The 56,237-nt window shown below is 65.6% G+C and carries 52 protein-coding genes, 1 tRNA gene and 5 pseudogenes (2 of these 58 cut by a window edge); 18 read left to right on the top strand and 40 right to left on the bottom strand.

Going from position 1 to position 56,237, the window contains the following annotated elements; all coding sequences use genetic code 11:
• Positions 1-2,248 carry the 5' portion of a DEAD/DEAH box helicase gene (locus tag ABIB45_RS14090; protein ID WP_354216479.1) on the bottom strand. The gene continues 29 nt to the left of window position 1, outside the view, so only the first 2,248 of its 2,277 coding nucleotides appear in the window; the start codon lies at positions 2,246-2,248; its stop codon lies off the left edge, out of view.
• A 405-nt stretch (positions 2,249-2,653) separates the two neighbouring features.
• Positions 2,654-3,310 (bottom strand): MOSC domain-containing protein, encoded by a 657-nt coding sequence (locus tag ABIB45_RS14085; protein WP_354216478.1) that lies wholly within the window; start codon positions 3,308-3,310, stop codon positions 2,654-2,656.
• 198 nt (positions 3,311-3,508) lie between these two features.
• Between ABIB45_RS14085 and ABIB45_RS14080 the strand changes: the two genes are divergently transcribed.
• Genes ABIB45_RS14080 through ABIB45_RS14070 form a run of 3 tightly spaced genes read left to right on the top strand, consistent with a single transcriptional unit; the run spans position 3,509 to position 6,850 of the window.
• The gene (locus ABIB45_RS14080) at positions 3,509-4,072 is read left to right on the top strand and encodes a Tat pathway signal protein (protein ID WP_354216477.1); all 564 of its coding nucleotides are present in this window, start codon (positions 3,509-3,511) and stop codon (positions 4,070-4,072) included.
• 2 nt (positions 4,073-4,074) lie between these two features.
• The gene (locus ABIB45_RS14075) at positions 4,075-5,286 is read left to right on the top strand and encodes a glutathionylspermidine synthase family protein (protein ID WP_354216476.1); all 1,212 of its coding nucleotides are present in this window, start codon (positions 4,075-4,077) and stop codon (positions 5,284-5,286) included.
• Positions 5,287-5,317: 31 nt separating this feature from the next.
• The gene (locus tag ABIB45_RS14070) at positions 5,318-6,850 is read left to right on the top strand and encodes an APC family permease (protein WP_354216475.1); all 1,533 of its coding nucleotides are present in this window, start codon (positions 5,318-5,320) and stop codon (positions 6,848-6,850) included.
• Positions 6,851-6,876: 26 nt separating this feature from the next.
• Here the strand turns inward: ABIB45_RS14070 and ABIB45_RS14065 are convergent.
• From ABIB45_RS14065 to ABIB45_RS14045, 5 genes and pseudogenes are all read right to left on the bottom strand, one after another.
• Positions 6,877-8,196: pseudogene (locus ABIB45_RS14065) on the bottom strand (MFS transporter).
• Positions 8,193-8,681, bottom strand: coding sequence for a winged helix-turn-helix transcriptional regulator (locus ABIB45_RS14060; protein ID WP_354216474.1), 489 nt, complete (start codon positions 8,679-8,681; stop codon positions 8,193-8,195). Before ABIB45_RS14060 ends, ABIB45_RS14065 begins: the two are co-directional and overlap by 4 nt.
• Before the next feature lie 71 nt (positions 8,682-8,752).
• Positions 8,753-9,916: a cystathionine gamma-synthase gene (locus ABIB45_RS14055; protein WP_354216473.1), complete on the bottom strand. Its 1,164-nt coding sequence runs from the start codon at positions 9,914-9,916 to the stop codon at positions 8,753-8,755.
• Positions 9,917-9,984: 68 nt separating this feature from the next.
• Positions 9,985-11,370 (bottom strand): cystathionine beta-synthase, encoded by a 1,386-nt coding sequence (locus tag ABIB45_RS14050; RefSeq protein WP_354216472.1) that lies wholly within the window; start codon positions 11,368-11,370, stop codon positions 9,985-9,987.
• A gap of 43 nt (positions 11,371-11,413) precedes the next feature.
• Entirely contained in the window at positions 11,414-11,806 is a 393-nt protein-coding gene (locus tag ABIB45_RS14045) for a VOC family protein (protein ID WP_354216471.1), read from the bottom strand.
• 131 nt (positions 11,807-11,937) lie between these two features.
• Here ABIB45_RS14045 and ABIB45_RS14040 point away from each other — a divergent pair, with 131 nt between their 5' ends.
• Positions 11,938-12,918, top strand: coding sequence for a DNA-3-methyladenine glycosylase family protein (locus tag ABIB45_RS14040; protein ID WP_354216470.1), 981 nt, complete (start codon positions 11,938-11,940; stop codon positions 12,916-12,918).
• 59 nt (positions 12,919-12,977) lie between these two features.
• Here ABIB45_RS14040 and ABIB45_RS14035 read toward each other — a convergent pair.
• Positions 12,978-13,163: pseudogene (locus tag ABIB45_RS14035) on the bottom strand (hypothetical protein); the annotation flags it as partial.
• A 406-nt stretch (positions 13,164-13,569) separates the two neighbouring features.
• On the opposite strand from ABIB45_RS14035, the gene ABIB45_RS14030 reads away from it, so the two are divergent.
• A complete protein-coding gene (locus ABIB45_RS14030) occupies positions 13,570-13,839 on the top strand; it encodes a hypothetical protein (RefSeq protein WP_354216469.1) in 270 nt (89 codons plus the stop codon).
• Positions 13,840-13,989: 150 nt separating this feature from the next.
• Here ABIB45_RS14030 and ABIB45_RS14025 read toward each other — a convergent pair whose 3' ends face one another.
• A complete protein-coding gene (locus ABIB45_RS14025; RefSeq protein ID WP_354216468.1) occupies positions 13,990-14,205 on the bottom strand; it encodes a hypothetical protein in 216 nt (71 codons plus the stop codon).
• Positions 14,206-14,322: 117 nt separating this feature from the next.
• A complete protein-coding gene (locus ABIB45_RS14020; RefSeq protein ID WP_354216467.1) occupies positions 14,323-15,999 on the bottom strand; it encodes an AMP-binding protein in 1,677 nt (558 codons plus the stop codon).
• A 71-nt stretch (positions 16,000-16,070) separates the two neighbouring features.
• Between ABIB45_RS14020 and ABIB45_RS14015 the strand changes: the two genes are divergently transcribed.
• Entirely contained in the window at positions 16,071-16,349 is a 279-nt protein-coding gene (locus tag ABIB45_RS14015; protein ID WP_354216466.1) for a putative quinol monooxygenase, read from the top strand.
• Between the two features lie 165 nt (positions 16,350-16,514).
• Here the strand turns inward: ABIB45_RS14015 and trxA are convergent, their stop codons facing one another.
• Entirely contained in the window at positions 16,515-16,952 is a 438-nt protein-coding gene (trxA, locus tag ABIB45_RS14010) for a thioredoxin (protein WP_354216465.1), read from the bottom strand.
• 159 nt (positions 16,953-17,111) lie between these two features.
• Between trxA and ABIB45_RS14005 the strand changes: the two genes are divergently transcribed.
• Entirely contained in the window at positions 17,112-18,065 is a 954-nt protein-coding gene (locus tag ABIB45_RS14005) for an ABC transporter ATP-binding protein (RefSeq protein ID WP_354216464.1), read from the top strand.
• Entirely contained in the window at positions 18,062-18,862 is an 801-nt protein-coding gene (locus tag ABIB45_RS14000; RefSeq protein WP_354216463.1) for an efflux permease Rv1217c-related protein, read from the top strand. Before ABIB45_RS14005 ends, ABIB45_RS14000 begins: the two co-directional genes overlap by 4 nt.
• 85 nt (positions 18,863-18,947) lie before the next feature.
• On the opposite strand, the gene ABIB45_RS13995 is transcribed toward ABIB45_RS14000, so the two are convergent.
• The gene (locus ABIB45_RS13995) at positions 18,948-19,502 is read right to left on the bottom strand and encodes an acyl-CoA thioesterase (RefSeq protein WP_354216462.1); all 555 of its coding nucleotides are present in this window, start codon (positions 19,500-19,502) and stop codon (positions 18,948-18,950) included.
• Positions 19,503-19,564: 62 nt separating this feature from the next.
• Here ABIB45_RS13995 and ABIB45_RS13990 point away from each other — a divergent pair.
• Positions 19,565-20,309: pseudogene (locus ABIB45_RS13990) on the top strand (potassium channel family protein).
• A 375-nt stretch (positions 20,310-20,684) separates the two neighbouring features.
• Complete coding sequence (locus ABIB45_RS13985) at positions 20,685-21,665, top strand: LysM peptidoglycan-binding domain-containing protein (protein ID WP_354216461.1); 981 nt, start codon at positions 20,685-20,687, stop codon at positions 21,663-21,665.
• Between the two features lie 106 nt (positions 21,666-21,771).
• Here the strand turns inward: ABIB45_RS13985 and ABIB45_RS13980 are convergent, their stop codons facing one another.
• The 3 genes from ABIB45_RS13980 to ABIB45_RS13970 all read right to left on the bottom strand — a co-directional run bounded on the left by ABIB45_RS13980 (position 21,772) and on the right by ABIB45_RS13970 (position 23,005).
• Entirely contained in the window at positions 21,772-22,197 is a 426-nt protein-coding gene (locus ABIB45_RS13980; RefSeq protein ID WP_354216460.1) for a CBS domain-containing protein, read from the bottom strand.
• Positions 22,198-22,487: 290 nt separating this feature from the next.
• Positions 22,488-22,569 (bottom strand) — tRNA-Tyr (locus ABIB45_RS13975).
• Between the two features lie 181 nt (positions 22,570-22,750).
• On the bottom strand, positions 22,751-23,005 hold the full coding sequence (locus ABIB45_RS13970) for a hypothetical protein (protein WP_354216459.1): 255 nt from the start codon (positions 23,003-23,005) through the stop codon (positions 22,751-22,753).
• 205 nt (positions 23,006-23,210) lie between these two features.
• Here ABIB45_RS13970 and ABIB45_RS13965 point away from each other — a divergent pair, with 205 nt between their 5' ends.
• On the top strand, positions 23,211-23,702 hold the full coding sequence (locus tag ABIB45_RS13965) for a YajQ family cyclic di-GMP-binding protein (protein WP_354216458.1): 492 nt from the start codon (positions 23,211-23,213) through the stop codon (positions 23,700-23,702).
• Positions 23,626-24,494 (top strand): annotated as a pseudogene (locus ABIB45_RS13960) (Dyp-type peroxidase); the annotation flags it as partial. The gene ABIB45_RS13965 and the pseudogene ABIB45_RS13960, both read left to right, overlap by 77 nt.
• A 154-nt stretch (positions 24,495-24,648) precedes the next feature.
• Here ABIB45_RS13960 and htpX read toward each other — a convergent pair.
• The 3 genes from htpX to ABIB45_RS13945 all read right to left on the bottom strand — a co-directional run bounded on the left by htpX (position 24,649) and on the right by ABIB45_RS13945 (position 25,900).
• Positions 24,649-25,515, bottom strand: a complete 867-nt coding sequence (gene htpX / locus ABIB45_RS13955; protein WP_354216457.1) for a zinc metalloprotease HtpX — start codon at positions 25,513-25,515, stop codon at positions 24,649-24,651.
• A 74-nt stretch (positions 25,516-25,589) separates the two neighbouring features.
• Positions 25,590-25,775, bottom strand: a complete 186-nt coding sequence (locus ABIB45_RS13950; protein WP_502909223.1) for a hypothetical protein — start codon at positions 25,773-25,775, stop codon at positions 25,590-25,592.
• Complete coding sequence (locus ABIB45_RS13945; protein WP_354216456.1) at positions 25,772-25,900, bottom strand: hypothetical protein; 129 nt, start codon at positions 25,898-25,900, stop codon at positions 25,772-25,774. The genes ABIB45_RS13950 and ABIB45_RS13945 overlap by 4 nt, the downstream gene beginning before the upstream one ends.
• 10 nt (positions 25,901-25,910) lie before the next feature.
• On the opposite strand from ABIB45_RS13945, the gene ABIB45_RS13940 reads away from it, so the two are divergent.
• From ABIB45_RS13940 to ABIB45_RS13930, 3 genes are read left to right on the top strand one after another with little or no spacing between them, the layout of a single operon-like run.
• A complete protein-coding gene (locus tag ABIB45_RS13940; protein WP_354216455.1) occupies positions 25,911-26,456 on the top strand; it encodes a hypothetical protein in 546 nt (181 codons plus the stop codon).
• A gap of 31 nt (positions 26,457-26,487) precedes the next feature.
• Positions 26,488-26,970: a Fur family transcriptional regulator gene (locus ABIB45_RS13935; protein ID WP_354216454.1), complete on the top strand. Its 483-nt coding sequence runs from the start codon at positions 26,488-26,490 to the stop codon at positions 26,968-26,970.
• Positions 26,971-26,977: 7 nt separating this feature from the next.
• Positions 26,978-28,462 carry a catalase gene (locus ABIB45_RS13930; RefSeq protein WP_354216453.1) on the top strand — a complete coding sequence of 495 codons (1,485 nt, stop codon included), beginning with the start codon at positions 26,978-26,980 and terminating at the stop codon, positions 28,460-28,462.
• Positions 28,463-28,584: 122 nt separating this feature from the next.
• Here the strand turns inward: ABIB45_RS13930 and ABIB45_RS13925 are convergent.
• The 5 genes and pseudogenes from ABIB45_RS13925 to ABIB45_RS13905 all read right to left on the bottom strand — a co-directional run bounded on the left by ABIB45_RS13925 (position 28,585) and on the right by ABIB45_RS13905 (position 31,417).
• Positions 28,585-29,279, bottom strand: a pseudogene (locus tag ABIB45_RS13925) (ABC transporter ATP-binding protein).
• Entirely contained in the window at positions 29,269-30,042 is a 774-nt protein-coding gene (locus ABIB45_RS13920) for an ABC transporter permease (protein ID WP_354216452.1), read from the bottom strand. Before ABIB45_RS13920 ends, ABIB45_RS13925 begins: the two are co-directional and overlap by 11 nt.
• A complete protein-coding gene (locus ABIB45_RS13915) occupies positions 30,039-30,257 on the bottom strand; it encodes an ABC transporter permease subunit (RefSeq protein ID WP_354216451.1) in 219 nt (72 codons plus the stop codon). The genes ABIB45_RS13920 and ABIB45_RS13915 overlap by 4 nt, the downstream gene beginning before the upstream one ends.
• Positions 30,221-30,571, bottom strand: coding sequence for an ABC transporter permease family protein (locus tag ABIB45_RS13910; RefSeq protein WP_354216450.1), 351 nt, complete (start codon positions 30,569-30,571; stop codon positions 30,221-30,223). Before ABIB45_RS13910 ends, ABIB45_RS13915 begins: the two co-directional genes overlap by 37 nt.
• 57 nt (positions 30,572-30,628) lie before the next feature.
• Positions 30,629-31,417 (bottom strand): ABC transporter substrate-binding protein, encoded by a 789-nt coding sequence (locus ABIB45_RS13905; RefSeq protein ID WP_354216449.1) that lies wholly within the window; start codon positions 31,415-31,417, stop codon positions 30,629-30,631.
• A gap of 378 nt (positions 31,418-31,795) precedes the next feature.
• Between ABIB45_RS13905 and ABIB45_RS13900 the strand changes: the two genes are divergently transcribed.
• Positions 31,796-32,431 carry a DUF2461 domain-containing protein gene (locus tag ABIB45_RS13900; RefSeq protein ID WP_354216448.1) on the top strand — a complete coding sequence of 212 codons (636 nt, stop codon included), beginning with the start codon at positions 31,796-31,798 and terminating at the stop codon, positions 32,429-32,431.
• A gap of 74 nt (positions 32,432-32,505) precedes the next feature.
• Here ABIB45_RS13900 and ABIB45_RS13895 read toward each other — a convergent pair whose 3' ends face one another.
• The 10 genes from ABIB45_RS13895 to ABIB45_RS13850 form a co-directional block, all read right to left on the bottom strand.
• Positions 32,506-33,159: a TetR/AcrR family transcriptional regulator gene (locus ABIB45_RS13895; RefSeq protein WP_354216447.1), complete on the bottom strand. Its 654-nt coding sequence runs from the start codon at positions 33,157-33,159 to the stop codon at positions 32,506-32,508.
• Positions 33,160-33,245: 86 nt separating this feature from the next.
• Complete coding sequence (locus tag ABIB45_RS13890) at positions 33,246-34,196, bottom strand: sugar kinase (RefSeq protein WP_354216446.1); 951 nt, start codon at positions 34,194-34,196, stop codon at positions 33,246-33,248.
• The gene (locus tag ABIB45_RS13885; RefSeq protein WP_354216445.1) at positions 34,193-34,417 is read right to left on the bottom strand and encodes a beta/alpha barrel domain-containing protein; all 225 of its coding nucleotides are present in this window, start codon (positions 34,415-34,417) and stop codon (positions 34,193-34,195) included. Before ABIB45_RS13885 ends, ABIB45_RS13890 begins: the two co-directional genes overlap by 4 nt.
• Positions 34,418-34,631: 214 nt before the next feature.
• Positions 34,632-36,158, bottom strand: coding sequence for an amino acid permease (locus tag ABIB45_RS13880; RefSeq protein ID WP_354216444.1), 1,527 nt, complete (start codon positions 36,156-36,158; stop codon positions 34,632-34,634).
• Positions 36,159-36,340: 182 nt separating this feature from the next.
• Entirely contained in the window at positions 36,341-36,751 is a 411-nt protein-coding gene (locus tag ABIB45_RS13875; RefSeq protein ID WP_354216443.1) for a DUF779 domain-containing protein, read from the bottom strand.
• Entirely contained in the window at positions 36,751-37,773 is a 1,023-nt protein-coding gene (gene adhP / locus ABIB45_RS13870) for an alcohol dehydrogenase AdhP (protein WP_354216442.1), read from the bottom strand. The genes ABIB45_RS13875 and adhP overlap by 1 nt, the downstream gene beginning before the upstream one ends.
• 56 nt (positions 37,774-37,829) lie before the next feature.
• The gene (gene exaC, locus ABIB45_RS13865; RefSeq protein WP_354216441.1) at positions 37,830-39,356 is read right to left on the bottom strand and encodes an acetaldehyde dehydrogenase ExaC; all 1,527 of its coding nucleotides are present in this window, start codon (positions 39,354-39,356) and stop codon (positions 37,830-37,832) included.
• A gap of 200 nt (positions 39,357-39,556) precedes the next feature.
• Positions 39,557-40,942, bottom strand: a complete 1,386-nt coding sequence (locus ABIB45_RS13860) for a helix-turn-helix domain-containing protein (RefSeq protein ID WP_354216440.1) — start codon at positions 40,940-40,942, stop codon at positions 39,557-39,559.
• 79 nt (positions 40,943-41,021) lie between these two features.
• The gene (locus ABIB45_RS13855; RefSeq protein ID WP_502909222.1) at positions 41,022-42,509 is read right to left on the bottom strand and encodes an FAD-dependent oxidoreductase; all 1,488 of its coding nucleotides are present in this window, start codon (positions 42,507-42,509) and stop codon (positions 41,022-41,024) included.
• Between the two features lie 83 nt (positions 42,510-42,592).
• Complete coding sequence (locus tag ABIB45_RS13850; protein ID WP_354216438.1) at positions 42,593-43,591, bottom strand: DNA topoisomerase IB; 999 nt, start codon at positions 43,589-43,591, stop codon at positions 42,593-42,595.
• An 84-nt stretch (positions 43,592-43,675) separates the two neighbouring features.
• Here ABIB45_RS13850 and rarD point away from each other — a divergent pair, with 84 nt between their 5' ends.
• Entirely contained in the window at positions 43,676-44,722 is a 1,047-nt protein-coding gene (gene rarD, locus ABIB45_RS13845) for an EamA family transporter RarD (RefSeq protein ID WP_354216504.1), read from the top strand.
• 102 nt (positions 44,723-44,824) lie between these two features.
• On the opposite strand, the gene ABIB45_RS13840 is transcribed toward rarD, so the two are convergent.
• The 7 genes from ABIB45_RS13840 to ABIB45_RS13810 all read right to left on the bottom strand — a co-directional run bounded on the left by ABIB45_RS13840 (position 44,825) and on the right by ABIB45_RS13810 (position 55,630).
• A complete protein-coding gene (locus ABIB45_RS13840) occupies positions 44,825-46,417 on the bottom strand; it encodes an endo-1,4-beta-xylanase (protein WP_354216437.1) in 1,593 nt (530 codons plus the stop codon).
• 117 nt (positions 46,418-46,534) lie between these two features.
• Positions 46,535-48,322 (bottom strand): polysaccharide deacetylase family protein, encoded by a 1,788-nt coding sequence (locus ABIB45_RS13835; RefSeq protein WP_354216436.1) that lies wholly within the window; start codon positions 48,320-48,322, stop codon positions 46,535-46,537.
• 58 nt (positions 48,323-48,380) lie between these two features.
• Positions 48,381-50,153: a polysaccharide deacetylase family protein gene (locus ABIB45_RS13830; protein WP_354216435.1), complete on the bottom strand. Its 1,773-nt coding sequence runs from the start codon at positions 50,151-50,153 to the stop codon at positions 48,381-48,383.
• Positions 50,154-50,172: 19 nt separating this feature from the next.
• A complete protein-coding gene (locus tag ABIB45_RS13825; protein WP_354216434.1) occupies positions 50,173-51,513 on the bottom strand; it encodes a glycosyltransferase family 2 protein in 1,341 nt (446 codons plus the stop codon).
• Between the two features lie 2 nt (positions 51,514-51,515).
• A complete protein-coding gene (locus ABIB45_RS13820) occupies positions 51,516-52,076 on the bottom strand; it encodes a hypothetical protein (protein WP_354216433.1) in 561 nt (186 codons plus the stop codon).
• Between the two features lie 647 nt (positions 52,077-52,723).
• Positions 52,724-54,094: a 4-aminobutyrate--2-oxoglutarate transaminase gene (gene gabT, locus ABIB45_RS13815; RefSeq protein ID WP_354216432.1), complete on the bottom strand. Its 1,371-nt coding sequence runs from the start codon at positions 54,092-54,094 to the stop codon at positions 52,724-52,726.
• A gap of 105 nt (positions 54,095-54,199) precedes the next feature.
• The gene (locus ABIB45_RS13810) at positions 54,200-55,630 is read right to left on the bottom strand and encodes a gamma-aminobutyraldehyde dehydrogenase (RefSeq protein WP_354216431.1); all 1,431 of its coding nucleotides are present in this window, start codon (positions 55,628-55,630) and stop codon (positions 54,200-54,202) included.
• 154 nt (positions 55,631-55,784) lie between these two features.
• Between ABIB45_RS13810 and ABIB45_RS13805 the strand changes: the two genes are divergently transcribed.
• A protein-coding gene (locus ABIB45_RS13805) for a PucR family transcriptional regulator (protein WP_354216430.1) crosses the window boundary here: on the top strand, positions 55,785-56,237 show its 5' portion. 984 nt of this gene lie beyond the right edge of the window; only the first 453 of its 1,437 coding nucleotides appear in the window; it begins with the start codon at positions 55,785-55,787; its stop codon lies beyond the right edge, outside the window.

The following is a 56,237-nucleotide window of genomic DNA, read 5'->3' as shown; positions in this document are numbered from 1 at the left end:
GTCCGCCTTCGGTGCGGGGCTTGCGTGAGCCGTCACCGTGGCCGCCGAAACGGGAGTCGCTGGCCTGGCCGCGGCTGGAACCGCTGTCGGCACCTACGCTGCGCTCTGAACGGTCGCTGTACGAGCGGCCGCCACGATCAGCAGAGGAACGCTCGCCGTCGGACTTGCGGAATTCCTTCTTAAACCCGCCGTTGCCCTTGAAGTTGCCGCCACGGTCGCCGCCGCCGGAGTAACCGCCGCGGTCGCCGCCACGGTTGCCCTGGTAACCGCCACGCTCGCCGCCGCCACCGGACGACTTGCGGCCGTTGTCCAGCTCGAGGTGGATCAGCTCGCCGCCGATCCGGGTGCGGGAAAGCGCGCGCAGCTGCTCGGGGCTCAGATCCGCCGGGAGCTCCACGAGGGAGTGGTCCGACCGGATGTCGATGCCGCCGATCTGGGCCGAGGAGATGCCGCCTTCGTTGGCAATGGCGCCCACGATGGAACCCGGCATAACGCGCTGGCGGCGTCCGACGGCGATCCGGTAGGTGGCGTTGCCTTCGGTGAGCGTACGGGTCGGGCCGCGTGAACCGAAGCCGTCCTTGGAGCGTTCGCGCTTCTGGAACTCGGGAGCTGCCGGCAGCTCCTTGACCAGCAGCGGCTGGCCGCCCTGGGCCATAACGGCCAGTGCAGCGGCGATCTCTGCCGCCGGAACGTTGTGCTCTTCCTCGTAGGAGGAGATGAGGTCACGGAACGCCGCAACATCCTCAGACTCAAGGGTCTCGGTGATGCGCTCGGCGAACTTGCCCAGGCGCAGTGTGTTCACGCTCTCGGCAGTGGGCAGGTGCATCTGCTCAACCGGCTGGCGCGTGGCCTTTTCGATGGAACGCAGCAGGTACTTCTCCCGCGGCGTCATAAACAGGATGGCGTCACCGGAACGGCCCGCACGGCCGGTGCGGCCGATGCGGTGCACGTAGGACTCCGTGTCATGCGGGATGTCGTAGTTGACCACATGGCTGATGCGCTCAACGTCAAGGCCACGGGCCGCGACGTCGGTGGCCACCAGGATATCGATGCGGCCTTCCTTCAGCGCGTCGACAGTGCGTTCACGCTGCTGCTGCGGGATGTCGCCGTTGATGGCCGCAGCCTGGAAACCCCGCGCCTTCAGCTTGTCAGCCAGGTCCTCGGTGGCCATCTTGGTGCGCACGAAGGCGATGACGCCGTCGAACTCTTCAACCTCGAGGATGCGGGTCAGGGCGTCCAGCTTGTGCGGGCCCATGACCTGCAGGTACCGCTGGCGGGTGTTGGCGCCGGTGGTGGTCTTGGACTTCACCGAGATCTCGGCCGGGTTGTTCAGGTACTGCTTGGACATCCGGCGGATCTGGCTCGGCATGGTGGCCGAGAACAGCGCAACCTGGCGGTCCGACGGGGTCTGCTGGAAGATCTGCTCCACGTCTTCGGCGAAGCCCATGCGCAGCATTTCGTCAGCCTCGTCCAGCACCAGGTACTGGAGCTCGGACAGGTCCAGGGAGCCCTTGGAGATGTGGTCGATCACACGGCCGGGGGTACCCACAACAACCTGGGCACCGCGGCGCAGGCCTGCGAGCTGGGGGCCATAGGCGGAGCCGCCGTAGACGGGGAGGACGGTGAAGTCATCAATGTGCTTGGCGTACGAGGTGAAGGCCTCGGCAACCTGGAGCGCCAGCTCGCGGGTCGGGGCCAGGACCAGGGCCTGGGTCTTGCGGGACGGGCCGTTGAGGTCGTGGAGCTCGGCCAGGCGGGACAGTGCCGGTACTGCGAATGCTGCAGTCTTACCGGTGCCGGTCTGGGCGAGGCCCACAACGTCGCGGCCTTCAAGCAGCAGCGGAATGGTTGCTGCCTGGATGGGGGAAGGCTTTTCGTAGCCGACGTCCTGCAGGGCGGCGAGGACGCGGCCGTCGATGCCGAGATCGGCGAACTTGATGCCCTCTTCTTCGGCTTCTTCGGCCTTGGCCGGAGCGGTCGGCGCTTCCTCGGCCTTGGCGGGAGCCTCGGTCTCAGCGGCGGGGGCTGCTGCCGGGGCAGCGCTTTCGGTCTCAGCAGCGGGCGCTTCCTCGACCTTGGCGGGAGCCTCGGTCTCAGCGGCGGGGGCTGCTGCCGCCGGGGCAGCGGCTTCGGTGAACTCGACGGCTGCGGGCTCTGCTGCGGCCGGGGCAGCGGCTTCGGTGAACTCGACGGCTGCGGTTTCGGCGGTTACGGCTTCGGCGGTAGCGTCGTTCTGATTTTCGGGCATAGGGAAATTTCCTCATCCATAGGGGGCCAGGCGGCACTACCCGAGGTGAGCGGAGCCGCAGTACATGTGCCGTGGGTGCCGGGCATACATTGACCGGCCGGTCACATAGAAGTCCGGCGCTTTCGCAATCCCGTGGCAGGACTTCCCGCTGCATCTCTTGGCTGCTATCCCAGCAGTCTGTACAGCGTTTTCTTTAGCCGGCTCTCCCTATGAAAATGCCCGCATCGCATAAGCGGGCCCCAACACTTGCCAGTCCTGCCTCAAAAATTGGGCAGGAATAAGGGATTTCCGGAGTGGGGGATATTTCAAGTGTAAGGTACGGATCCGCTTTGCGGCTAATTGAACGCACGACGGCGGCGGTGAGCTTGCGCACATGGCTTCCCTGTGCGGCACTTTAGGGAGCGGTTAACGGGCCAGCTGCCGCTGCAACCGCTCGAATACCGCCCCGTATTCCGGCTGCTGCAGGCGGATCTCGCCGTCGGCGTCGGCATCCCGCAATGCCTCCATGGACTCCAGGTCAGGGTCGCTGAACCACCTTTCCACCGTGATTCCATGCTTCGGCACAAAGATGCGGTGAATGTGGTCGCCGGCCTGGATGCTCCCGGTGCGGATGACCCGGAGGTAGGCGCCCACGCGTCCAGCTTCGGTGAAACGCCTGACGAACCGGGGCTCGTCCATGCGCCGCTGGAAGGCAACACATGGCGTACGCGGGGACGTCACTTCCAACTCGACGTCGAGCCCGATCTTCCAGCGTTCGCCGATGACGGCGCCTGTGGTTTCAATGCCGGCAACGCGAAGGTTTTCGCCGAAGATCCCGGGCGGCAGGTCGCGCTGGAGCTCTGCCGCCCAGTAGTCCGCGTCTGCTTGGGAGTACGCATAGACGGCTTGGTCCTCCCCGCCGTGGTTGATCCGGTCTGCCTGGACATCCCCGTGGACGCCCAGCCGGTGGACCCGGACGGGGCCCTCCACCGGGCGCTTGTCGATGGCTGTGACCCCCACGGTCCCCTCATCGGCGAGGAGTTGGTGGACACGGCAGACGGCTAGCACTGATGCGGTTTCCATGGCTCCAGTCTAAGTTCCCGCGGGTTCGGTGAGCAGGTGCGGCGGGGTGGGGACTTCTCCCCAGGTTTTCGCTCGCAGCCTGTGGGGGCAGCGGCTAGGCTGATTTCAGGATTGAGTTTCCGGCCCACCGTTGCGCCCATTTCAGCACCGATTTCAGCAGGGACTACCAAGCAGCACGGACTACCAAGGGGGGATGTCATGGACGCGGACAAGGACCAAACTGGCGGTCCGGACAAGGACAAAGCCAAGGACGCGCCGAAGCCGCCGCCATGGCAGGTGCCCAAGCCCGAGCTGCGCCCGGAACTCCTGAACGAACCCGTCACCCCTGTGGATCCCTTCGCCCGCGACCGCGAGCGCCAGGCGCATGATGTGGCAACACGCAAGAAGCGCTCCCAGCGGCGCACCGTGGTGGTGGGACTGGGTCTGACGGCCCTCCTGGCCGGCACCATCACTGCCGTGGTGGCCAGCAACCAGGATGAAGCCGATTACGCCCAGGTCTGTTTCAATGACGAAACCGGCGAGCGTGTGGAAGACACCCAGTGCAACAGCTCCGCGGGACGCAGCGGGGCGCTGTTCGCGTGGTACTTCTACTCCAGAGGTGCCGGCGTGCCCGCGGTTGGCCAGAACCGGTCCTCCTACCCGAGCTACACCAGCACCATCCCCAGCGGGGCCAAGGCGTCCACCGGGTACAACACCAAGGGCGGCACTGTCAGCAGGGGCGGCTTTGGCAGCAGTTCCAAGGGCGGAAGCACGGGGGGTTAGGCGTGAAGCGGTTGTTATCGGAGCCCAGGCCCGGCTGGAAGCAGAAGATCGAGGGGCAAGGCCTGGTCTTTTCCACCACCACCATGCCCGACGGCAAGAAGATCGAATACTGGCACGAGGGCGCCTACTACGAATTCACCATGGACGAGGTGGAGTCACTCGAAGTCCAGGCCGAGGACATGCACAGGATGTGCCTGGAGGCCGCGAAGTTCCTGGCCACGGGTGCCATGGGGAACATCGGCATCGGCCCGCAGGCCCTGGAGCTCGCCGCCGAATCGCTGCAGGCCGGCGACATGGACATCTATGGGCGCTTCGACTTTATCTATGACGGCCGGGGCGGCCCGGCCAAAATGCTGGAGTACAACGCCGACACCCCCACGGGCCTGATTGAGGCTGCCGTGGCCCAGTGGTTCTGGCTGCAGGATGTGTTCCCGGAGAAGGATCAGTGGAACGGCATCCACGAGGCATTGATCCGGCAGTGGAAGAAGATGCAGTACCGCACCGGCATGAGCACCCTCCACATCGCCCATTCGGAGGCGGAGGAATCCGGTGAGGACTGGATGACGGCCGCGTACATGCGCGACGTCGCCAGCCAGGCGGGCTGGACCACCATCGGCATCAACATGTCCGACATCGGCTGGGACCCCAACCTCAACCGCTTTGTGGACCTGGACAACTTCATGATCAGCACCATGTTCAAGCTGTACCCGTGGGAGCTGATGATGAAGGAGCCCTTCGGGCACCGGCTGCTCCAGCGTGCCCATAATCCCCGCTGGGTGGAGCCGGCCTGGAAGATGCTGCTCTCCAACAAAGCCCTGCTCGCCGCGCTCTGGCACCTGTACCCGGACCACTCCAACCTCCTGCCCGCCTATCTCAACGAGCCAGGCCCGCTGAAGGAATGGGTGGCCAAGCCGCTGCACGGCCGCGAAGGCGACAACATCAAAATCCATGCCGAGGGCATCAGCCTGGAGCGGCCGGGCGGGTACGGCCGTGAGGGCTGGTGCTACCAGCAGTTCCAGCCGCTGCCCGATTTCGATGGCAACCACCCCGTCCTGGGCCTCTGGGTGGTGGACGGCGAGTCCGTAGGCTGCGGGATCCGGGAATCGGATGGCCCCATCACCGATTACTTCTGCCGTTTTGTGCCCAACACCATTGACGCCCCGGCGCCGCTCTCAGCGCAGGCCCACTCCAGCAAAGCAGGTATCGCATTATGAGCCCCCTGACCCTCCAGCGCCCGGTGACCCTGTGAGTACGGAGACGACGACGGCGGGCAGCGGCTCCGGCGGACGGTCCGGCGGTGCCGTCCCGGCCAAGGGGCTGCGTGCGGGAATCCTGGACCTCGGCGACTCGGTCATGCTGGGCCTGGCGTCCACCGCGCCCGTGTATTCGCTGGCAGCGACTCTCGGCCTGATCGTCGCCGTCAACGGGAATTACACTCCCCTGATCCTGATCCTCGGGTTCATCCCCGTCCTGTTCATCGCCTATGCGTTCCGTGAGTTGAACAGCGCCATGCCGGACTGCGGCACCACGTTCACTTGGTCCCGCCGGGCGTTCGGCCCCTGGGCTGGCTGGCTGGGCGGCTGGGGTGTTGCGCTGGCCGGGATCGTGGTCCTGGCCAACCTGGCCCAGGTGGCCGGGCAGTATTTGTGGCTGCTGATCGGCGACGGTTCGCTGGCCGGAACCAAGGTGGCTGTCACGGCCACCGGTGTGCTGTTTATTGTCTTCATGACGCTGGTGAACTACCGGGGTATCCGGCTGGGCGAGCACGTCCAGCGTGTCCTGACCTATGTGCAGTATGTCTCGCTGGGCATCTTCGCGCTGGCCATCATTGTCCGCATCGCGGGGGGTGCACCGGAAGGCCAGGCGTTCGATTTCGAGTGGTTCAACCCGGCCGCCGCCTTCGCCGATCCGGGCGCTGTGGTGCACGGGGCGCTGCTTGCCCTGTTCATCTACTGGGGGTGGGACACCTGCCTCGCCGTGAACGAGGAAACCGAAAACCCGTCCACCACGCCCGGCCGAGGCGCCGTCATCTCAGCCTTCGTCCTCGTCGCCATTTACGTGTCGGTGGCGTTGCTGGTGATGATGTACGCCACGGTGGGCACCGAGGGCATTGGTTTGGGCAACGAAGCCAACCAGGCCGACGTCTTCCTGGCCATGAAGGATGTTGTCCTGGGTCCGTGGGGCTGGCTGATTGTGGTGGCCGTGCTGGCCTCCGTGCTCTCCTCCACACAGACCACCATCCTGCCTACGGCCCGCGGCACGCTGTCCATGGGCGTGCACGGTGCGCTGCCCCCGAAGTTCGGCGAGGTCCATACCCGGAACCAGACGCCGGGATTCTCCACCCAGGTCATGGGCACCGCCGCAGTGGTGTACTACGTGGCCATGAGCTTCCTCAGTGAAAACCTGCTCAGCGATTCCATCAGCGCCATCGGCCTGTTCATCGCGTTCTATTACGCACTGACCGGCTTCGCCTGCTTCTGGTACTTCCGGTCCACGCTCCGTGGTTCGGCCCGCAACCTCTGGTTCCGCGGCATCCTTCCACTGGTGGGCGCTCTCCTGCTGACGGCCGCGTTTTTCATCTCCGCCGTCCAGATGTGGGATCCCGCCTACGGCGACACGCAGATCTTCGGCGTAGGCGGTGCCTTCATCGGCGGCGTGGCGCTCCTGGGCCTTGGCGTGGTGCTGGCGGTAGTCTGCCGGTTCCTGCCGTCGACCCGGGGGTACTTCACAGGGAAGCCGGCCGCCCCGGCCAACACCTCCCCTAAAACCCCGGCGTAGCCCCCCCCATCTCGGCGGCGGTTAGCCTAGGCCGCCGCCACCGGGACGGGTTCCTTCACAGCCTTGTCCTTGCGGATGGTGGCACTGATGACGGCGGCGATGGCGCACATGGCCGCCGCGCCGATCCAGGCGTAGGTGTACTGGCCGGTGGCGTCCCGGATGACGCCGGCGCCGAGGGCAGCAGCGGCCGCGCCCAGCTGGTGGGCCGCGAACACCCAGCCGAACACCACGCTGCCGTCCGCGCCGAACGTTTTCCGGCAGATTGCCGCGGTGGGCGGCACGGTGGCCACCCAGTCCAGGCCGTAGATCACCACAAAAACGATCATGCTCGGCTGGATGCTGGCGCTCAGGAGCAGCGGCAGCACCAGCAGGCCGATCCCCCGGAACTGGTAGTAGACGGCCAGCAGGATCTTGGGGTTGTAGCGGTCGGTCAGCCAGCCGGAGGCGATGGTGCCCACGATGTCAAAGATCCCGACGACGGCGAGCAGCCCGGCCGCGGTGGTTTCGGGCATGCCGTGGTCGTGCGCGGATGGGATGAAGTGTGTGCCGATCAGCCCGTTCGTGGTGGCGCCGCAGATCGCGAATCCCGCCACCAACGCCCAGAACGTCCGCACCTTGCTTGCCCGCTTGAGCACCTGCAGGGCGCGCACCGCGGCGTTGCTGCTGCGCCCGCTGTCCACGGGGTCCGCTGCCGGGAACGCAGCCGTTCCTTCCTCGGGTGCCGTTTCACCTCAAGGCAAGGCGCCGACGTCGGCCGGTGAGTTCTTGAGGAACTTCAGCACCAGCGGAACCACCGCCAGCGCGCCGGCGGCGATCAGCAGCGATGCCTGCCGCCAGCCCGGGTTCTGGGCCAGCATGGCGATGAACGGCAGGAAGACCAGCTGGCCTGCGGCGCTGCCGGCGGTGAGGATGCCGATCACCAGGCCCCGGCTCCTGGAGAACCAGGTGTTGGCGATGGTGGCGGCGAAGACGAGCGCCATGGACCCGGTGCCGAGTCCAATCAAAAGGCCCCAGGTCAGGAGGATCTGCCAGGACTGGTTGACCAGCACCGTGAGCGCGCTGCCCGCGCCGATCAGCACCAGGGCGGTGGCGGTGACGGCCCGGATCCCGAACCGCTCCATCAGGGCCGCGGCGAAGGGGGCAGTCAGGCCAAACAGCACCAGGTTGATGCTGACGGCTGCGGACAGAACGGTGGTGGACCAGCCGAACTCCTGCTGCAGGGGCACCATCAGGACACCCGGGGCAGCCCGGAATCCGGCAGCTCCCACGAGGGCCAGGAAGGCGACGGCCGCGACGATCCAGGCGGGGTGCAGGCGGCGACGTTGGGCTGTTTCCGTGGCGCTCACGCGGCGGTGGCCAGTTGCACGGGTGCGTCCGTCCGGGTGAGGCTGTGCCAGCTCGTATTCGCGGCCGTCAGCCGTTCTCCGCAGCCGGTGCAGGTGTCCGCGGAACTGGTCCGCTGGCCGCAGCCGGAATGGATCACGAACATGTGGGCCTGGTCCGAGGGTGCCGGCAGGTGCTTTTCCGCCCACATAACCACGGCGTTCAGGACGGGGAGGGCGTCCTCACCCTTCGGGGTCAGGACGTACTCCTGGCGGGCGCGGCCACCGTCGTCGTACGCCTTCTTCGCCAGCAGCCCCGACTCCACCAGACCCGCCAGGCGCCTGGTGAGCACCGAGTCCGCGACGGCGAGCCGGGACCTCATGGCGTCGAAGCGCCCGTTGCCGAAAAAGACCTCGCGGAGCACCAGCATGCTCCAGGGGTCACCCAAAATGTCGAGACCTCGTGCCATGCTGCAGTTGCGCTGGGACCAGTCGGAGCGGAGTACCATAAAGGCACCCTAGCTAACTTTCCTGAAGAAAGCCAGGGTGCCTTTTGGTTCGTGCCGGTAGTTGGAAGGTGCTACTTGAGGAAGGTGAAGGCCCGCTCGAGGTCGGCGATGAGGTCTTCCACGTCCTCGATGCCGCAGGAGAGCCGGATCAGGTTGACCGGAACCGCGAGCTCAGTGCCCTTGACCGATGCGTGGGTCATCTCCGAGGGGTAGTTCATCAGTGATTCGATGCCGCCCAGGGATTCTGCCAGCGTGAACACCTGCGTGTTTTCGGCGACCGTGCGGGCCGCCGCCTCGCCGCCCTTGAACTGGACGGACACCATGCCGCCAAACTTCTTCATCTGCTTCTTGGCCAGCTCGTGGCCAGAGTGCGAGGGCAGGCCCGGGTACAGCACGGCCTCCACCTCGGGGCGCTGTAGCAGCCATTCGGCCACGGCCTGGCCGTTGTCGCTGTGCCGGTCCATGCGCACACCCAGCGTCTTGAGCCCGCGGGTAGTAAGGAATGCGTCCATCGGGCCGGACACCGCACCCACGGCGAACTGGACGAAACCGATCTTCTCTGCGAGCTCGGCGTCCTTGACCACAATGGCGCCGCCCACCACGTCGGAATGGCCGCCGATGTACTTGGTCGTGGAGTGGACCACCACGTCGGCACCCAGGGCGAGCGGATTCTGCAGATAGGGCGACGCGAAGGTGTTGTCGACGATCAGGAGGGCACCGGCGTCGTGCGCCACCTTTGCGAGCGCCTCAATATCGGTGACCTTCATCAGCGGGTTGGAGGGGGTCTCCACCCACACGAAGCGGGTTTTGTTCGCGGAAACAGCCTTGCGCACCGAGTCCAGGTCCGCCATGTCCACGGGGGTGTTGCCGATCCCCCACTCGCCCAGGACCCTGTTGATGAGCCGGTAGGTGCCGCCGTAGGCGTCGTTGCCGAGGACGATGTGGTCACCCGGCCGGGTCAGGGCGCGGATCAGGGAGTCCTCCGCGGCCAGGCCGGAGCTGAAGGAGTAGGCGTGGGTGCCGCCTTCGAGCGCTGCGAGCTGCTCCTGCAGGGCATCACGGGTGGGGTTGGTGCCGCGGCCGTATTCATAGCCGTCGCGGAGCCCGCCGATGCCGTCCTGGGCGTAGGTGGAGCTGAAGTGCACCGGCGGGACCACGGCGCCTGTCCGGGGCTCGAAGGCCTGGCCGGCGTGGACAGCGCGGGTGTTGAAACCCTGGTTTTCAGAGACAGACATTGACGGTCCTTTCATGCGGTGATCGAGCCTGTCGCGATCCTGGTTTCGACAGGCGCAACCACGGAGGATTAGCTGCTGAGGTAGGCGAGCAGGTCGTGGCGGGTGAGGATTCCCACCGGAGCGCCGACGAACGTCACCATCACGGTGTCCACGTCGGAGAGCAGCTCGCGGGCTGCGGAGATGGTTTCCAACGAGCCGATGACCGGGAGCCGGGGGCCCATGTGCTCGGAGATCTTGTCCGTCAGCTTCGCTTCGCCGCGGAACAGCTTGCTGGTCAGGGTCCGCTCATCAACCGCACCGAGGACCTCGCCCATCACCACGGGCGGTTCCTGCGACAGGACAGGGATGTGGCTGACGCCGAACTCGTTCATGATGTTGATGACATCGCGGACAGACTCGTTCGGGTGGATGTGCACCAGGTCGGGCAGTTCGCCGTTCTTGGTCTTGATGACCTCGCCCACGGATGCTTCCTCGCCGCCGGAGAGGAAGCCGTAGGAGCGCATCCACTGGTCGTTGAAAATCTTGGCCAGGTACCCGCGTCCGGAGTCCGGGAGGATGACCACCACCACCGCGCTTTCCGGGAGGTCGCGGGCAGCCTGCAGCGCTGCCACCACGGCCATGCCGGAGGAGCCGCCAACCAGCAGCCCTTCCTCGCGGGCCAGCCGGCGGGTCATGGCAAATGAATCGGCGTCGCTGACGGCGATCACGTCGTCCGGAACGGACTTGTCATAGTTGTCCGGCCACATGTCCTCGCCGACGCCCTCAACGAAGTACGGGCGCCCGGTACCGCCGGAGTAGACCGAACCTGCGGGGTCCGCCCCAACAATCCGGACCCTGCCGCCGTCGGACTCGGCACGGCGAGCGGAAACCTCCTTGAGGTACCGGCCGGTGCCGGTGATGGTGCCGCCGGTACCGGCGCCGATCACGCAGTGCGTGACCCGGCCGTCCGTGTCACGCCAGATTTCCGGGCCGGTGGTCTCGTAGTGGCTGCCCGGGGCGGCCGGATTGGAGAACTGGTCCGGCTTGTAGGCGCCGGGGATTTCCGTCACGAGCCGGTCCGAGACGCTGTAGTAGCTCTGCGGGCTGTCGGGGGCCACGGACGTGGGCGTGACCACCACTTCGGCGCCATAGGCCTGAAGCACGGCGCGTTTGTCCTCGCCCACCTTGTCCGGCACCACGAAAATGCATTTGTAGCCCTTCTGCTGGGCCACGAGCGCCAGACCCACGCCGGTGTTTCCCGACGTCGGCTCAACGATGGTCCCGCCGGGGAGGAGTTTGCCGGTCCGTTCGGCCTCGTCGATCATTTTCACCGCGATGCGGTCCTTGATGGAGCCGCCGGGGTTGATGTATTCCAGCTTGACCAGGACTGTGGCTTTGAGGCCTTCCGTCACGTGGTTGAGCTTGATGAGCGGCGTGTTACCGATGAGGTCCAGGACGGACTGCGCGTACTTCATGACTACAAAGTTACCGCCTGCCGCGGCCGGTCCTGCCCAAGGGTCAGGTCCCCGCCGACGAATCGGTTTGCCACAGGCCCAGGATGTTGCCCTCGGTGTCCTTGAAATAGGCGAAGTAGCCCATACCGGGAACGGCGTCCTTGGCCTGGGCCACGGAACCGCCGGCGGATTCGACCTGGGCCAGCGCGGCATCGACGTCGTCTACATCGATCGTAATGATGGGCGTCTTGAGGCCTTCGGTCCGCGGGAACAGCGCCCCGTTGATGGCCCCGGGCGCGCTCGGCATGCCGGTCTGTTCGTCCGACGGTGTGGTGATGGCCGTGGTGTAGTTCATCCCCTGCATGGGGCTCAGGGTCCAGCCAAACGTGTTCTCGTAGAAGGTGTTCGCACGACCGTTGTCATCGGCGGGGATCTCAAAATGCACAACTCCAGCCACTGCATGCTCCTTTGAATGCGAGGGGAAGGCGCGGACGCCCCGCGCCACACGATGGAGTCTAGTCCTGGCTTCTTCGGTCTGTAAGGGGCTCCGGAAGCTGCATTGTCGGCCCGCCGTGGGACGATGAATACATGACCATCGCCGACGCCCCCGCCCGGCTGGCCGCCGCCGCGGACGCGTCCCTCCGGTGGCATCCGGATGGTCCCTACAGCCTGAAACAAACGCTCGGCCCCCTCCTGCGGGGCACCGGGGATCCGTCGTTTTCCTCCCGTCCGGACGGGCTATGGACTGCGTTTACGACGCCGGAGGGCCCGGTGACCCTGCGTCTCACCTCCGCTGGCTCCGGAGAGCAGGGTGCTGTTGACGCCCAGGCGTGGGGGCCCGGTTCCGCTGCCAGTCTCGCCGGCGTGCCCCGCCTGCTGGGCGCCTACGACGATTGGTCGGCCTTTGACGAACCGGCCTTCCATGCCACGCTCCCCCGGATGGTGCGTGAGGCCCGACGCCGGAACCTGGCGGTCCGCCTGCCCTCCACGCGGCGGGTGGTTGACTGCCTTGTGCCCACCATCCTGGAGCAGAAAGTCACCGTCATCGAAGCCCGCCGCGGCTACCGGTACCTGATGTACCGATTCGGAACGCCCGCGCCGGCGGCCGGCACGGCCGCGCCCGAAGGGCTCCGCATCCAGCCCACCCCCGCGCAGTGGCTGCGCGTCCCTTCCTGGGAGTGGCACCAGGCCGGCGTCGGCCCGCAGCGGTCCGCAACTGTCATGCGGGCGCTGCGTTCCGCCGTCGCGCTTGAACGGCTCGCTGCCCTGCCCGCGGTGGAGGCGGCGGCCAAGCTGCAGGTCATTCCCGGCATCGGGGTGTGGACCGCAGCCGAAGTGGTGCAGCGGACCCATGGGTGCCCGGATTCCATCGCCGTGGGCGATTACCACCTCGCCGCCTATGTGGGCGCTGCGCTGACCGGCCGGCGGACTGACGACGCCGGGATGCTGGCTCTGTTGGAGCCGTGGACGGGGCAACGCCAGCGGGTGGTCCGGATGATCGGCCTGAGCGGCTTCCGCAAACCCACTTTCGGGCCGCGGATGACCATCCAGGACCACCGCCGGCACTGACCACCTAAACGGGGTGGCTTGTGATTGTGAAATATCCGACGCAAAGGTTTTGCCGAGCGTCGTAGTGGCCTGTATTTGCCGGGTTTGATGTGGTTGGCAGGCGGCCAGGTGTAGTCGGCGGTGAGGTTGATGTTCAGCCCGCTGGTTCTGCAGCGCTGCTGCTCGAAGGAACGGTCGCGGATCGTGCCGAGCCGGTTGAAGAATATTGCCCGGGCGGGGGTGTTCGGCGACCGGGGAGGGCTTAGCGCCAGTTTTCCGCGAGATGGTGTGGCTGCCACCGCCATGTGGCGTGGTTCCGTCAGCAATAAACGCAGGGCGTCCCCGCGCCGATCCCTCACTACACGGTCAGTTGGGGGGTGCCCCGTTCGCGAAGTCATAGGCGATGCCGGCATCCCGGCCACGTTTAGGGCGCTGGGGTGCGCCCATAGTCTGCCTACTGTGACCATTGACGTGCCGTACCTGCCGCTTACCCGTCGACCTATGAGAGGTCCGCTCTCTCCTCGGCCCGGACTCAGCCGGACAGCCGGGAGTGCCCGCCCGAGAGACGGTCGGAGATCTGGAGTTCTTCTTTTTGGGTCAGGAAGCATGGGGTGGCCTGCCCCTTGAGCAGGTTGTCGGATCGCACGCTGTGCCCCCGCCCTAACCGACAGGGTGGACGTAAGTCTGACCGATGAACAGGCCGGGCTGCTGATGCGGATGAGCGCCGCGACCATCGACCGCAAACTCGCCGGCGAACGGTCCAAACTGATCCTGCGCGGACGGTCGCTTACCGAGCCAGGCACGCTGTTGAAGTCCCAGATCCCGGTCCGGACCTGGGCCGAGTGGGACGATGCCGTACCGGGGTTTGTCGAGATCGATCTGTTTGGGCACGAGGGCGGGGAACAGCTTCGGGGAGTTCTGTTTCACCCTGACGGTGGCTGATACGGCTGGACCGTGAACAGGTCCGTACGGAACTGCAGTTCGGGTCGCGGAACCCGGATCAGCGGGTCCCCCATTGCCACCAGATACCGGAGCGGCAGCGTATGGGCCAGATCAAGCCACGTCCGGGCGGGCCCGCTGACCCGGATCCCGTCAGTCGCCCACCACTCCCACCGGAACCACGTGGACACGGTGACCGATGACGCCGGGGCGCCGTACCCGGGGAAGTGCGTGCTGCTTACTGAGATAGATGCGCGGTTCCTGGCCCAGCCAGGGAGGAAGACCCAGCCCGTTGAGAATGGCCGCGGTCTCGTGGGACACCCACGCGTCCGGTGTGGCGACGCTGAGCACGCGTGCCCGCTGAACCAAATCCGGGTCCAGGCCGGCGTGCACCCGAATCAGCCGGCCGCCGCCAACCAGGTCCTTGGCACGTAAACGCTTCGGCGCAACGCCCGCATCCCGGGCCTGATAGATCGTAAACGGCGGTCAGAGGCCCAGCCGGGCCACCGCCTCCTCGCGCATCTCGATTTTTCGGATCTTGCCGGAAACAGTCATGGGGAAGCTCTCTCGGAGGTCCACATAGCGCGGGATTTTGTAGTGTGCCAGCTTTCCCCGGCAGAATTCCGCGACGGCGGCTTCGTCCAGCGGTGCCGCCCCCTGGTTCAGGATGATGCACGCCATGAGCTCCTCGCCGTACCTGGCATCCGGGACGCCGATCACCTGTACGTCTTGGACGGCCGGGTGGGTATACAGGAATTCCTCGATCTCGCGCGGGTAGATGTTCTCGCCGCCGCGGATCACCATGTCCTTGATCCGGCCTTCAATCACCACATAGCCCTCCTCATCCATCCGGGCGAGGTCACCGGTGTGCATCCAGCCGTCGGCGTCGATGGCTTCCGCGGTTTTGTCGGGCTTTGCCCAGTACCCCTGCATGACGGCATAGCCGCGGGTGCACAGCTCGCCGATGGCGCCGCGCTCCAGCACCTCTCCGGAGCCGGGGTCGATGACCTGGCTTTCGAGCCGGGGTATGGTGCGGCCCACTGTTTCGGTGCGTTGCTGGAGGGTGTCCCCGTGCCGGGTCATGGTTGAGACGGGTGAGGTCTCGGTCATGCCGTAACAGATGGCCACATCCACCATGTGCATCTCCGAAATGACCCGGTTCATCACCTCGATGGGGCACAGCGAGCCGGCCATCACACCGGTGCGGAGGGTGGACAGATCGTAGGAGCCGAAGTCCGGCAGCGCGAGCTCGGCGATGAACATGGTGGGCACGCCGTACAGCGAGGTGCCGCCGAAATCCTGGACAGCCTCCAGCGCCGCCCCGGGGGTGAAACCGCGGCCCGGGATGATGGTGGCAGCGCCGTGGCTGAGAGCGGCAAGGTTGCCGATCACCATGCCGAAGCAGTGGTAGAACGGCACCGGAATCACCACCCTGTCATGGTCCGTGTAGCCCAGCATCTCACCGATGGAGAAGCCGTTGTTAAGCAGGTTGTGGTGGGTCAGGGTGGCGCCCTTGGGAAAGCCCGTGGTCCCCGACGTGTACTGCAGGTTGATGGGATCGTGCGCCAGCAGCTCCGCCATCCGCGCCTTCAGGGCGGAATGGCCGACGGCGTCAGCCCGTTTGAGCAGCTCGGCGTACGTCAGCTCTGCCTCACTTTGGGGGACGCCGGCGTCGAGCCCGTCTACGCCGGGATCCGGCAGGAAGACCAGTTCGCGGAGGTCTGGACACTCCGCGAGCGCGTTGCGGGCCATCCCCACGTAGTCGCTGTTGCGGTCCGACGGCGCGGTGACCAGCATGCGCATGCCGTTCTGCTTCACCACAAACTCCAGTTCGTGGCTGCGGTAGGCGGGGTTCACGTTCACCAGGATGGCGCCGGCTTTGGCGGTGGCGTACTGCACGAGGGTCCATTCGGCGCAGTTCGGGCTCCAGATGCCCACGCGGTCCCCCTGGGCGACGCCGCAGGCGAGCAGCGCACGCGCGAGGCGATCGACGTCGTCGTTCATCTTGGTGTAGCTCCAGCGGCGGGCGTCACCGCCGGGCACCGCCGCGGCCTCGATCAATGCATCGTGGAACGGGAACTCGGCCGCCACCCGCTCAAAATTCGCGCCGATGGTTTCCTCAAGGAGCGGAACGTCAGTGTCCCCGGCTGTGTAAGCACGCATGGTGGCACGCTACCAACTGGACGGGCGCAATGGAATCGGGCCACAGGCTGACGCCCGGTATTGTGAAATCCATGAGTGCACCCATCGACCTGCAAGCAACGTTCATCCCCAACGACGGCGAGTTCTTCCGTGTGAAGCTCGCACTGGAAATCGCGATCGATGAGGTGGTCAGCGAGCCCGGCTGCATCCGGTACGAGCTGACCGAGGCCACCGAAGAGAAGCTGGTCCTGACCGAACAGTGGGCGTCCGAGGAGGACCTCGCGAAGCACTCCAAGGGCATTGCCGTGCAGGACCTGGACGAATCCCTGAGCGCGCTGCTGGCCGAGCCCGCCAAGATCGAGCGCATTTAGTCTCCCACGCACAACGCGGGGTCACTTTCCGCCCAAAAAACCTAAGTTATTGGGCGGAAAGTGACCCGCGTTGCAGTTAAGTGACTGTCCCCACCCGCTCCTCGCCTCGCAAGCTCGGCCAGGGAACCCTGCGCGCGTGGGGCCCACGTTGCAGTCAAGAGAGGATCAGGCGCCGGGAATCTGTGTGCCGTCCTGGGGACCCGAGCTCTTGGCTGCACCCGGGGTGCTGCCGGCGGCGGCGTCCGCCTGCAAGCCCGCGACGTGGGCGTGGACCTCGTCCATGTCCAGGGCCTTGACGGCGTCCACAACCTGCTCCAGCTGCTGGGCGTTGAGCGCGCCAGGCTGGGAGAAAACCAGGACCTTTTCGCGGAAGGCCATCAGCGTGGGAATGGACGTGATGCCGGCCTCGGCGGCGAGCTGCTGCTCGGCCTCGGTGTCCACCTTGGAGAACACGACATCGGAGTGCTTCTCTGACACGGCGCTGTACGTGGGCCCGAACTGCTTGCAGGGACCGCACCATTCAGCCCAGAAGTCCACGAGCACAATGTCGTTGCCTTCGATGGTGGATGCGAACTGTTCACCTGTGATGTCTACGGTAGCCATGGTTTCAACGGTACGCGAGGCGCCGGCGGATGTCCCGGCCGCGGGCACCCTGTTCGCTCCCCGCGTCATCGGGAATATCCGCTGCCCGCCGTGTACAGCGGGCGCCTCGGCGCCTAACGTAAAAGTTCAACAGCCGCTGACCGCCGAACAGGAGGGCGCATGGCCGAAGCTATCGCCACCAGGTCCCTCACCAAGAAATTCGGCCGCCGCGAAGTGCTGCACGGGGTGGATTTCACCGTCGAGGCCGGGTCCGTGTTCGGCGTGATCGGCCCCAACGGCGCAGGGAAGACCACCACCATGCGCTGCCTGCTGGACATCATCCGCCCCACCTCGGGGGCGATCCGCGTCCTGGGCGAGGATCCGCGGCTGGGTGGACCGGAGCTTCGCCGCAGGATTGGCTACCTTCCGGGCGAACTGTTCCTCGAGGGACGGGTGACCGGCCGGAAACTGCTGTCCCACTACGAGGCGATCAGCGGTCCGGTCTCTCCGGGCAGGATCGACGCGCTGGCCGAACGGCTGGGACTGGACCTCGACCGGCACACCCGCAAGCTGTCCAAGGGCAACAAGCAGAAACTGGGCCTGGTCCAGGCGTTTATGCACAACCCAGAACTGCTGGTCCTCGATGAGCCCACCAGCGGGCTGGATCCGCTGGTCCAGCAGGAATTCCATGCCATGGTGCAGGAAGCGCAGCACCAGGGGCAGACCATTTTCCTCAGTTCCCACGTGCTTAGCGAAGTCCAGCAGACCGCAGACACGGTGGCTATCCTCCGGGACGGCAAAATCATCGCCGTCGAGTCGGTCAGCGGACTGCGGGAAGGTGCCGTCCGGCACGTTCGGTTCTCGGCGGACGGCATCACAGCGCACGACGCCGGGGCGCTGCTGGGAGCGGTGCCCGGCGTCGGGCATGTGGAGCTACTGGAGTCCAACGGCACCGTCACCGTATCCGCCACGCTGGAAGGTGCCATCCAGCCACTGGTCAAGGCCCTGGGCACGCTGCAATTAAAGGATCTTGTCCTGGAGGAGCCTGACCTGGAGGAATCGGTGCTGCAGCTGTATTCCATCCCCCGGGATTCAGCCCCGGAGGATCCAAGCACCCGGAGGATTGCCAGGTGAGCACCACGCTGCCGCTGTTCCGGCGCGCGTTCCTCGACAGTTGGCGCTCAACGCTCGCGTGGGCGGCCGGCCTGGCCGGCGCCACGTTCCTGTACCTGCCGCTGTACCCGTCCATTGGCGGGAGCGCGCAGATGCAGGACCTGATTGATGCCCTCCCGGCGGAGATGACCAAGGCGCTGAACTACGAACAGATGGCCACCGGTCCCGGCTACACCCAGGCCACGCTCTTCGGGCTGATCGGGTTCCTGCTGATGACCATCGCCTCCGTGGGGTGGGGAGCCGCCGCGGTGGGCGGTGACGAGGAATCCGGCCAGCTGGAACTGACCCTTGCCCACGGCGTGACGCGCGTCCAGGTGGTGCTTGAACGCGCACTGTCCATGCTAATTCGGGTGGTGCTGCTGACGGCGTTGGTCTTTGTGCTGGTGCGGCTGCTGAACGATTCGGCCGAGCTGGCTATCCGGCCGGAGTACCTTTTCGGCGCGTCCGTCCTGTTCGCCGGGCTGTCCCTGCTGACCGGAACCGCTGCGCTGTGCGCCGGTGCCATGTCCGGGCGGCGGACCTACGGGCTCGCCGCAGGTGCCGCCGTCGGCGTCTTGGGATACGTCTTCAACGCGGTGGGCCGGCAGAGCCCCGACGTCGAGTGGCTGCTGAACCTGAGCCCCTACCACTGGGCGTACGGGAACGCGCCGGTGGCCAACGGGGCGGACTGGGCGGCGGCGGTCTGGCTTTGGGGCATCTCCGTGGCCCTGGTGGCCGTTGCTGCGGTGGCGGTGAACCGGCGCGACGTCGGCACGTAGGGTGCGCGACTTCCGGCGGCCCGCAGCGGTCAGGCCGCGGTGGTCAGGCTGCAGCGGTCAGGCCGCGGCGGTCAGGCCGTGGCGGTCAGGCCGTGGCGTCCCAAAGATGCGGCGCCGGGGTACGGCTGCCCGGCAGGGCATTGGTCTCACGCCATTCGTGGATCCATTCCGGCAGAACCAGGTCCGCCGGTAGCTGGCCGAACTCGCGCAGGATCTCCGTCTGGCTGACAGGTTTGCCCTTGCTGACCAGGCGGGTGGCGATGTAGGCACGCGCGTAAATCTCGCCGTCGGCCACCATACGCTGCTCGAAGTAGATAGCTTTGGCGTCCAGTCCGATGATCTTCGTTTCGATGGTGTACGGCTGCCAAAGCTGCAGCGGCTTCCGGAAGGCGATGGTCTCCCCCGCCGCCACCGGACTCCAGCCACGCTGGCGCATCCTTTTCCAGACGCCGCTGCGGACCATGAGGTCGAACCGGCCCAGATCCATGAGGGAGAAGTACATGCCGTTGTTGACATGCATGGCGATGTCGATGTCCGTTGGCAGGACCCGCAGCGGCAGGGAGGATGTGTCCCAGATGGTCAGCGCCGAACGGCGGGTGGACGTGAACAGCATCAGGAGGGTGCGCAGGAGCAGGTGCATGCCCTAATGTTACCCGGTGGTAACTTAGCGGCAAATCCACGGCAAAAGGACAGCCTCGTAGGATGTGGCAGACGACTCAACAACGCTACCGGGACCTTGCCGAGTTACCGCTGATTGGGACGGCACTGGCATTCCTGGCGGCCTGTGCCTGGCAGGTGGTGGGCCGCGTTGACGGCAGCGGAGCGGAATGACTTGAGGGCGTGATGTGGCTGACCTGGGGGGGGATCTTCGCCCTCGATTACGCCGCGAGCCTTTGGCTGGCCACCGACCGCCGTCGCTGGTTTTTCTGGAACCTGCATGAGCTCCTGATTGTGGCACTCCCGTTTTCCGCCCGCTCAGGCTGCTCCGGCTGGTGACGCTGCTCTCCGTGCTGCACCGGACTGTTGGCGAGACCCTCCGCGGCCGGGTGGTCACCTACGTGGCCGGATCAGCTGCGCTGCTGGCATTCGTGGGCGCGCTGGCAGTGCTGGACCTTGAACAATCCGCACCCGGCGCCAAGATCCTGACGTTGGGTGACGCCGTCTGGTGGGCGATCACCACCCTCACCACGGTGGGTTGCGGCGACATGTACCCTGTGACGCCGGTTGGCCAGATGGTTTCGGCGGCCTCATGATGAGCGGCATTGCTGTGTTGGGTGTGGTCACAGCGTCCATCGCGCCCTGGCTGGTCCAGCGCGTTAAAGAGTCCACCGAGGCCGCTGTGGAGTCCGCCGAGGAACCGGTTCGCGCGGAACTGGCGGATCTCGTGGCGGAGATCGCTGCGCTGCGTCGCCAGGTGGCCGAACTTAGGGATCCCCGCGCGTATTGACAGTCCCCTTTGACAGCCACGGCCGTGGGTAGGTAGTTCCGGAAAACTCTTGAGTATGGAACTGATGGCGGGCCAAGTATCCGGCTGAAATATTAGGGTAGTCCCTACTCGTGCCCCGCCTGCGGGCGCTTCCTAGACTCGAAATTCCTAGGGCCGAACAAAGTTGCTGGCGCATCCTCCAATGCCGGGGTGGGTGATGCCGCTTCATTGCGGAGCATCCGTATCTTCTGGGTATGCGGGCGCCTCCCATCGTGCGCCGTGCGTCGCCGGACATACTCCGGAACTGCGGGGCGCACCACATCTCGATCCGTCCTGCATGGGAGCCGTGGCCTCCCCACCGAACCTGTTGCCGGGCCGACGCTCGATAGGCCACCTATGAAGCAGTTGACCGTAGACCATTCCGAATTACCCCGCCGGAATTTCGAAACATGCGCGCCACGGGTCGATCTCACACCAGGCCACAAACCGGTCAACAACAGGCTGTGGTTAGGCATGGCCTGCGCCATCGTGGTCGCCTCCGTCAGCCTTGCCACGTTGATAGGACCCGTGGCAACGACTGCTGGGGCACCGGCCCCGGCAGCGGTCATCACGACGGCGGACCCACCGGTGGTGCGTGTCGCCCGGCCGCTGGCCCCGGCACCATTGGATGAAACCTACGCTGGCTCAGCTGAACCGGGGGCAGTTGCAGTTGCTGCGGCGGCACCGGAGGCGGCAACGCCGGCCGAGGCACCGCCCTCAAGCGCCCCTGAACCGGCACCGGCAGTGGACAACAACCTGTACACCGTGGTTGCCGGTGACACCGTGGGTACGATCGCCGCCGCGCACGGCGTGGACATGGGTGCCATGCTCGCAGCCAACGGACTCAGCGGATACAGCACCATCGTTCCCGGCCAGACGCTGAAACTGACGGGTCCCGCCGTCGCGGTTTCAGCACCAGCTGCAGCACCGGCGCAGGCGCCTGTTACCGCATCGGTGGCGGCCGCCGCTCCCGCCCCTGCGCCTGCTCCCCTGGTACCGCCGGCACCGGCCGTCCGGACTATCTATATTGCGGGCGCCGGCGGCCAGTCCATGGTTGATGCGTGCATCGGGCCTATCCATTACACGCCCAACGATGGCTACTCCCTCTTCATAACTGAACACGATTTCTGTGGCGGCTGGGCACGGTTCTCCGGCATTGCCGTGGGTGAGACCATCAGTATCCCCGGCTACGGGACCTACACGGCGACGGCCCGCGGGCAGGTCCCCAATCCCGGGACCACCAACGACGTCATCCGGGTCTTCGGCGGTTTCCCCCGGGCCATCCTGCAGACCTGCATCCCGGGGACCAACCAGATGTTGCTGATTGCGCTTAACTGACCACCCACGTCGCGGTGAACTGCCATAGCAGGCACCGCTCCTCAGCTTGTCCGCAGTTCCGAACGTTCAAGGCCGGGAGCCGCGGACAAGGCCTTAAGTGGGAGCGTTACATCGGCTTCCGTGCGGAGACATGCTCCACGAGCTCGCCGACGCGCTCTTCGGAATAGTTGCGGGCGATGTCACCCTGGCTGATGATACCCACCAGTTTGTGGTCAGCAATGACCGGCAGCCGGCGGATCTGGTACTGCTCCATCATCTCGATGGCGGCATCAATGTTCGCGTCGGCATCGATCCAATGCGGCTTGCCCGACGCGAGGTCACGGGCCATCATCTCGCCCGGATTACGGCCGGCGGCAACACAGCGGAGCACAATGTCCCTGTCGGTGATCAGGCCTTTCAACTTGCCGTCATCGCCGCAGATGGGCAACGACCCGCAGTCCAGGTCCTGCATCATCCGGGCAGCCTCAACGAGGGACTGGTTCTCCTTTATACAGCGCGCATCCGTAGTCATGAATTCACGTACAACACTCATTGGTCCTCCTTCATCGATGGATGAATCGACGCAGGGCATCGGGGGCACATGCGCCGATGCTGCCAGCCTACGCCGGGCCGCGAGCGCCTGTCGACGACGATTCCTCCCCTGATTTTGGGCCTGTCTTTTCCCCTTTGCATGGTCAATTCCCCTGCGACCCCGCGGGGAGTAGTCCAACGGAAGGGGAATCGGGGCCGCCGAAGGACTGCGGGAGGCGCCGTCAGAAGCCATGCGCTGAAGGGCACAAAAAAGCCTCCGGAACCTGGTGGTTCCGGAGGCTTTTCCTTGGGTGGCAGATGAGGGATTCGAACCCCCGTAGGCGTTGCCAGCTGATTTACAGTCAGCCCCCTTTGGCCGCTCGGGTAATCTGCCGAACTTCAAAAGAAGATCACCCCCGGCTGCAGTCTGCAGAACGTCCGTTTCCGGGCCGTTCCGCTTCCAGTAACCGCGGGCAAGACAACTTTACAGAACTTCTGCCGAAGAATCGAATCGAGCCGCTCCGCCACGGAGACGGACCCCAAAAGCCTTGCAATTCCGCGGAAGAAGAGCGAAATCAGGCCTCCCCAAGAATCCGCCCCGCCAGCTTTGCCTCGAACCTAACAGCCTGCTCCGCCGTGATCTGATTCAGCTGCACTGCCCGGCGGAGGTCCTCGCTGACGCCATCCATGCGGGCAGAGGCGTCCGGTACGGGGCTGAAAACAATGGATCCTGCCAGGGCTGCGGCGACGACGGACGTGGCGGCCGTGACGACTGCTCCGGCGGCTGCGGCAGTGGTTCGGGTGACGTAATGGACTGCGGTGCGATGCATAGCTTCCCTTTCGTGCTTGTTCCAACTGGTTCAACTCTCGCCTGCCCAGCTTCGTTCCCGCAGTGCGTCGGCTAGGAGGGAACTGTGAATCGTCAATCATGCAGGATGCGCAGTAGCGCCAGAGCCGATCCGTATTAGGCTGGAATGCAGAGATCCACGCCCTTCCAGAGCCAATGGGAGGGCAACCATCAGCACAAGGAGAGTCATGGCCGGCGAGTCAACGTTCGACGTCGTAAGCAAAGTGGACAAGCAGGAAGTGGCCAACGCGCTGAACCAGGCGCAGAAGGAACTGACCCAGCGCTACGACTTCAAGGGCGTGGGCGCCGAGGTCGATTTCAGCGGCGAGAAGATCCTGATGAAGGCCAACTCGGAGGAACGCGTCCTGGCAGTGCTGGACGTGCTCCAGTCCAAGCTGATCCGCCGCGGCATCTCCCTGAAGTCGCTGGACACCGGCGAGCCGTTCGCGTCCGGCAAGGAGTTCCGCCTGGAAGCCTCCATCAAGGAAGGCATCGAGCAGGACCTGGCCAAGAAGATCAACAAACTGATCCGCGATGAAGGGCCCAAGGGAGTCAAGTCCCAGATCCAGGGCGACGAACTCCGCGTCTCCTCCAAGTCCCGCGATGACCTGCAGGCCGTCATGGCCCTGCTCAAGGACTTTGACGAGGCTGACCTGCAGTTCGTTAACTTCCGCAGCTAGCCACACGGCACCGGCAACGCGCCGCGCCGCGCCGCGCCAAGGGTCCGGGGACCACCGATTTCGGTGGGCCCGGACCGTTTTCCTGACGCTGACCTTCGGCTTTGGCCCAACACTGTTCGGGAAGGACGACACGGCCCGGTTCGGGCTGGAGGGCCGCCGGCCGGCTGCGCTGATCGACCTGCCGCATTTCCCGGGCGATGACCTCCACTATCAGCGAACGGGCGGGGACCTGGTCGTCCAGGCATGTTCCGACGACCCCAAGTAGCAGTGCATGCCATCCGGAACCTGGCGCGCATCTCGTTCGGCAACGCGCGTGTCCACTGGTCCCAGCTGGGCTTCGGCCGCACGTCCTCCACCTCGCGGGCGCAACAGACGCCGCGGAACCTCTTCGGCTTCAAGGACGGGACCAACAACGTCAAGTCCGAAGACTCGGCGTTTCTGGACGAACACATCTGGGTGCCCGGCGGCGCCCCGGCCACTGAGGCCTGGATGGAGGGCGGCAGCTACCTCGTGGCCCGCCGCATCCGCATGCACATCGAGATCTGGGACCGGACCTCGCTCCGGGGACAGGAGAACCTGATTGGCAGGACCAAGGCGGAGGGCGCCCCGCTTTCCGGCGGGACGGAGTTCACCGACCCCGACTTTGCCGCCAGCGGCCGGGCCAGCCACCCGCTGATCGCCGCCGATGCGCATGTGCGGATAGCCCACGCGGAGCAGAACAAGGGTGTGCGGATGCTGCGCCGCGGCTACAACTTCACTGATGGCTCGGACGGCGAAGGGCTGTTCTCGGCCTGACTTCCGCAGCAAGGACACTGGTCCGGCGACGGGACACAGAATCGGGCTGGGGACACCGGAATTTCGGTGTCCCCAGCCCGATTGCGTTTCACCCGGCCGTTTGCGTGTCCTCAGCAGCGGACGACGGCGGCGCGCTGTTTGTCGGCTGGCCTCAGTTAAGCGGACGGCCAGCCATCCGCTCCAGCCGGGCGATCCGGTCCCCCATGGGCGGGTGCGTCGCGAACAGCTTGGTCATTGCGCCGCCGCGGAACGGGTTGGCGATCATCAGGTGCGAGGCGTTGACCAGCTTCTGGTCCTGCGGAAGCGGGACAACCCGGACACCCTGTTCAATCTTGCGCAGAGCTGAGGCGAGCGCCAGCGGATCGCCTGTGAGCTGCGAACCGTCCTCGTCGGCGTCGTACTCCCTGGTCCGCGAAATGGCGAGCTGGATCAGTGAGGCAGCGAACGGCGCCAGAAGCGCCATGGCCAGCATCGAGAGCGGGTTGGAGTTGCGCCGGTCGCCGCCGAAGAACAGCAGCATCTGGCCCACCGAGGTGATCACACCGGCCACCGCGGCCGCCACCGAGGACGTGAGGATGTCCCGGTTGTACACATGCATCAGCTCGTGGCCCAGGACCCCGCGAAGCTCCCGGGCGTCGAGCAGCTGCAGCATGCCTTCGGTGCAGCAGACGGCCGCGTTTTTGGGATTCCGGCCAGTGGCGAACGCGTTCGGATTCATGGTGGGCGCGAGATAAATGCGCGGCATCGGCTGGTTTGCACGCACAGACAGCTCCCGGACAATCTGGTACAGCTGCGGCGTCTGGGCCGCCGTCACGGGGTAGGCCTGCATGGAACGGATGGCGATTTTATCGCTGTTCCAGTAGCCGTACGCCGTGGTGGCAACACCCACCAGCGCCATGATCCAGATGGGCGCCGCGCTGCGGGTGTTGAGGCCGATCAGGACGCCCAGCCCCAGCAGCACCGCCCAGAGGACACCAAAGAGCGCTGCGGTCTTCAGGCCGTTGTGATGTTTGTGCACGTCCGCTCCTTCACGTCGCCCCGGCAGGGTCAGCCTCAGCAGGGCCCCCACAGGGTTCGCCAGCGGGCGGGGAACTACGGCACCGGATCATGGGCATCGTACTTCCGGAAACCCGGCCGCAGCTGCGCCGCCACCCAGGCCACCAGCACGCAAACCATTCCGCCCAGAAGCAGGACCCAGCCCTCACTCAAGATCTTAGTCCCGCCCCCGGCCAGCAGGTCCCCCACGCGCGGGCCGCCGGCCAGCGGCCCCACTGTCATGGCCAGCCGAACGAAAGCATGCTGAGCGCGTTGGCCGCGGGAAGCAGTTCCGTGCCGATCAGCGTGGGAATGATGGCCCTCCGCGCCGGCTGATTGATGGCCTGCGCGCCGCTCTTGAGTGCCACGCGCTGCACCGTGGTGTTTGCGCACCAGTGGCACCCCATCGGGACAGCCATCGGCGAGCCGGAGGCGGAATCGTCCACCCCAACGTTCCACCAGTTCGGGCGCTGGGACCGCGAGCCAGTCACTCTGGGTGAACAGCTGCTGCTTCCAACCCAGCGCCGCGTACCGGCGGCAGAAGAGGAGCTCGCGGAGTACGACGGCGGCCTGCGCACCGCGCTGCGCCGCCTGGCTGGGGAGCACTCGGGAGAGCCCGCCTCGCCGGAAGCCGCGCCGCTGCCTGAACTGATTGCGGCCGCGCCCCCGTTGACGGCCGGCGACCACCACGCCGTCGTGTCACCGGCATCGGACGGAGCACTGACTGCCGGCCTCCTGCTGGCGCTGGGCGCCGCCGTGCAGGGACTGACGGGAGGCCGCGGCGTCACCGGACTGAGCTGCGTGGCGCCGGATCCGGGCTCGGTAGGGCGGGAAGTCCATGCCCTGGGCCGCTCGGCAGGCGAGTCAGTTAACCCCCTCCAGGAGTTCCTGAATCTGCCGGAAGTTAGCCACGCCTTATTGTGACAAAATCAAAATAAGTGGTTAAATAGAAACCATGACGGAACACCTTGGCGGCCACGATGCATGGGCTGCTGCCCTGCGGGCACACGGCCGCCGCGTGACCAAGCAGCGGCTCGCCGTGCTGGCCGCCGTCGAACACCACCCGCATTCACCGGCAGAAAGCATTCTGGCCTCCGCACGCACAGAGCTCCCGGAACTCACTGCACAGTCCGTCTACGTGGTCCTGGGGGACCTGACCGACCTGCACATGCTGCGCCGCTTCGAGCCGCCGCACTCCCCCGCCCTGTATGAGACCCGCGTCGGTGACAACCACCACCACGCCATCTGTATCAGCTGCGGACGCGTCGAGGACGTGGAATGCGCCGTCGGACATGCGCCCTGCCTCACCCCGCACTGGGATGCGAACGCCAAGCCCATGACCATCCAGATCGCGGATGTGATGTACCAGGGCATCTGCCAGGACTGCCAGCAGTCCCAACAACTTTCCCTCCAGAACGTCCAAGTAATCAAGAAATAGGAGAACAATGACTGCCATTTCAACGACCCAGTCAGGTGCCCCCGTCACGTCCGACGCGCACTCCCAGTCAGTTGGTGCCGACGGTGCCATCATCCTGACTGATCACTACCTGATCGAAAAGCTCGCCCAGTTCAACCGCGAGCGGGTCCCGGAGCGCGTAGTCCACGCCAAGGGCGGCGGCGCGTTCGGTACGTTCAAGACCACCTCGGACGTCTCCAAATACACCAAGGCAGCGTTCCTGCAGCCGGGCACCGAGACGGACATGCTGATCCGCTTCTCCTCCGTTGCCGGCGAGAGCGGCTCCCCTGACACCTGGCGCGATCCCCGCGGCTTCGCCGTCAAGTTCTACACCACCGAGGGCAACTACGACCTCGTGGGCAACAACACCCCCGTCTTCTTCATCCGCGACGGCATCAAGTTCCCGGACTTCATCCACTCCCAGAAGCGCCTCCCGGGCACCCACCTGCGCGACGCTGACATGCAGTGGGATTTCTGGACCCTGTCCCCCGAGTCCGCACACCAGGTCACCTGGCTCATGGGCGACCGCGGCCTGCCGGCTTCCTGGCGTGAAATGCAGGGCTACGGCTCGCACACGTACCAGTGGATCAACGCCGAGGGCGAGCGCTTCTGGGTCAAGTACCACTTCAAGTCCAACCAGGGCGTCAAGGCCATGACCGGCGACCAGGCCGAAGGGCTGGCCGGCTCGGACGCGGACTTCTACATCCGCGACCTGCAGGAAAACATCGCCGAGGGCAACTTCCCGTCTTGGGAACTGCACGTCCAGGTCATGCCATACGAGGACGCCAAGACGTACCGCTTCAACCCGTTCGACCTCACCAAGGTGTGGCCGCACGCCGACTACCCGCTGATCCACGTGGGCACCATGGAGCTGAACAAGAACCCGGAGAACTACTTCGCGCAGATCGAGCAGGCCACCTTCGCGCCGTCGAACTTCGTGCCGGGCATCGCCGCTTCGCCGGACAAGATGCTGCAGGCCCGCATCTTCTCCTACGCCGATGCACACCGTTACCGCGTGGGTACCAACCACGCCCAGATCCCGGTGAACCAGCCCAAGAGCCAGGTCAACAACTACAGCCAGGACGGCCAGGGGCGCTTCAGCTTCAACGCTCCCTCCGTTCCGGTGTACGCACCGAACTCCGTGGGCGGCCCCGCCGCTGTTGAGCCGGCTTCCCCGGCCGGTGGCTGGGAGAACGACGGCGAGCTGACGCTTTCCGCACACTCCCTCCGTGCCGAGGACGGCGACTTCGTCCAGGCCGGCGCCCTGTACCGCGAAGTGTTCGACGACGGCGCCAAGGCCCGCCTGCTGGACACCCTCACCGGTGCTGTGGGCGGCGTGAAGACCCCCGAGATCAAGGAACGGGCCATCCAGTACTGGACCAACGTTGACGCCGAGCTCGGCGCCAAGCTGCGCGCCAACCTCGGCGCCGGTTCCACCGACTCCGACGCCGAGGCAGCCAACAAGATCGGCTAATTCGCCACTTGAGGCCCCTTGCGGCACAACAAAACAACCCGCCACGATTTTTCGTGGCGGGTTGTTTAGTTTGTGGCGTTGTTTCTAGCGTTGAGTTGACGCGCACGCCTCACTTATAGGGGCTAGGAGCGTGTGAGCGTCTCCGGCTCACCTGCCGCCGCGGGGCGGTGGCCCTTTTTGGCGCGCTGGATTTGCTCGTACACGTGGTGGCGGAGTTCGGTGAAGCGCGGCAGGGACCGGGTCTCCTACTGGTCACGCTCCACCGGGAGGTCAATCATGATGTCCTCCTGGACCACGGTCGGGGAACTGGAGAGGATGATGACGCGTTCGCCGAGGTAAACCGATTCGTCGATGTCGTGCGTAACGAAAAGCACCGTCACGCCGAACTTCTTCCAGATGGTGCGGATCAGGTCCTCCAGATCCGCCCGGGTCCGCGCGTCCACAGCCGCGAACGGCTCGTCCATCAGCAGGACCTCGGGCTGGTACGCAATGGCGCGGGCGATCGCCACGCGCTGCTGCATACCGCCGGACAGCTGCCAGGGATAGGAGCGCGGGACGTGGGCAAGGCCCACCGCCTCAAGGGCCTCGTCAACGAGCTTGTCCCGTTCAGCCTTGGGCACCCCCTGGTTTTTCAGCGGCAGCTCCACGTTGTCCCGGACCCGGAGGGACCCACGAGGCAGGCAAGTTCGCCGGCACGCAGGTCGAAGGTCAGGTTACGCACAGCCTCGATGTCGCCGCCGTCGGTCTGGTACACCTTCTTCAGGCCGCGGACGGAGAGCATGGCCTCCGGAGCCGGGCGGGTGGGATCAGGCTGCATTTTCTACCTCTTTCTGGCCGTGGTACCAGCGCAGGATGTTTCGCTCGGCCCACTGGAAAATGAACGACAAAGCCACGCCCAGCAGACCGAGTACCACGATGCCGGACCACATTTCCGGGATGGCGAAGGACCGCTGGAACTGGACGATGGTGAAGCCAAGCCCCGAGGACGAGGCGAACATTTCGGAGATGACCATCAGGATCAGCCCGAGGGACAACGACTGGCGCACCCCTGCCATGATCTGCGGACTGGCCGAAGGCAATACCAGGTACCTGACACGGGCCCAGCCGTCGATGCCGTAGGTGTGGGCCGAATCAGAGAGCACCCCGTCGACAGCCCGGACTCCTTCGATGGTGTTCAGCAGGACAGGCCAGACGCAGCCGGAGATGATGACAGCGATCTTCATGGAGTCGCTGATGCCCATCAACAGGATCAGGACCGGGACCAGGACCGGCGGCGGGTTGGCGCAAAAGAACTCCAGCGTCGGTTCCAGCAGGGCCCGGAGCCATCGGACCGAGCCGATGAGTACCCCGCCCACGATGCCGATCACGATGGCTGCGACGACGCCGACCAGAAGCCTTCCGATGCTGGGCAGCACGTCGGAGAGGAAGCGGGGGCCGAACCAGACCTGGCCGAATTTACTGACCAGGGTGGCAGGGGTGGGGACGAAGAAGTTGACGGCACCGAGGGTTGAGGCCCACCAGAGCAGGACCAGCAAAACCGGCAACGCCAGCAGGTGGCCAAGGGTCTTCAGGGCTTTCACACAATCACCTCGGAACGGACGGAGGAATGCCAGGAAAGAGTCTTCTTTTCGATGAACCGCATCAGTGCGTTAATTGCCACGCCGATCAGGCCAGTGGCAAGCACCAGGGCATACATGCCCGAGATGGCGCCGCCGGACTGGGCAAGGGCGATCTCACGCCCGAGGCCAGGCGACCCGATCACCAGTTCCGCCGTGATGGCCAGGACCAGCGCCACTGTGGCAGCAAGCCGGACCCCGCCAAGGCGACGGCGATGACGAGGCCCAGGAACCAGGCGGTCATGGTTTCGCCGACCGAGATCCAGAATGCGGTCAGCCCAACGTCCCGCACCAGTGCCACAATGACATCGCCGGCCGGGGGGAGGAAACGTTCATTGATGATGCCCAGCCGCGGAATGAGTTCCCAGGTGCCCAGGAATCCCACAATCCCGGCCAAGCCGAGCAGCTGTTTCGTAGGCACCTTGCGGACGTACTGGCGGTCCCGCCCCACGCTGGGGACGGGACCGCCGGAGGTTAGAGCGTCTGCACTCACGGGAGGAGGTCGCCTGCGTTCGGCGCCTTGGTCAGAGTGCCGTACTTGGCGGCAGCGTCACCGAGGGTCTTGAAGGCGTCCTTGTTGAAGTCGACTTTGTAGCGCGGCAGCACGATCTTGGCTCGTGCGGCCTCGTCGATCTTGGTGTACGTGCCCACGAGGTCGCGGACCTCCTGTGGGTGCGCCTGCCTGCGCGTACTCGAGGGACTTGTTCATGGCCCGGGTGAACTTCGCGGTCAGGTCCGCCTTGTTCTTGATGGTGTCAGACTTGGTGAAGTAACCGGCGATGTCCAGCTCCGGGCTCCTCTCGACGAAGTTCCAGGAGACCACGGTGCCGCCCTCGGCGACGGCCTTGGAAGCGAACGGTTCCAGAATCCAGGCCGCGTCCACCTGCTTGTTGGCCAGCGCAGCCGGGGCGTCCGGGAAGGCGACCTCGACGAACTTCACGTTGGAGGGATCGCCGCCGTCCTTTTCGATGGCCGACTTAATAGTGGTGTCGCCGATGTTGGACAGGTTGTTCACCGAGACGGTCTTGCCAGCGAGGTCCTTGGCGGAGTTGATGCTCGAGCTGGCCGGGACGACGATACCACCCACATCCTTGCCGCGCTCGCCGGTGCTGGACGCGCCGTTGGCAACGAATTTGAGGTCGAGACCCTTGTCCTTTGCGACCATCACGGAAATCAAGTTGGAGAAGGCGAAGTCGAAGCTGCCGCTGACCACGCCCGGCACGATTGCTGCGCCGCCGGTGGCGGTCTGAATATCTAACTGCAGGCCCTCATCCTTGAAGAACCCCTGATTGTTGCCCAGGTAGATCGGGGCGCAGTCCACGATCGGGATAACGCCCACGCTGATCTTGGTCAGTTCCGTGCCCCCGTAGCCCCTGCAGTGGAGGTGCCGCCTCCGGGGGAACTCGGTGAGCCGGACCCACAGGCTGACAAGCCCAGGACGGATGCTGCGGCAAGGGCAGCGATAACGGTACGACGTTTCATGACACTCCTTCGTGCACTGGCACGGGAGTGAGACGCCCCCATGCGCCGCTGTTCGCACTCTCTGGCATGAGAGATTCAAGGGTCAACTTGTTCTTCCCATCGTTATCCTCCTGACGCCAGTAGCCGGATGGCGGAAGGCGTCAGCTGATGTTCGATTTTACGCCCGAATGTGACGCTATCCACATACGTGATGCGGGCTCTGGCTGGACTTTGTTCGAATACCTAGGATCGCTGCATGAACACATTCCAGGGCATCCCTGCAGGAGCATTCGCGTTCTACGCCGAGCTTGAGGACAACAACAGCCGGGAGTGGTGGCTGGAGCACAAAGACAGCTACAACACCTTGGTCCGGGACCCGGTCGCGGCACTGCTGGCCGAGCTAGAGCCGCGGTTCGGGCCGGGCAAGATCTTTCGTCCCAACCGGGACATCAGGTTTGCCCAGGACAAGTCGCCATATAAGACGGCCCAGGGCGCCTTTGCGTCAGTCCAGGAAGGCGTGGGCTACTACCTGCAGATCAGCGCTGACGGGCTGCTGGTCGGTGGCGGCTACCATTCCCATACTCCTGCGCAACTGGCCCGGTTCCGAAATTCGGTGGATGCCTCCGGCCCGGGTGAATCGCTGCGGCACATCGTGGACGGTGTGGCTGCCGCGGGCTTTGCGGTGGAGGGCGAGAAACTCAAAACTGTGCCGCGCGCTTATGACCGGGACCATCCCCGGGCGGAGCTGCTTAAGCACAAGTCGCTCTCCGCCGGCATGGAGCTGGGCCGGCCGGACTGGGTGGAATCGCCCGATGCAGCCCGGAAGGTAGCCGGGCTCTGGGACCAGCTGCGGCCCCTGGTGGAGTGGGTGGGCCGTCACGCCGCGCCGTAACAGCTGTCGGCTGAAGGCAGTAGTTTGGCTGAACGCAAGGGTTCAGCTGAACGCAGGGGCTACCGGACCACTTCTTACCTGGCGCCGTCGTGGCTGGACTCTTCATGGCTGCGCTCTTCGTGGCTGGACTCTTCCCCGGCGGCCGCCTGCCGGTACTCGAGGTTGTTGAAGAACACCGTCAGCATCAGCTCAAAGGCCTTCGTTGCCGCCTCCGGCTGGTTCATCACCACAAAGTCGAACTGCAGCCCGTAGAACGTGGACGTAAAGAGCCGTGCATCGGTGTCGGCAAACTCCTCGGCAACACCCTGGACCATCAGCCAGTCACGGGTCTTGTAATGCAGCATGCGGAAATGCTCCTGGGCTGTGCCCCGGGGTTCAGCGGCGACGATATCCTGTGCCGTGGCCTCAAACTCCAGCCGGGCAAGGTGCCGGTTCCGCTGGGCCATGGTCCACTGCCACGACTCAAGAAGGTACGCCCGCCAGGCCTCGCGGCTGATCTCCCGGACGTCAGTGCTGCGCATGCTGTCCAGTCTGGATTCGATGGAGCGGATGACTTCCGTGATCAGCTGTTCGCGGTTACCGAAGTGGTAAACCAGCGCGTACGCACTGATGCCCAGGCCTTCGGCCAGGGTGCGGAACGTCAGTTCGGCCAGCGTCTTGTCCATCAGGTAGTCAAGGATTGCGCTCAGCAGCTCTGCTTTGCGCTCCGGTTTTGCGGGGCGGGCCATGAATCCATCTTAGGGAGGGCAGGACGGTGTGCCGTACCCAGCGCCGCGGCGCCGATCCAGACCCTCCCTGCAGCGTCGGATATGCGTCAGCGTGCCACCGGTTCGGTTGCGTCGAGCAAGGCAAGCTCATGGCGGCGCGGCGTGCCCTCCCAGTCGCCCGGCACGAGGCAGGCGAAGGCTCCGGTGCGGACCGCGGTGAGCAGCCGTTCCTGGACCGAGGCTCCAGCCAGCAGGTCCGAAATGTAGCCGGCCACAAACGCATCACCGGCGCCCACGGTATCGATGGCGTTGACCCGGACGGCGTCCTGCGAGTATTCCACGCCGTCGATCACAGCGGCACAGCCCGCGGCCCCGCGCTTGATGACCGCCTGACCGGGTCCCAGGGCGGCAACCCGCCGGGCGAGCTCCAGGGGATCCTCCGCTGGTCCTACCGCAATGGCGGCTTCATCGTCGCCGGCGAACACAATGTCCGCCTGCGTGATAAAGCTGCGGAAGACCTTTCCCGCGTCGTCGGCGGACCACAGCGCGGCCCGGTAATTGAGGTCGAAAGAGACCAGCACACCGGCATCGCGCGCGATATCGAGCGCGTGCTGGGCGGCCTGCGCAGCGGACGGCGACAGTGCGGGGGTAATGCCGGTGAGGTGCAGGAGCCGGGCGTTGGCAATCCGGCCGGCCGGGATGTCCGTCCGGGCCAAGCGCGAACCTGCGCTTCCGGACCGGTAGTACCAGACCCTGAGCTGGTCCATGGTGCGGCGCTCTTTGATCATAAAGCCGGTGGGTGCCGTCTCGTAGCGCAGCGGGTCCACCACGATCCCTTCGGCCGCGAGCTCCCTCAGCACCAGTTCGCCGAGGCTGTCGTTGCCGGCGCGGCCAACCCACGTCACCGAAGTGCCGAGCCGGCGCAGCGCGATGGCGAAGTTGCTTTGGGAACCGCCCATGCCGAGGCTGAGGGAGGACACCTGGGCCAGCGGGCCGGGTGTGTCGGCTTTCATCAGGCCCATGGTTTCGCCGAAGGTCACGACGTCGGTGAAGGTCACCGCGTAATCCTCGCCTGGACCGCTTCCGCCACCAGTGCACTCAGCTGGCGGGACCGGACCGTGAGGGCTGCAAGGTCGCCGCCGTCGAGCGCCTGGCGGGCCTGGTCCCCGGAGGTGACAGTGCCGACGCCGATTTCCGGGTCCCCGCCGAATTGCCGTTTGAGGTCGGGCAGGAGGTCAAAGACCCCGTCGGCGCTGAGGGTCAGTTCGATGGACCGCACGCCGCCGCTGACAGGGTCTCGATCACCGGCGCGTATTCCCGGGCGTGCCGGGCGCGGAGGACGGCTACCACCGGGTTGGCCTAAAGGATGGCCGAAACGGGTGGGCTCTGGACTTCGCTCATGTCAGTAACGATATAGGGCGGGCACCAACAGAGGCACCCGGCCGCCTGGAGCGGAGGGATGCCTCTGTTGGTGCTGTGCGAAGAGTTGGGTACTAAGGGCGGGACGCCATTTCCTTCTCGGGCGCATTATCCACTGCAGACTTGGCCGCAGCGAACTTTTCATTCAGGCGGGAGTGCCTCTGGCCGTAAGCGAAGTAGATGACGATGCCGATAACCAGCCAGCCGGCGAAGAAGATCCACGTCTCCACGGCCAGGTTCATCATCAGGTACAGGCACAGCACGGCGGAAACCACCGGGAGGACCTTGCCGAACGGCACGCGGAAGGACGGCTTCAGGTCGGGGCGCTTCCTGCGCAGCACCAGGATGCCCAGGCTGACCATCACAAACGCGGACAGTGTGCCGATGTTGATCATTTCTTCGAGCAGGTCCACGTTGGTCAGGCCCGCCACAAGTGCCACGGCGGCGCCGCAGATGATCTGGAGGCGGACCGGCGTCGAACGCTTGTCGCTGGTTTTGGAGAGGGACCGCGGCAGCAGGCCGTCGCGGCTCATGGCCAGCACCACCCGGGACAGTCCCATGAGCAGCACCATGATGACGGTGGTGAGGCCGATCAGGGAACCGAACGCGATGACCTTGGCAGCGGTGGTGTTGCCAACGGCTTCGAACGCGGTGGTGAGCGTGGGGTTTTCTGCCGCCGCGAGGTCGGTGTAGGAGACCATGCCGGTCAGCGCGAGGGACACCAGGATGTAAAGCACCGTCACCACGGCGAGGCCCCCGAAGATGCCGCTCGGCAGGGTCTTCTGCGGGTTCTTGACTTCCTCCGCGGACGTGGCCACCACGTCGAAGCCGATGAACGCGAAGAACACCAGGGCTGCGCCCGCGAAGACACCGAGCGTGCCGTACTGCGCAGGGGCGGCACCGGTGAGGAAGCCGAAGAAGGACTGCTTGAGGACGTCAGCGGCGCCGCCGGCGGTGGGCTCAGCGGCCGGGACGAACGGGCTGTAGTTCTCGACTTTCACGTAGGTGAAGCCCACAACGATCACAAAGAGCACAACGGCGATCTTGATCAGGGTGAAGACGTTGCCCACGCGAGCCGAGAGCTTGGTTCCCAGCACCAGGAGAACGGTGAAAACGGCGACGATCAGGAACGCGCCCCAATAGAGGTCCACGCCACCGATGGAAACGGCCGCAGGAACATCGGCCCCCATCAGTGCGAACACGTTACTGAGGTAGATGCCCCAGTACTTCGCGATGACGGCCGCGGCGGTGAAGAGCTCCAGGATCAGGTTCCAGCCGATGATCCACGCGAGCACCTCGCCCATGGTGGCGTACGTAAAGACGTAAGCGGACCCGGCAACGGGTATGGCGGTGGCGAACTCGGCGTAGCACATGATGGCCAGGGCACAGGTCACTGCGGCGATGGCGAAGGAGACCGTCACGGCCGGGCCGGAGAAGTTGGCCGCAGCCTTCGCGCCCACCGAGAAGATCCCGGCTCCGACTGCGACAGCGACGCCCATGATCATCAGGTCCCAGGTGCTGAGTGACCGTTTGAGCTTGCGTCCGGGTTCATCAGCGTCCGCGATGGACTGCTCGATGGATTTGGTCCGGAGAAGGTTCATGAGTAGTTGATCCTGATTTTTGGGGGAAACGGACTTATCAACTTTACGGCCCAGCGGGAAGCTGCTCGCAATCCTTCCGAATGGTGAGACAGGCAGAGCGCCGAACTTAATGCGGGAAACAGCTTGAGGCCCTCCTTTCGGAGGGCCCCAAGGGTTACTGCGTCGAATTGTCTAAGTATTGTCTAAACAGGCCAATCCGTCATCAGGGTGGACCGGATGAGGAAGCGCTTGCCTTCGGGGGCTTCCACCGAGAAGCCGCTCCCCCGGCCCGGCACCACATCCACCGTCAGGTGCGTGTGGCTCCAATACTCGAACTGCTCCCTGGACATCCAAAACTCCAACGGCTCCGGCTTAAGTCCGTCCGAAATATCAAACAGCCCCAGCAGGACATCCGCATCGCCGGTGATGAACTCGCCGGCCGGATAGCACATGGGAGCGGAGCCATCGCAGCAGCCGCCGGACTGATGGAACATGAGCGGCCCGTGCTGCAGCCACAGCTTTTGCAGCAGTTCCACGGCCTGCGCGGTGAGCGCCACGCGGGAAAAATCTTCCCCAGGCAGCGTCACTGCGGCGTTAAGCCTTGTCGCTGGCATCAGAACCTCAGCACCACACGGCCGTCGATCTTGGCGTGTTTCATTTCGTCAAGGACGGCGTTGACTTCCCCGAGCTCCCGAACTGAGACCGTGGGGTGGATCTTGCCCTGGGCATAGAAATCGAGTGCTTCCTCGAGGTCCTGCCGGGTCCCCACGATCGAGCCGCGGACAGTCAGGCCCTTGAGCACAATCTCGAAGATCGGCGCCGGAAAGTCACCCGGTGGCAGTCCGTTGAACACAATCGTCCCGCCCCTGCGGGCCATGCCGATCGCCTGTCCGAAAGCTGACGGGTGCACTGCCGTAACCAAGACTGCATGGGAACCTCCGGTTTCGCGCTGGATGACTTCTGCTGGATCTTCGTGCAGGGCGTTGACCGTCACTTCAGCGCCGTGGTCCTTCGCCAGCGCGAGCTTGTCGTCCGCGATGTCCACGGCTGCCACACGCAGCCCCATGGCAACCGCGTACTGGACGGCGATATGGCCCAGGCCGCCGATGCCGGAGATCGTCACCCACTGCCCCGGCCTGGCCTCGGTCATCTTCAAGCCCTTGTAGACGGTGACGCCGGCGCAGAGCACAGGTGCCACCTCCACGGGGTCGGAGCCCGCCGGAATGCGGGCCGCAAAACGGCTGTCCACCAGCATGTACTCGCCGAAGGAGCCGTCAACGGAGTAGCCGGCGTTCAGCTGCACCTCGCACAGTGTCTCCCAGCCGGTGCGGCAGTATTGGCAGTCGCCGCAGGCAGACCAGAGCCACGCGTTTCCGACCAGGTCACCAACGGCGAGGTCAGTGACCCCCTCACCGAGGGCCACAACTTCACCCACGCCTTCATGGCCAGGGACAAACGGCGGCGACGGCTTCACGGGCCAATCGCCCTCTGCGGCGTGGAGGTCGGTGTGGCAGACGCCGGTGGTGAGCACCTTGACCAGGGCCTCCCCCGGCCCCGGTGTGGGAACGGCGATGTCCTGGATCTGGAGATCCTTGCCGAATTCGGTTACTACTGCTGCTTGCATCGTCGTCGTCATTGGCGCAATCCTTGCGTTGTTGTAGCGGTGATATGCCGGTTGAAGGTGGGCAGGGCCTAGAAGAAGCCGAGCTTGTTTTCGTTGTAGCTGACCAGGAGGTTCTTGGTCTGCTGGTAGTGGTCCAGCATCATGGAATGGTTTTCCCGCCCGATGCCTGAGGACTTGTAGCCGCCGAACGCGGCGCCCGCCGGGTAGGCGTGGTAGTTGTTGACCCAGACGCGGCCTGCCTGGATTTCACGCCCGGCGCGGTACGCAACATTGCCGTTGCGGGACCAAACGCCGGCACCGAGGCCGTACAGGGTGTCGTTGGCGATGCCCATGGCGTCGTTGTAGTCGCTGAACTTTGTCACCGAAACAACAGGGCCGAAGATCTCCTCCTGGAAGATCCGCATCTTGTTGTGGCCCTCGAACACGGTGGGCTGGACGTAGTAGCCGCCAGCCAGGTCCCCTTCGAGCTGGCCGCGTGCGCCGCCGATGAGCACCTTGGCGCCCTCCTGCTTGCCGATGTCGATGTAGGAGAGGATCTTCTCAAGCTGGTCGTTGGAGGCCTGGGCACCCACCTGGGTCTCGGTGTCGAGCGGATTGCCCTGGATCATCTTCGCCACCCGGGCCACGGCGTCGGCCATGAAGGAATCGTAGATGTCTTCCTGGACCAGGGCACGCGACGGGCACGTGCAGACCTCGCCCTGGTTGAACGCGAAGAGCGCGAAGCCCTCCTGGGCCTTGTCGTAGAAGGCGTCGGTGGTGTCCGCGGCGACGTCGTTGAAGAAGATGTTGGGGCTCTTGCCGCCGAGTTCCAAGGTGACCGGGATGAGGTTCTGGCTGGCATACTGGCTGATCAGCCGGCCAGTGGTGGTCTCGCCGGTGAAGGCGATCTTGCGGATCCGCGGGCTGGAGGCCAGCGGCTTGCCGGCCTCGACGCCGAAGCCGTTGACCACGTTGAGGACGCCGGCCGGGAGGAGATCGCCGATGAGCTCCATCAGCACCAGGATGGACGACGGCGTCTGCTCGGCCGGCTTGAGCACCACTGCGTTGCCCGCGGCCAGGGCGGGGGCCAGCTTCCAGACGGCCATCAGGATGGGGAAGTTCCACGGGATGATCTGGCCTACGACGCCGAGTGGCTCGTGGTAGTGGTAGGCGGTGGTGTCGTCGTCGAGCTGGGACAGCCGGCCCTCCTGGGCACGGACGGCGGAGGCGAAGTAGCGGAAGTGGTCCGCGGCGAGCGGGATGTCCGCCCCCAGGGTTTCACGGACGGGCTTGCCGTTGTCCCAGGATTCCGCGACGGCGAGCATTTCCAGGTTCTCGTCGATCCGGTCGGCGATCTTGTTCAGGATGGCAGCACGCTCGGCCACGGAGGTTTTGCCCCAGGACGGCGCGATCTTGTGGGCGGCGTCCAGGGCCAGCTCAATGTCCTCGGCGGTGCCGCGGGCCACCTCGCAGAAGACTTTGCCGGTGACAGGGGTGATGTTTTCGAAGTACTGGCCTTTGACGGGGGCAACCCACTCGCCGCCGATCCAGTTCTCGTAGCGGTCCTTGAACGTGACCTTCGAACCATCGGTACCGGGCTGTGCGTAAACAGTCATTGCTAGCTCCTTTGCTGTGCCGGAGGTGGCGCCTTGATGCCGGCGCCGCCGTTGCCATCAGCGTAGGAGTGTAAGGGTTGCGGTCAGGTTGCGCGTGTGTGAGCCAGCTCACTGCCGGTCCCACCTGCTCCCCTTGCCTCGCAAGCTCGGCCAGGGACCCGGCAGGCGTGGGCCCAGGCTTCGAGCACCCGCGGCGGGGGTTAGGCGCCGAGTTCGGCTTCCAGCCGTTCAAGGTCGGCGACGACGGCGGCCCGTTTGGGTGATCGCGGCGGCAGCAGCTTGAGCGCGGCAGTCCGGACGTCGACGTCGTCCTTCGCCTCCGGAAGTGCCGCGTACTTGAGCAGCGTCTCGGCGCTGCCGTCGGTCAGCACCGCTTCACGCATCAGGGAGGAGACCCGAGCCCGGAGCCTGATAATGCCCGGGGACTCAGACCGCGGCAGCACGGCGCCGCGGTAGATTTCCAGCGCGATCCGGTGGGCGCCCCGCTGCAGGCAGTTCAGCACCTGGCCGCTGTCCGGGACCAGGTCCATGCTGAGCTTGTACGGCCTCGATGTGGGGACGGCAGCCGGATTGAGCTGCTGGAGGATCTTGCGCAGCCGGACCATTTCCGGGCGCAGCGTCATGGTGGAACCGCCGCCCGGGTAGAGCTGGTCGCTGAGTTCCTCAGCCGTTAGGCCGTCCGGGTGCGTGCTGAGCAGAGCGAGGATTTCGCTGTGCCTGGCGGACAGCACCACAGTCTTGCCTTCGATGCTGAGCACGGCCTGGTCGCGGCCCAGGATCTGCAGGCTGTTCCGGTAGAGACTGATTGCCTTCCCGCCGGAGCCGGCTCCCCCGGCCCGACTGGACCCGGGCACGGTACTGGTGGTCCGCCGTCGGGCCGGCCGGCTGGCGAGCGTCGCCGCGAACTGGAGCCGCTCAACGCGCAGCTGCGCCTGCGCGGCGGCCACGGTCGCCTCGACGAGTGACAAGGTGTGCGGGGCCACCGCGGTGGCCTTGCCCGTGATGTCCACAACGCCCAGCAGCGCGCCGGAATCCGGGTCGTAGAACGGGACGGCGGTGCAGCTCCACGCGTGCACGGACCGCTGGTAATGCTCGGCCCCGGAAATCTGGATGCCGCGGCCCAACGCCAGGGCTGTTCCCGGTGCACTGGTGCCGACGGTGGCCTCTGACCAGTCAGCGCCGGGCACGAACATCATGCCTTCCGCGCGGCGCTGCAGGGCTGGATCCCCCTCCACCCAGAGCAGCCGGCCAACCTCGTCCCCTACCGCCACCAGCAACCCGCTGTCGTGGCTGGGCTGGACCAGTAGCTTGTGGATCACGGGCATGATGCTTGCCAGGGGGTGCTGCCTGCGGTATTCCTCCAGCTCATCCGTATCCAGGGCAAGCGGCGCTTCGGGGTTGTCCGGATTGGCTTTCAGCCGAGCCGACCGCTGCCAGGATTCGCGGATCAGCCGACGCAGCCCGGGGATTTCCGGCGTGTCCGGAAACGCGCGGGCGTCGAGCTGCTCGTGGGCGGCCAGGGCATGCCGCTGGGCCAGCCCCTCGGAATCGGTGCCGGGAACTGCCGGACGGATCAGGTTCGTCATCGAACTCCCTCCGGAGTTTTTGTCCAGATAATGCCCGTTTGGGGGCGAAAAAGCCGCATTATCTGGACAAAAACTCGGATCAGGCGCGGGAGATGCTAATCATTTCCTTGCGCGGTACTACTTTGATGCGTTCACGTACGACGGCGGCGGTCCCGTCGGTGCCGGGCTCACCTTCCGACCACTCAGCGCCGAGGGCTGCTTCGTGCGCATCAAGCTTGATCCAGCCCGCCCAGGTGGTGAATTCGACCCCGCGCTCGTGCAGCAGATCGACAATGGCCTGCGGATCCGGGTTCTGGGCCGGGGGCAGGGTGAGCCGGTCCTCCAGCAGGAAGCCGATGGTCTCCAGGGCATCGCCCTTGGTGTGGCCGATCAGGCCGACCGGTCCGCGTTTGATCCAGCCGGTGGCGTAGATTCCGGGGACCGCGTTGCCTTCGGCGTCCAGCACGCGGCCGCCTTCGTTGGGGACCACGCCGCGTTTGGCGTCGTATTCCAGCTCATCCAGCGGCGAGCCGTAGTAGCCGATGGCGCGGTACACGGCCTGCACCGGGTAGTCCACAAAATCGCCGGTACCCTTCACGTTGCCGGTTCCGTCCAGCTCCATCCGCTCGAACTTGATGCCGGCAACATGGCCGGACCCGCCGTCGTCGGAAATCTCTACCGGGCTGTGCAGGAAGTGCAGGTGCAGGCGGCGGGACGACGGTTCTTCCGCCTCCGCGTGCTCTTCCACGAGCCAGTTGGTGAGGGTGTTGACCATGGTTTTGATCTGGTTGTTGCTGCGGATGGCGTCATCGGAGGCCTCGTCGAATTCGAAGTCCTCCGGGTACAGCACAATGTCCACGTCCTTCATGTGGCTTAGCTCGCGCAACTCCAACGGGGTGAACTTCACTTGGGCGGGCCCGCGGCGGCCGAAGACGTGCACGTCCGTGACGGGCGAAGTTTTCAAGCCCTGGTAGACGTTGTCCGGGATCTCCGTGGTGAGCAGTTCATCGGCGTGCTTGACCAGCATCCGGGCGACGTCCAGGGCCACGTTGCCATTGCCGATCACGGCGATTTCGTGTGCATCCAGCGGCCACTCCCGCGGGACATCGGGGTGGCCGTCGTACCAGGACACGAAGTCCGCCCCGCCGAAGGAGCCCGCAAGCCCGATGCCGGGGATGCGCAGGTCCGCGTCCTTGATGGCGCCGGTGGAGAAAATCACGGCGTCATAGAAGGCCCGGAAGTCATGCAGGGTCAGGTCGCGGCCATAGGTGACGTTGCCCAGGAAGCGGATGTCGCCGCGGTCCAGGACCTTGTGCAGAGCGTTCACAATGCCCTTGATGCGCGGGTGGTCAGGCGCGACCCCGTAGCGGATCAAACCGTAGGGCGCCGGGTAGGCCTCAAACAGGTCGATGCTGACCTCGAAGTCCCCGTCTTTGACGCCGTTGGACTTGGTCAGGATGTCCGCCGCATACACACCTGCTGGTCCCGCGCCCACAATGGCAACGCGGAGCGGACGCTTGGAGGTGGTTTCGCCTGGTTTGGACACCGGGAGCCCTTCTGGAACGAGGAGATTGCGACGGAAGCGCATAGTGCAGGGTGCGCCCAGTGTCCCTATTCTAAATGTGCCGTGGTCCTTAATGTGCGTGCCAGGATGCGGCGTTCAGCCAGGGCCTAACCGCTTCGCTGCAGCGGCACCACGTCACCTTCCCGGTACAGCAGCGCACGGACTTCGGATTCTGCGGACTGCGCGCGGTGCGGATCGATGGTCTCCCCCGCGGCGAAGTGGTCCAGCAACCGGGGGTCAACATAGCTTTTGCGGGCGATTGACGGCGTGTTCCCCAGCACCGCCGCCGCCTCCTCCATGGCCATGCTGATGGCGCGCTTGCGTGCCCCCACTTTCTCCTGGGGTCCGCTGCGCGCGAGGCTGAGGGCGGCTGCCACGGTCCCGTGCAGCGTCCGGAAGTCCTTGGCCGTGAAGTCCAGGCCCGTGCGCTCCTTGACGTAGGCGTTGATGTCGGCGCTGGTGACCGGATGCCAGGCCCTGCCATTCTTGAACGCCAGGAGACGGGCGTTACCGCCGCGCCGTTTGAGGGTCCGCACCAGGGCGGCGAGGTCGGCGTCGTGGATTTCCGATTCCCAGTCCTTGCCGCTCTTGGCCGGAAACTTCAGCTCCAGGCACTCCTTGCGCACGTGGACGTGCGCACACAGGAGCGTGGCCAGGCCGCGGCTGCCGTTCTCGTTCGTGTACTGCTCCGATCCGACCCGGAGGGAGCCGCTGTCCAGCATCCTGAAGGCTGCCGCCAGGACGCGTTCGCGGCTGGGGCCGTCGCTTCGGAGGTCCAGTGTCACCAGGCGGCGGGCCGTGGGCAACGACTCCGCCAGCTGCAGGGCACGGTCGAACTTCAGCCGGTCCTTCCGCTCACGCCACTCCGGATGGTAGATGTACTGCCGCCGCCCCACGGCATCCATGCCGGTGGCCTGGATGTGTCCGTTGTCGAACGGCGCAATCCACACGTCCGTCCAGGCCGGCGGGATCCCGATGCTTTCAAGCCGGTCCCGGACGGTCCCCGAGGGCAACGTGGAGCCGTCCAGGTCGCGGTAGCTGAAGCCCGTGCCGGCGGCCACGCGCCGGTAGCCGCGGCCGTTTGCGTTGCTGCGGCGGAGCCTCACGGGGCCGCATCCTGCCGGTTTGTCCGTTCCATAAAGGCAAGCGTACTGACTAACGGCTGGAATACGCGTCCAACAACTGGTGTTATTGCAAAGGTGCCCACTCCCGACGGATCCGTCCACTCAGCAAAAGCCACCTCCCCAGGCCAGTCCCCGGGGCCCGCGGGCGGGAACGCCTCCGGTGCCGAATCCCCCGCCCTCAAAGCTGTAGACAAAGAGACGACGGCGGGAATCGCCTTCGGGATCGGCGCCTACGGGCTGTGGGGGCTGCTTCCCCTGTACTTCATTGCGCTGCTGCCCGCCGGACCTGTGGAGATCGTGGCCAACCGTGTGGTGTGGTCGCTGATTTTCTGTGTCCTGCTGATCACCGCCACGCGATCCTGGGGTCCGCTCGGCAATGCCTTCCGGAACCGTTCCGTGTTCGGCGCCCTGACCATCGCCGGCGCCCTCATCGCCGTGAACTGGCTGACGTACACCTACGGCGTAACCACCGGCCAGGCAGTCGAAGCCTCACTGGGCTACTTCATCAACCCCCTCGTCTCGGTCCTCCTCGGTGTTTTTGTCCTCAAGGAGAAGCTGCGCACCCTGCAGTGGGCCGCCGTCGCCATCGGTTTTGTAGCGGTGGGCGTGCTCACGGTGAGCTACGGAAAACTGCCGTGGATTGCCCTGACGCTGGCCTTCAGCTTCGGGCTGTACGGGTTTGTGAAAAAGCGTGTTGGCCCCAAGGTGGATGCCGTGACCAGCCTCAGCGTCGAGACCATGGTGCTGGCCCCGGTGGCCGCGGCCACCATGGTGTTCCTGGGCCTGAGCGGCTCGGCCACGCTGGCCAGCCAGGGCGCCGGGCACTTCTGGCTGCTGGCGGCCTCCGGCGTGCTTACCGCCGTACCGCTGGTGTTTTTCGGCGCGTCAGCCCGGCGGCTGCCGCTGACCACCATCGGGCTGCTGCAGTATCTGGCGCCGGTGCTGCAATTTGTGGTGGCATTGGTGGTGTTCAGGGAGGCCATGACGCCGGGCCGGTGGATCGGCTTTGGGGTGGTGTGGCTGGCGCTGCTGGTTCTGACCGTGGATATGCTGCGGATGGCAGGCATGAACTCGACAGCAAGGAAGCGGGCCAAGCTGAATGCAGTCCCATAACGTGGATTTACTTGTCATCGGGGGCGGCAAAGCAGGAAAGTCCCTTGCCGAAGGGCTGCAGCTGCTGTTCAGCCCGGCGTTCCTGGAATAACGCCCCGACGGTCAGCCGCCCAGCGCACGCCTCATCGCGTCGTACGCAGGCGTCGGCTTTCCGCCGTCGAACAGAAAGTCGTGGCCCTGCTGCAGGCTGCCCTTCTCGTCGATCCGCCAGTCGTAGCGGTCGTCCACGCCCCACGTCGTGTAGGACACGCAGGCGGACGAGCGCAGGCAGGTGGCCAGCACCGTGGCGTACTGCTTCGCCTGGGCGGCCGTCCCCTGGCCGTCCGTGACGTCGTTCTCGGAGATGCGGACGTGCAGCCCGGCGTCCTCGAAGCGCTTGAGCGTATCGGTAAGGTGGCTGGCGGAGATGGCGTCGGTTTCGAGGTCGTAGATGTGGGCCTGAAGGCCGACGCCGTAGATGTGCCCGCCCAGCGCGTTGGTGTTGAGCGCGAGTTTGAGCAGGGCGTCCCGGCGGGGCCCCGGCACGTCGGCCCCGTTCTCGTTGATGTACTGCTTGACGTCCGGATCGGCGTCGTAGACGGCCTTGGAGACGACCGCCGGGTAGCCGGGCCCGAAGACGCGGTACCAGATGTTCTGCTGGAAACTGGTCCCCTGGTCGACGTCGAACGGCTCGTTGACGACGTCGAGCGAGTCGAGCCGTCCTTTGAAGTGCGTCACCACGGTAGTCACGTAGTCGAGCAGGGCCTTGGAGCTGGCACGGCGCTCCGGCTCCGAGCCGCTGGGCAGATCCCTCATCCAGCGGGGCATCGCCTCGGTGAAGGCGATGGTGTGGCCGTGCACCGCCATGCCCTTGCGCTCGGCGATCGCGAGGATCGCGTCGGCCTCCTGGAACGTGTACACGCCCTGCTGTGGGGAGAGGAACTGCGGCTTCATAGCGTTCTCCGGCGTGAGGGCGCCGAAGTTGCCGACGAACTCCCGCGCGTAGTCCGGGTCTGAGCCAAGCGGACCCAGCGCCACCGCCGCACCGATTTTGAAGTCCGGCCGCATCCGGGCGGCCAGGGCCTGCAGCCCGTCCGCCGACTGCTCGGCCTGCGCGACTGCGGGTCCTGCGGCGCTCAGCGAGGCGCCCTTCGGAGCCGTGGCGGTGAGGGAGCTGACCTGGAAGGAACCGCCATCACTGGACAGCCCCAGCCAGAGCTTCCCCGACTCGAACACCGCGCCGAGTGGCATCGATGACACGGTGTTCCCGCCGCTCGCGATCTCGAGCGTGCCCCCGGACCGGCGTACCGAGAGCGCGGCCGCCGGATCGGAGACCGTCACGTGCTCGTCGTGCGCGGGCTGAGGGTTGGTCACGTCATGCTGGGGCGAGCCGTCGAAGACCGCAATCTCGAGGTTGTCGCCGCGGAGGGTGAGGCGCAGGCCCGCCGGCTCGATCCGGAACTCGTCGGCGATCACCGGCGGGCTGTCGTAGACGGTCCAGGACGCATCGGCTGTCACATCGGTTAGTGACACGCTGAGGGAGAAGTCCCCCTTGGCCACCAGGTGCGTGCCGGCCAGGTTCAGCGGCGGGTTCGACTGGCTTCCCCCGCCGCCCTGCTTGACGATGCTCCTTGTGGTGGCCGCGACCTGCAACCCGTCCTGTTCGACCGTCACCCCCGGCGTGTGCTGCCAATCCTGCTGGAGCAGGTCTACCATGTCGGGCTCCGGTGTCGGGTTCGGCGTGCAGGCCGCGAGGGCGAGCAGGAGGCCGGACGCCAGCACCACCATCAGTGCGTGCGCGCGCCCGGCCATCCTGTGTCCTCTTCCTCGTCGTTAGGGCTTGGTCCAGCGGACGTCGTCGAAGTAGGCCTGCACTCCCGAGTTGCCCTGGACGATGACCTGCACGCTCGCCTTGGCCACAGTAGCCGTGCTGGGCGAGTACGTCAGGTCGACATTGGTCACGCCGGCGACCGCTACACCGAGCTTATACTGCCCGGAGATCCACTGCCCGGCGGCGTTGTACTCGTCGATGTAGAAGGCAACCTCACCGCTGGTTCGCGCCGCGACGTTGAGGTACCCGGCGATCTTGTAGCTACCGGGCGTCACCGCGACCTGCGGGGAGAACAGGTGCTTGTTCGCCGTGGTGGCGGTCAGCTTGACCGAGTTCACCGGGTTGGCCGGGCTCCCGTGGTTCGCTGCGTCGGCCACGATGGTGGCAGCCGAGTCAGTCGTCCAGCCCGAGCTGATACCGGCGTCGAACGTACCGTTGGCAACGAGGTTGGACGCCGGCGGCGGCGTCGCCTCAGCGCCGAGCGCCAGCATTTGCACGTTGTCCACGTAGGCCGTGATGCCGGTGCCGATCACCCAGATCTGCAGGCTCGCCGAGGCCACATTGGTCGAGCTCGGCGTGTAGGTGAAGTTCATCGACTCCACCCACCGCGTATTCTCCCGCTTGCGGAACTGCCCGGAGACCCAGGCTCCGGCGGCGTTGTACTCGTCGACGTAGAACCCGACCTCACCGGTGGTGATCGAAGCCACGTTGAGGAAGGCCTTGTACATGTAATTCGTCGTCGGCGACACGGGAAGTGCCGGCGAGAACAAGTGACCCGTCGTGGCGCCCGAGACCAGCTTCACCGACTTGGCGAAGTCGGGGTAGCTCCCGTTGTTCGCGGCGTCGGCGGTGATCGTCGCCGGGGCGTCGGTCCGCCAGCCATCGGCGATGCCGGTGTTAAACGTCGGGTTCGGCATCTTGTTCGGCGACCCATTCACGAGGCCCTTGCTGACGTTGACGTTCTTGATCTGGCCGGCCGTCACCTTCGTTTGCACGTAGGCGGCGAGCTCGCCCAGCTCCGCCGTGCCGTACTGATAGTCGTCCGGGACCCGGCTCGGGGTGGGCCTGATGTCGTGGAAGGTGAAGACGACCCACTGCTTGTTAGCGATCGCGGCGTCCACCTGGGCCTTCAAATTGGCGACCGGGGTGGTGACCTCCTGCACGGGGACATCACGGAGCAGGTAGTCACCGAGAGGCCAGATGTTGTTGCCCGTATCGGCAAAGCCGCGCATCGAGCTGTAGTACTTGGCCACCTGGGCGAGCGCCGACATGTCGTAGTCGCCGTATGGCGGCGCGAACGCGGTGGCAGTGATGCCCTGTGCCGCCAGCGCAGACCTGCTGTTGGCCAGCTCAGCGTCGACTTGGGCGGCCGTCAGCTTGGTGGCCTGGCAGTCGTTTCCAACGCTCACGAGGCACTGGTGGTCGACGGTGTGCGATCCAATCTCCCAACCGTAGGTGTCCCGCAGCTGCCTAACCTGGGCCCACGTCATATACGGCACATCAGTGTTGGCGCGGCAGGTGTTCGGCGCGGTTGTCATGCCGATGCAGTCGGTGATGACGTAGTTCGTGCCCGTGAGCCCGTACTTCTGCAGTGTGGGCGCGGCCTGCGTGAGCGCGCTGGCCATGCCGTCGTCGAAGGTGAAGGACACCAGCGGCCCGGGCGCGGGGTTGTCCACCGCGGCGTTCGCCACCCCGGGCGTCAGCAGAGCGGCGGCCATGGTCACCACCGCCACCCCGATGGTGGCGAGCCTGGCGCGCCCCCGCGCCATGCTGGATCTGGTTCTGGTCATGAGTTCATCCGTTCTTTTCGGGTGACCGACGTCGCCGGGTTGCCCCGCCGAATGGTGGTCACGGGCCTTGCAACTGCTTGAACGCCTGCGCGACCGGCTGGACTTGGATGCCACTTTTCGCCACGAGCTTCAGCTGCGCGGCGAGGACGTCGCTGGTGATGGTGCTCCGGTCCGCCGCGATAGTGCCTTCCTGGGTGCCGGTCGACTGGGGGGTCGCGATCTGGTGGTAGACGAGGATGAGCCAACCGTTCATTCGGGATGTCTCTGCGAGCGCTCCGGCCAAGGTCTCCGGCGTGGTCTCGTCGGTTATGTAAAGCACCTTCAAATCGTGCGGTTGGAGGTTCTGCCGCGTGTTGATGCCGTCGTCAGTCCCGCGCACGATGTTGAAGTACTTGCTCGCGTACCAGTCGACCTGGGGGTCGGACCGTCCGTACGGGGTTGCCAGGTCGTCGGTGCTGACGCCGGCAGCAGCCAGGACCTCCTCACTCTTCCGCAGCTGCTGGTCCAGCCGGTCGACCCCGATCGAGGTGAGATCGACATGTTCGAAGCTGTGTGCGGCGATCTCATGTCCGGCCGCGTGAAGCTGCTGCACCTCGGCGGCCGTGATGAAGTTCGGCGTTTCGATGGAGCTGGCATTGACGTACTGGGTGGACCGGAAGTTGTGCTCTTTCAGCAGTGGCAGGGCGCGGTCGTACACCGACTGCCAGCCGTCGTCGAACGTGATCGATACCATTGGCTGCCCCCAGCGCAGGGGTCCTGGCTTGGTGACGTCGATCAGCGAATAGTCGCGGACGCCGGTGGTGCCGTTCCCGTGCGACACCAGCGTGACCAACGCGGTCTTCGCTCCGTCGGGGACCTGGAACGACTCCCTGATCGTCGTCCACTCTCCCGCCGGCGGTATCGTCTCCAGGCTTCTGAACGCACGGCCACCGTTCGCGAGCTCGAACTCCGCCACCACGTCCACGTCGCGCTCGGACCGGTAGGTCGCGGCGAACTCGAAGTAGCGGTCGGTGGTCACCGGGACCGGCTCGTACTGCCACTTCGCTTCGCCGCTCGCGTAGTTCGAGGTGCGGGTCCAGAGGAAGCTGCCAGCCTGGTCCTCGCTTCGACCTGACTCCACGGTGGACAACCCGGAGGTGTACGTGGACCAGGAGGTGGGTTCGCCCGGCTCCGCACTTGCAAGCTTGGGGTTGGGGATGAGGTTCGGGCCTGTCGTTATGGCGGGCGCCACCCGGACGTCATCCGCCGCCTCGAGGTAGGCGCCCTCGACCCGGAGGGTCCCCTTAGACGTGAGCCGAAAGACGTACTCCACCGCGGTCGTGGTGTTTCCGCTATTAAACGCGTCGCTCACCGTGAACGGGGAATTCCCCGGTCGCTCGAGTGGGTTCCGCAGCTGCTCCAGAGTCGTGCTGCCGTCAGCGTGGTAATGGCGGGCCAGGAGCCTGAAGTCCTCGTCGCTGGAGGCAAACGCCTTGAACAGGTAGCTCTCACCGGGCTTTATATTCACCCGTGGACTAGTCAGGGTGACATCGCCAGAGACGTACCGGGGGATGTCGAGCTTCAGCGCCTGATCGTCCATCTGCCCCTTGACAAGCTCCAGCGAGGTCTGGGCATCCCCGGTGTGGCTGACGTTCCAGCCACCTACCGTTCCGGCGGGCGCCGACGGGCCAGACGGCACCGGAACGGCCGCGGCGGTCACCTGGAGCGCAGGGAACAGGTTCGCGCCGGGCCGCGCCTGAGCGATGATGCTCTTTCCACCGGTGTACATCAGCCACCCGGCAGTGATCATGACGACCAGCAACGTGATGACTACCAGCGGATTCAGCAGCACCCGGACAACCAACCGGCGCTTACGCGGCACGAGCTACCACCGCCGTACTGCCAGCCCGCTGAGGCGACTTCCATGTGTTGATCTCGGGACGCTGGAACAGGCCGCGCGAGCGCACGATGCAACGAAGCGCCGCTGTGAGCTGCACCAGGTCCATGATGTAAAACAGGAAGTACGCCGTCGGTGCGTAGATGGTCAGCCGGGTGCGTTCACGCGCAGTCAGGTTCTCATCCATCCAGATCGTCACCAGTGTGTAGGCGGTGATGGTCGCGTACGCACCAAGTAGCAGTGCGGGCGTCTGCGTGACCAGCGACCAGTAGACCGCGTACGTCCAGGCCAGGGGCGAGATGAGCAGCGTGAACTCGCTGAGCAGCGCCATCGGCATCCGATAGTAAGTCAGGGTGCCGGTGTACCGGCGGCTTGGGTTGAGAATCATGCCGCGGTACTTGATGAGGTTCTGGATGCTTCCGTACTTCCAGCGGTAGCGCTGCTTCGCCAACGCGCGGAGCGTGAGCACGCCCTCGGTCTTCGCCACCACGTCAGCGCCATAGACCATCCGGAAGCGCCGGTTGCCCAGGCTGGTGATTTTCGCGCTCAGGCCGATGTCCTCGGTCACGGTGTCCGTGTCGTAGAAGCCGACCTTGCGCAGCACGCGCATCCGATACGTGGAGGCCACCCCACCCACCACGAACTCGCAGTTCAGCAGCGAGTAAAGCTTCTTCGAGCGGTAGCCGATCATGTGCTCGAACCGCTGCAGGATGCCGAGCACCGTCGTCTCCTCCAGGATCTGCACGTTTGCGGCGACACCGGCCACGAACGGGTCGTCGAAGTAGGACAGCGCGTTCGCGATGGTGTCCGACGCGATGACCGAGTCGGCGTCGAGCGTCATCACGAACTGACCCCGCGCGTGCCGGCGAAGCGCCGAGTTGAGCGCAGCACCCTTGCCGACGTTCTTGCGCATCCGCACGATGCGCAGGTCCATGTCCGGGTGACGCACCTGGTAGTCGCGGACCAGCCGACCGGTGAGGTCGGCGGACGCGTCATCCGCTAGGAGGACCTCGAGGGAGCGGTGAGTGCTCCGCCGGATGGAGTCGAGCGTCCGAACAATCACCGCCTCTTCGTTGTGGGCGGCGATGACGATGGAGACCAGCCCGGGCACCTCGGGGAGGGCACGGCGGGTCCAGGTGGCTGTCGCCGCGCACTCCGCCCCGTATTGGGCTGGGAGCCGCACGCCCGTCATCCCCTTCCGCCGCTGTTGCCAGACGTCGTAGAAATTGGCGCCCACCATGTACAGGCCGAAGTGGATGACGTAGAGAATGCTGACGCCGGCGAACAGCCAGAACGTCACGAGCGCGATGTCCATGCTCAGGCCTCGGTGGAGTTGGTGGCAAGCGCGGTCACTTTCGCGGCGGACCGGTGCCCGGTCCGCCACTTGCGAGGCTCGTGGCGCGGCACGTTCACGGACGTGGCGACGGCGGCCGGCGCCTCGGCCGGCTGCAGGACCTGTTCGATCGTGGCGTTCGTGCCGGCGTCGATCGTCAGGGCGTTGACGAGCTCAGTGTGGACGAGCTTAGCGTCCTTCTCGGCCGCAGTGGGCCCGTACATGCTCAGGCGGACCTGTCCGGCGCCGGTCAGCCGGCCGGTGTCCGGCTGGACAAGGTCGATCACGGCCGTGGCGGTGGGCACAGCGGCGGCCGGATCGGCAGCGCTCGGCGCCAGGGTTTCGACGAGGGCCCTGCGAGCCTTGCGGGCGGCGCCGTGCCGATAGCTCCGGATGCCGACAAAGCGGAGGACCACAGTGAGGATCACCAGGCCCCACAGCACCACGCTCAGCTGAGACACGAAGCCGAGCAGGCTCTCGAACATCGCGCCATCCCGGCCGAAGGTCGCCTGTGCAACCACGGCGACGCTCTCGATATGCGTCATCGGAGTCCCTCCCCTGCGGGACCCGTGCAAGCGGCGGCGGTGCCGCTGGTCCGATCCTCGGTGTCCGTTGAAAGCTGAGTCATTGCATTTCCCCTGTCTCGGGCAAGGTGTTCATTGGCTTTGGGTCGTCGCTTCCGCTTCGGGGGCGTAGCCAGGTCGGCGTCCAAGGACCCTGTGTAGGTGGAAGTCCCTGTCGTCAGGCGCCTTCGGACGGCATCGTCTTTACCAGGCGGCTGACAGGAGTGGGAACTGGGCTCCGAGTTCTGAGGCCGGGCGGCGACGTATCAGGCCGGAAACATCGACGACGCTCCCCAATCTCGTCTCCGGTGTTTCGATACTGTCGCGCGGTTTCATGACGAGTCTCCTCAGAGTTGGGCCTTCCAGGAGCCGTTGACGGGCCCGTTGGTAGCTCCAAGTTACGTATCGTTCCGAACGCCAAACACGAGTAGCCGGTACTCTAAAAGATTCTTTCGGGTACTTACGGAAAGTGCCCTTGTAGGGCCCGGGAATTAGGTAGTTGCCCATGACTAGGGAGGGGGCATTAGGTACCTGCCCCAGGCGAGACCCCAGGACAACGAAAAAGGCAGCCCCCCCCGCATGGCGGGGGGCTGCCTTTTTCGTACTTACATGTGGATCTACTTACGCCCTTACACGTTGGCTTTGATGACCGCAGCCAGGACGCCCAGGCCGTCGCTCAGCAGTTCATCGGTGATGACCAGCGGCGGCAGGAGGCGGATCACGTTGCCGTACGTGCCGCAGGTGAGGATGACGACGCCTTCCTTGAGGCAGGCGTCGGCAACAGCTTTGGTAAGTTCCGGGTTCGGTGCCTTGGAGCCGGCCTGGACCAGTTCGATGGCCAGCATGGCGCCGCGGCCCCGGATGTCGCCGATGACGGCGGAACCGGCGGCGGCCAGTTCTGCCTGCAGTTCACGGAGCCGCCCTGTGGCGAGCTCCTCGATGTGGCGGGCCCGCCCGGCGAGGTCGTATTCCTCCATGGAGCCGATGGCCGCCAAGGCCGCGGCACAGGCCACCGGGTTGCCGCCGTAGGTGCCGCCCAGGCCGCCCGGGTGGACGGCGTCGAGCAGATCGGCGCGGCCGGTGATCGCGGACAGCGGCATGCCGCCGGCGATGCCCTTGGCCATGGTGATGATGTCCGGGACAACGCCTTCGTGGTTCACGGCGAACCACTCACCAGTGCGGCAGAAGCCGGACTGGACTTCGTCGGCAATGAACACGATGCCCTTGTCCTTGGCCCAGTCAGCCAGTGCCGGGAGGAACCCGTCGGCCGGGACAATGAAGCCGCCCTCACCCTGGATCGGTTCGATGATGATCGCAGCGACCTGGTCGCCGCCGATCTGCTTTTCGATCATGGTGATGGCCCGCTGTGCGGCCTCGGCACCGGTGATCTTCGGGTTTTCCTCGCGGTACGGGTAGCTCATCGGCATGCGGTAGACCTCGGGCGCGAACGGGCCGAAGTTGGTTTTATACGGCATGGCCTTGGCGGTCAGTGCCATGGTCAGGTTGGTGCGGCCGTGGTAGGCGTGGTCAAAGGCGACGACGGCGTCGCGCCCCGTGGCCAGGCGCGCCACCTTGACGGCGTTCTCCACTGCCTCGGCACCGGAGTTGAACAGCACGGTCCGCTTCTCGTGGTCACCGGGGGTGAGCCGGTTCAGCTGCTCGGCGAGGGCAACGTAGCTCTCATAGGGGGTGACCATAAAACAGGTGTGGGTGAAGTGCCCCACCGCTTCCTTCACGGCCCCGACGACGGCGGGATCGGACGCGCCGACGCTGGTCACCGCGATGCCCGAGCCGAGGTCGATGAAGGAGTTGCCGTCTACGTCATGGATGATCCCGCCGTCGGCATCCGCCACATACACCGGGACACTCGAGGCGACGCCGGCGGCAACCACGGCCCGGCGGCGTTCGGTCAGGGCAATGGACTTGGGGCCCGGGAAGTCGGCCTGAACGCGGCGCTTCTGCTCCAGGCGGAAGGTGATTTCACTTGCTGTGGTGCTCACGGGAGTCTACTTTCTTTACTGAATGGGCCCCCGCCGGCAGGGTTCCCTGGCCGAAGCGAAGCGAGGTTAGGGCGCCGGTGGGGAGGCTCAACCACCGGGAAATGGTTAGGCGTCGAGGGCGGACATCACGTGCTTGATGCGCGTGTAGTCTTCCACTCCGTACATGGAGAGGTCCTTGCCGTAGCCGGACTGCTTGAATCCGCCGTGGGGCATTTCGGCGGTGAGGAGGATGTGGGTGTTGATCCAGACGGCGCCGAAGTCCAGGTCGCGGCTCATCCGCATGGCCGTGCCGTGGTCGGACGTCCAGACGCTGGAGGCGAGGGCGTAGTCGACGTCGTTCGCCAGCTCCAGAGCCTCCGCCTCGGTGCTGAATTTCTGCACCGTGATGACCGGGCCGAAGGTTTCCTTCTGCACGATGTCGTCTGTCTGCCTGGCGCCGGTGACGATGGTGGGTTCGAAGAAGAAGCCTTTCTCCCCCGCGCGGTGGCCGCCGGTGACAATTTTGCAGTTCTCCGGGAGGTGCTCCACCACGGAGGTGACGGCGTTGAAGTGGTTCACGTTGTTCAGCGGGCCGAAGTAGTTGTCTTCATCGTTCTGCGAGCCGGTGTGCAGGGTCTTGGTGTGCTCCACCATGGCTGCCACCACGTCGTCGTGGACCGAATCCTCCACGAGCACCCGGGTGATGGCGGTGCAGTCCTGGCCCGCATTGAAGAACGCGAATTCGGCGATGGCCGCGGCGCTCTTTTTGATGTCCGCGTCCTTGAACACGATGGCCGGGGCCTTGCCGCCGAGTTCCAGGTGGGCGCGCTTGAGGCCCTTCGCGGCGCCGGAGGCCACGGCGATGCCGGCCCGGACCGAACCGGTGATGGAGACCAGGCCGGGGACCTTGTGCTCCACCATCAGGGCGCCGGTTTCGCCGGTTCCCAGCACCACGTTCAGCACACCGGCGGGGAGGATTTCGCCGGCCAGCCGGGCCAGCACCAGAGTGGATTCCGGCGTGGTGTCAGAGGGCTTGAGTACCACCGTGTTGCCGGCGGCGAGGGCGGGTCCGATCTTCCAGATGGCCATCAGGAAGGGGTAGTTCCACGGTGCCACCTGGGCCACCACGCCGATAGGTTCGCGGCGGACGAAGGAGGTGTGGCCTTCGAAGTATTCGCCGGCGGACTTGCCTTCCAGGATGCGGGCCGCCCCGGCAAAGAAGCGGAGCTGGTCGGCGCCGGCGGCGATTTCCTCGGCAGCGATCAGGCTGCGGACCTGGCCGGTGTTGCGGTGCTGCGCCTCCACCAGTTCGTCGCTGTTGGCTTCGACGGCGTCGGCAAGCTTGAGGAGCATCAGCTGGCGCCGCCCCGGGGTGACGTGCTTCCAGCTCTTGAAGGCATCCTTGGCGGCGGTCATGGCGGCGTCGACGTCTGCCTGCACCGAGACTGGTGACTTCGCCACCACATCACCGTTGGTGGGATTGACGATGTCCAGCAGGCCGGTGCCGGCCGGGGTGACAAACTCACCGTTGATGAAGTTCTGCAAGGTCTGAACCACGATGTACAACCTCTTTCAGGGAAAAACCAGAGCCGGCGCGATGTTTTCGGCTGCTCTGAGCCTATGCCCCAGCCCCGCACCAGGGAATAGCCACCTGCACACCGTTTGGGCCCAGGCTTAGTGCGGTCGGCCAACGCCTGGCTATCCTTGAGTTATGGCCATTTCCCTCGCGATGCTGCTCGGCGTGCAGTCCCTCGGCCTGTCCAGGGCTGGCCTGGCTGAAACCACCTGGCACCACGACATCAACTGGGTGGCCGTCACGGAACTGGAGGATCCGCAGCGCTTCCTCAACGGCGGGGAACTCGTCCTGACCACCGGCATGCGGCTGCGGTCCGCGCCGGAGCAGAGGCGGTTCGTCCGCCAGGTCCAGCGCGCGGGCGCTGTGGGGATCGGGTTCGGCACCGGGTTAACGCACGACGATGTTCCGCCGGCCCTGATTGCCGAGGCCAACCGCTGGGGGCTTCCGGTGGTCCGGGTCCCCTACGAGACGCCGTTCATCGCCATCGGAAAGCTGGTGGCCGACGCGCAGTCCGCCGATCATGTAGCCAAGCTGGAGCGGCTGATCGCCGGCCACCAGGTTCTGGCGCGAGCGCTCCTCACCGGCGGC

It is taken from the genome of Arthrobacter sp. UYCo732 (assembly GCF_040547265.1).
Lineage (GTDB): Bacteria > Actinomycetota > Actinomycetes > Actinomycetales > Micrococcaceae > Arthrobacter.
Note: the sequence above shows the minus strand (reverse complement) of the source record. Positions and strands in the feature narration are given on the sequence as shown.

Bases quoted from the DNA above. Each gene is read 5' to 3' on its own strand.
- ABIB45_RS14085 (WP_354216478.1), bottom strand. From the start codon at position 3,310: ATGGAAACCGCATCAGTGCTAGCCGTCTGCCGTGTCCACCAACTCCTC.
- ABIB45_RS14080 (WP_354216477.1), top strand. From the start codon at position 3,509: ATGGACGCGGACAAGGACCAAACTGGCGGTCCGGACAAGGACAAAGCC.
- ABIB45_RS14060 (WP_354216474.1), bottom strand. From the start codon at position 8,681: ATGGTACTCCGCTCCGACTGGTCCCAGCGCAACTGCAGCATGGCACGA.
- ABIB45_RS14055 (WP_354216473.1), bottom strand. From the start codon at position 9,916: ATGTCTGTCTCTGAAAACCAGGGTTTCAACACCCGCGCTGTCCACGCC.
- ABIB45_RS14050 (WP_354216472.1), bottom strand. From the start codon at position 11,370: ATGAAGTACGCGCAGTCCGTCCTGGACCTCATCGGTAACACGCCGCTC.
- ABIB45_RS14040 (WP_354216470.1), top strand. From the start codon at position 11,938: ATGACCATCGCCGACGCCCCCGCCCGGCTGGCCGCCGCCGCGGACGCG.
- ABIB45_RS14020 (WP_354216467.1), bottom strand. From the start codon at position 15,999: ATGCGTGCTTACACAGCCGGGGACACTGACGTTCCGCTCCTTGAGGAA.
- ABIB45_RS14015 (WP_354216466.1), top strand. From the start codon at position 16,071: ATGAGTGCACCCATCGACCTGCAAGCAACGTTCATCCCCAACGACGGC.
- trxA (WP_354216465.1), bottom strand. From the start codon at position 16,952: ATGGCTACCGTAGACATCACAGGTGAACAGTTCGCATCCACCATCGAA.
- ABIB45_RS14005 (WP_354216464.1), top strand. From the start codon at position 17,112: ATGGCCGAAGCTATCGCCACCAGGTCCCTCACCAAGAAATTCGGCCGC.
- ABIB45_RS13995 (WP_354216462.1), bottom strand. From the start codon at position 19,502: ATGCACCTGCTCCTGCGCACCCTCCTGATGCTGTTCACGTCCACCCGC.
- ABIB45_RS13985 (WP_354216461.1), top strand. From the start codon at position 20,685: ATGAAGCAGTTGACCGTAGACCATTCCGAATTACCCCGCCGGAATTTC.
- ABIB45_RS13980 (WP_354216460.1), bottom strand. From the start codon at position 22,197: ATGAGTGTTGTACGTGAATTCATGACTACGGATGCGCGCTGTATAAAG.
- ABIB45_RS13970 (WP_354216459.1), bottom strand. From the start codon at position 23,005: ATGCATCGCACCGCAGTCCATTACGTCACCCGAACCACTGCCGCAGCC.
- ABIB45_RS13965 (WP_354216458.1), top strand. From the start codon at position 23,211: ATGGCCGGCGAGTCAACGTTCGACGTCGTAAGCAAAGTGGACAAGCAG.
- ABIB45_RS13950 (WP_502909223.1), bottom strand. From the start codon at position 25,775: ATGACAGTGGGGCCGCTGGCCGGCGGCCCGCGCGTGGGGGACCTGCTG.
- ABIB45_RS13935 (WP_354216454.1), top strand. From the start codon at position 26,488: ATGACGGAACACCTTGGCGGCCACGATGCATGGGCTGCTGCCCTGCGG.
- ABIB45_RS13930 (WP_354216453.1), top strand. From the start codon at position 26,978: ATGACTGCCATTTCAACGACCCAGTCAGGTGCCCCCGTCACGTCCGAC.
- ABIB45_RS13900 (WP_354216448.1), top strand. From the start codon at position 31,796: ATGAACACATTCCAGGGCATCCCTGCAGGAGCATTCGCGTTCTACGCC.
- ABIB45_RS13895 (WP_354216447.1), bottom strand. From the start codon at position 33,159: ATGGCCCGCCCCGCAAAACCGGAGCGCAAAGCAGAGCTGCTGAGCGCA.
- ABIB45_RS13880 (WP_354216444.1), bottom strand. From the start codon at position 36,158: ATGAACCTTCTCCGGACCAAATCCATCGAGCAGTCCATCGCGGACGCT.
- ABIB45_RS13875 (WP_354216443.1), bottom strand. From the start codon at position 36,751: ATGCCAGCGACAAGGCTTAACGCCGCAGTGACGCTGCCTGGGGAAGAT.
- adhP (WP_354216442.1), bottom strand. From the start codon at position 37,773: ATGACGACGACGATGCAAGCAGCAGTAGTAACCGAATTCGGCAAGGAT.
- exaC (WP_354216441.1), bottom strand. From the start codon at position 39,356: ATGACTGTTTACGCACAGCCCGGTACCGATGGTTCGAAGGTCACGTTC.
- ABIB45_RS13860 (WP_354216440.1), bottom strand. From the start codon at position 40,942: ATGACGAACCTGATCCGTCCGGCAGTTCCCGGCACCGATTCCGAGGGG.
- ABIB45_RS13855 (WP_502909222.1), bottom strand. From the start codon at position 42,509: ATGCGCTTCCGTCGCAATCTCCTCGTTCCAGAAGGGCTCCCGGTGTCC.
- ABIB45_RS13840 (WP_354216437.1), bottom strand. From the start codon at position 46,417: ATGGTAGACCTGCTCCAGCAGGATTGGCAGCACACGCCGGGGGTGACG.
- ABIB45_RS13835 (WP_354216436.1), bottom strand. From the start codon at position 48,322: ATGACCAGAACCAGATCCAGCATGGCGCGGGGGCGCGCCAGGCTCGCC.
- ABIB45_RS13825 (WP_354216434.1), bottom strand. From the start codon at position 51,513: ATGGACATCGCGCTCGTGACGTTCTGGCTGTTCGCCGGCGTCAGCATT.
- ABIB45_RS13820 (WP_354216433.1), bottom strand. From the start codon at position 52,076: ATGACGCATATCGAGAGCGTCGCCGTGGTTGCACAGGCGACCTTCGGC.